This window comes from Kitasatospora sp. NPDC088160, assembly GCF_044741445.1.
In the GTDB taxonomy this organism is placed as follows: domain Bacteria; phylum Actinomycetota; class Actinomycetes; order Streptomycetales; family Streptomycetaceae; genus Kitasatospora.
Map to the genome: position 1 here is coordinate 1 of NZ_JBIUSS010000013.1, position 54,003 is coordinate 54,003.

Consider the following 54,003-nt stretch of genomic DNA (forward strand, 5'->3'; position numbering starts at 1 on the left):
CTGGACGGTCGTAACGCTTCGTTGGGGGACGGGGTGCGGCGGGCGTTGGGGCGTGAGCCGCGGGACTTCGCCGACTTCGCCCGCGAGGCCGCCGCGTCCGGGGTCTGGGACGTGTGAGCCGCCCACCGCTCCGCACAACTCGCAGGCCAGTCAGTTTCGTTGATCGTCGGTGCCGGGCCTCGCCGACTTCCTGACCGTCCATCCGGGTCGAACCCGGGAGCGGTACGGAAGCCGGTGCCCGGGCACCGTGGTGGCCCCCGCGCTGGGCGGGGGCCGGGGAGAAATCGAAGGATTACCGATGCGCTCGAACCAGACCGCGACTCCAGCTTCCTACTCCGCTCCATCCTCCTTCGGCGGCCTCGCGCCGGGCGCCTCGGCGGCCCCCGCCGCACGGAGCAAGGCCGCCGGGCCCGTCCTGGCGGGCGCCACCATCGCGATGGGCCTGATGGCGGGCCTGTTCTTCGCCTTCGACGTGTCCGTGATGCCGGGCCTCGCGGCGGGCGACGACCGGACGTACGTGACGGCGATGCAGCACATCAACAAGTCGATCGAGAACGGCATGTTCGGCCTGGTCTTCGTCGGAGCCTTCGTGGCGACGGGCGTGGCGGCCTGGCTCCAGCACAAGGCCGGGCGGCGGCAGGCGGCGCTGTGGGCCGCCGGGGCGACGGTGCTCTACGTGGTGGCCCTGATGGTCACCATGGGCGTCAACATCCCGCTCAACAACCAGCTGGCGCAGGCCGGCGACCCGTCCCAGATCACCGACTTCGCGGGCGTGCGCGCCAAGTTCGAGGGCACCTGGGTGGCCACCAACATGCTCCGCACGCTGCTCTGCACGGGCGGCCTGGCGGCCCTGACCCGGGCGCTGGTCCTGCACGGCCGCGCCTCGCGCTGAACGGCCGGGCCCCGCAACGGGGTTGACGCCCCTGGTGGATCCCCACCGGGGGCGGTCGCCGTGCCCGGCCCCGGTGCCTGGCCCGGTGCCTGGCCCTGTTCCCGGCCCTGTTTCCGCGGCTGGTCAACCCGCCGGGCAGCTGGCCGAATTCACCCCCGGCCGGTCGCGGCGACGGCGCCGTTCGGCGCAGACTGGTCGGTACAGGGCGGTTCCGGCACCAGGGGCAGGGGGCAGGCATGGCCGTACATTCCGGCAGGCGCAGGGCGGTTGGGCGGATTCGGACCGCGATCGGCGCACTCGCCGTCGCCCTGGTGGCGGGAGCGGCGGTCGCGGTGCCGGCCGCACCCGCCGAGGCGGCGGGCGCCAAGGCCGACAAGGGAGGAAAGGTCGTCTACCTCACCTTCGACGACGGCCCCAGTCCCACGTACACGCCGAGGATCCTCGGGATCCTCGCCCGCTACGGCGTGCGCGCGACGTTCTTCGAGATCGGGCAGAACGTCGCCGCCCATCCGGCGCTCACCGGGCAGGTCGCCCGGGCTGGCCACAGCGTGCAGAACCACTCCTGGTCGCACCCGGACCTGCGCCGGCTCTCGGCCTCCGCCGTCAACGCCCAGGTGGCGAACACGGACAAGGCGATCCGCGCCCAGACCGGCCGCACCCCGAGCTGCCTGCGCCCGCCCTACGGTTCGGTCGACGGCGCGGTGCGCTCGCGGGCGGCGGCGCTCGGCAAGCAGGTCGTGCTGTGGTCGGTGGACCCGACCGACTGGTCCCGGCCGGGAACGGCGGCCATCCAGTCCCGGGTGCTGAAGAACGTCCGCCCGGGCTCGGTGATCCTGCTGCACGACGGCGGCGGAGACCGCAGCCAGACCGCCGCCGCACTTCCGACGATCCTCTCCACCCTCAAGTCACGCGGGTACACCTTCGGGACCCTCTGCGGCTAGGCCCTGTCCGGGGCAAGATCCGCCGGACGGGCCATAGCCCCCGGATACGACTTCGAACTCCCACGAGGCACGCGGGAGTTCGAAGGTGTATCCGGGGGTCCGGCCGGGCGCGGGTCAGGCCTGGCCGTGCAGGATCAGCGCCCAGGCGAGGCAGGCGACGGCGGCGGTGCAGAGCAGGGCGCGCAGCACGTTGAAGCGGACCCAGCGGGCTTCGAAGCGCCCCCGGACGGCGGCCGGGTCGGTGATGCGTCGGGGCTCGCCGCCGGCGGCGAGCTCGTCGTTGAGCGGGATGTTGACGGAGCGGGTGACGCCGATCGCGGCGATGTAGAGCACCAGGGCGGCCACGGTGGCGGGTAGCGCGTGGTGGCCGTCGGAGGGCAGGTGGAGGGCGACGGCGGCGCCGGTGGTGAGGAGGGCACCGACGAAGCCGAGGACGAACCAGCCGTTCAGGATGGCCACGTTGATGCGCTGCATGACCTCGATGAAGGTGCGGTCCTCGACCCGCGCGAGCGCGGGCATGACCGAGCACGCGAAGGCGTAGAACAACCCGGCGGTCAGTCCACAGGTGACGGTGGCCGCCACCAGTGCGAGTGTGCGTGCCAGTTCCATCTTCGTAGCCCCTCACTGTCTCTGCGTATCTGCGTATCTGCGTATCGGTTCGTCCCCCGTGCGCCGATCATCCGGCATCCGGGCCGCTCGGGCCACCTCGATCACTCAAGACCCTCTCAAATGACGAACCGTCAAATGATGTCTTGCCGTCTACACTTGGGGCCATGGACACTCTGACGGGACTCCTCGACGGCCCCAAGGCCCGCGGTGCGTTCCTGCTGCGCTCGATCCTCACCCCGCCGTGGTCGCTGCGGATCGAGGACCGGGCCCCGCTGTCGGTGGTGACGATGGTTCGCGGCGAGGCCTGGATCCTGCCCGAGCGCGGCACGCCGCTGCTGCTGCACCCCGGCGACGTGGCGATCGTCCGCGGCCCGGAGCCGTACACGGTGGCGGACGACCCCGACACCCCCGTGGACGTGATCGTCGGCCCCGGGCAGGTCTGCACGCGCGGCGGTGTGGACGTCTCCGAGGTGATGTCGCTCGGCGTCCGGACCTGGGGGCAGGGCCGGGAGGGCGACCAGGCGTCCTCGGTGGTCCTGTCCGGCACCTACCAGGCCGAGCACGAGATCGGCCAGCGCCTGCTCGCCTGCCTGCCCGCCCTGCTGGTCCGCCCGGCCGGCACCGGCGCCGACGACACCCTGGTGCACCTGCTGGCCGCCGAGATAGGGCGCAACGAGCCCGGTCAGGAGCTGGTCCTGGACCGCATCCTGGACCTGCTGGTCGTCTCCGTGCTGCGCTCCTGGCTCGCCGCCCCCGACTCCGGCGCCCCGGCCTGGTACCGCGCCCAGCACGACGCCGTCGTCGGACCGGTGCTGCGGCTGATGCACGACGACCCGGCCACCGCCTGGACGGTCGCCGACCTCGCCCAGCGGGTCGGGGTGTCGCGGGCGGGCCTGGCCCGCCGCTTCACCGGCCTGGTCGGCGAACCGCCGATGGCCTACCTGGCGGGCTGGCGGCTGGCCGTCGCCGCCGACCTGCTGCGCGAACCCGAGTGCACCGTCGCCTTCGCGGCCCGCAAGGTCGGCTACAGCAACGCCTTCGCCCTCTCGGCGGCCTTCAAACGCGTCCGCGGCGTCAGTCCGCAGGAGCACCGCCGCCTCGCCGCGACCGGCGCCCCGGTCCAGCAGGCCGGCTTCTCCGGCCCGGCGGAGACGGTCATCCTGGCGGGCTGACGCCGTGGCCGTGGTCGCCGCCGACAGTCAAGGCCTGGGGATCCAGGACCGGGAATCCAAGGCTGTAATCTCATTTGCCTAAACTCATTAGGTAATCCCATACTAGCTATAGCCGGATGGCAGAAAGCACATGGCACGGGCAGGGCCCGCACAGAACGCGATGGAACAGCGATGAACACCTCTTTCACCACCCCCGTCACCGAGGCCCTGCTGCACGGCCACCTCGACGTCGAGCACACCGGACGCGGCCTGCTGCCGCACCGCCTGCCCGCCCGGGCCCGCCGGCAGATCCCCGACGAACAGCTCGCGATCGCCGAGTCCCAGCCCACCGGCGTCCGGCTGGCCTTCCGCACCCGCGCCACCGCGATCGACCTGCACACCGTCCCGACCAAGCGGGCCTACGTGGGCGTGCCCACCCCGCCCGACGGGGTGTACGACCTCCTCGTCGACGGGCAGCTGACGGCGCAGACCACGGTGTCCGGCGGCAACCTGCGCACCATCGACCTGGGCGCCGGCCGCGTCGAGCTGACCCAGGGCCCGCCCGGCACCGCCCGGTTCACCGGTCTGCCCGCACGGGACAAGACCGTCGAGATCTGGCTCCCGCACACCGAGACCACCGAACTCCTCGCCCTCGACACCGACGCCCCCGTCACCCCGGTCCCGGACGGCACCCGCCGTCGCTGGCTGCACCACGGCAGCTCGATCAGCCACGGCTCCAACGCCACCCACCCGACCGGCACCTGGCCCGCCCTGGCGGCGGCCGCGGGCGGCGTCGACCTGGTCAACCTCGGCTTCGGCGGCAGCGCGCTGCTCGACCCGTTCACCGCCCGCGCGATCCGCGACACCCCCGCCGACCTGATCAGCCTGAAGATCGGCATCAACCTCGTCAACGCCGACGTGATGCGCCTGCGCGCCTTCGTCCCGGCGGTGCACGGCTTCCTCGACACCGTCCGCGAAGGACACCCGGCCACGCCGCTGCTCGTCGTCTCCCCGATCCTCTGCCCGATCCAGGAGGACACCCCGGGGCCCCTCGCCGTCGACTTCAGCACCGGGGCACTGCGCTTCCGGGCCACCGGCGACCCGGCCGAGACCGCGGCGGGCCGCCTCACCCTCACCGTCATCCGGACCGAACTCGCCCGCATCGTCGCCGCCCGCGCCGCCGACGGCGACCTCAACCTGCACTACCTGGACGGCCGTTCGCTCTACGGCCGGACCGACCACGACGACCACCCGCTCCCCGACGACCTGCACCCGGACCAGGCCGGCCACCACCGCATCGCCGAGCACTTCACCCGCCTCGCCTTCGGAGACACCGGCCCGTTCGCTGACTGACCCGCCCGCCGCCGCCCTCGTGCGCGACAATCATCCGGTGATCGGGGGCCAACGACCGAGGGTCAACGACCGAGGGTCAACGCCCGAGGGGGAGAAGGCAGATGAGGCACACCTGGAGCAGGACAGCCACCGGCCTGGCGGCGGCCGTGACGGTGCTGGCGCTCGCCGGCTGCGGATCGACGAGCGCACCGAGCAATGCATCGCACACCGAATCCCGAGAGCCCGGCCAGGCCGGGGCCGAGGCCCTGGCCCGCCACGACCGGCTCTTCCCCCAGGTCGCGGCGACATGCGCGGGCGTCACCGCCACACCGCGGTCCGCCCCGGCCGCCGCCCCCACGGGCGACGGCGGTACCTGGGCCGACAAGTACGCGGAGAACCACGCCTACAAACAGACCGTCAGGCTCCTCGCCGACGCCCGGTGCCGCGGCGAGGCCCACGCGGCACGGATCGCGGACGCCCTGCGGCCCGCCGGCACGCCGGCCGTCCTCGACGAAGCCGGCCTCCGCGCGGCGCTCCAACGCCTCGGCTACCCCGCCGAGCTGGTCAACGTCCGCACCTCCACCGGCGCCCCCGGATTCGACCTCCAAATCCCCGAAGCCGTCTTGTGCGTCAGCGGCCTGCTGACCTCCCCGCCCGACATCCACCCGCACGGCATGTACCTGGACGGCGGCTGTACCGAACCCAAGGGCGGCCACTGACCCGGCCACTGACCCAGCAGCAGAAGCCGGACGGGGAACAGGCCCGCGGGGGACGTTCCCCGGGCGTTCACCGTGCGGAGGCCGGCCGTCCGATCGGCGGTCCGCGTCGTGCCCCTAACGTCGCGATCACCGTGCACGGCCCGAGGAGCTGCCCCGATGAACCACCATCAGAACGACCTTCCCCACGACGACCACGGCTCGAGCTGCCCGCGGACCGTCGGGTTCGACTCCGACGCGCCGGCGGCGGCCGGACGCCGCGCCTTCCTGCGCGCGACGGGGCTGGTAGGCGCCGGGCTGGCGGTCCTCGGGGCGGGCTCCACGGCGACGGCGTCGGCGGACGAGCCCGCCGACGCGACGGCCGACGCCTTCGGCGCGCCCGCCGCCGCGGACGACGGCCGGGGCGCCTGGGATCCGGACCCGGACGGCCCCCGCTTCTCGCTGGCGGTGATGCCCGACACCCAGTACCTCTTCGACGACGACCGGATCCACCCCGCCCCGCTGGAGGCCTCGCTGCGCCACGTGCTGGACGGCAGCGACGAGAACTTCGTCTTCCTCGCGCACCTGGGCGACGTCACCCAGAACGGCAAGGCCGAGGAGTTCGCCGCCGCGGGCAAGGCCTTCACCCTCCTCGACCGCCACGGCGCGGCCTACAGCGTCCTGGCCGGAAACCACGACGTCGGCTCGGGCAGCGACGACCAGCGGGGCCGGACGGCGTACCTGGACACCTTCAACCCGGCCCGGTTCGCCCGCTCGGCGACCTTCAAGGGCGCGAGCCCGGACGGCTACAACACCTACCATCTGTTCCGGGGAGCGGGCCGGGACTGGATGGTGCTCTCGCTGGACTGGCGGCTGTCCGACCGCGGCTTCGCCTGGGCGAACTCGGTGATCGCCCAGCACCCGACCGTGCCGGTCATCCTCACCACCCACGACCTCGCCTACGCCGACGACGGCGGCGCCGCCCAGCTGTCCGACCACGGGCACGCGCTCTGGGACAGGCTGATCAGCGGCAACGACCAGATCTTCCTCACCCTGAACGGCCACTACTGGCCGCCCGGCAGCACCACGCTGACCAACAAGGCAGGCCACGACGTCCACGTCCACATCACCAACTACCAGAACCGGTACTACGGCGGCGCGGCGATGATCCGCGCCTACCGCTTCGACCTGGACCGCAACACCATCGACGTGCGGACGTACTCGCCCTGGATCCAGCAGCTGGCCGCCGAGAAGGTCAACCGCCTCGCCAGCCAGGAGATCGAGCTGACCGGCCCGGTGGACAGCTTCTCGGTGCAGGTGGACTTCGCGCGGCGGTTCGCCGGCTTCGCCCCGGTCCCGGCCCGCCCGGCCCGCCCCGCGCGTCAGGTGACGATCCCGGGCACGGTCGCCTACTGGCGCTTCGACGGCGGCCGGCCGGCCGGCAGCGCCGTCGCCGACTCCCAGGTCGTCAAGGACCTGAGCGGTCACGGCAACGACCTCGTCAAGCAGACCGCCCCGGGCAGCCCGGCCGGGACGCTCACCTGGTCCACCGAGTCGCACCCCGACCAGCCCGGCCGCGGCAGCCTCTACTTCGAGGGCCGGGGCAAACCGGTCCAGGGCGCGTACCTGCAGACCGTCGCCAAGGCCCCGATGAACGCCGACACCTTCCAGCAGGGCTACACCTTCGAGGCGTTCTTCAAGCTGCCGGCCGACTGGGACGCCGGCCGCAACGCCTGGACGGCGCTGCTCAGCCGCTGGGGCACGAGCGGGGAGGCGGGGAAGACCGGCCCCGACACCGACCCGCAGGAGCCGGTCGCCACGCTCAGCCTGTCCGGCGGGCGGGAACTGCAGTGGTGCGTCTACCCGACCAACCTGAGCGGCCCCGTCACCAACTGGGGCCACGAACTCCCGCTCGGCGCCTGGTGGCACGTCGCGGTCGTCAACAACAAGCGGCTCACCCGGATGTACGTGAACGGTTGCGAGGTCGTCCGCAACCCCTCGACACCGTCCGAGGGCCTCAGCACCCTCGGCCACCCCTGGCTGCTCGGCGGTTACGAGTACGGCGGCGCGCTCAGTCAGGTCTTCCACGGCTGGATCGGCGACGTCCGCGTGGTCAACCGCCCCCTGCCGGTCCGGGACTTCATGATCTCCTGACACCCCCGCGCCCCGGGGCGCCCGCCCCACGGGCGCCCCGCCCGTCAGCCTCCCAGCGCCCGCAGCGACACCCACAGCGCCAGGACGGACAGCACCAGCGCCGACGGGACGGTGAGCAGACCGAGGCGGGTGAACTCGCCCAGCCGGACGGTGCTCCCGTGCTGGTGGACGATCTTGCGCCACAGCAGGGTGGCCAGGGAGCCGGCGTAGGTGAGGTTGGGGCCGATGTTCACGCCGAGCAGCATCGCCAGCACCGCACCCGGGCCGGAGGCCGCCGTCAGCGGCAGGAGGACCAGGACGGCGGGCAGGTTGTTGATCACGTTCGCGAGGACGGCGGCCAGCACGGCGACCGCGAGCAGGGACGGCAGTCCGGTGCCGGCGGGGACCACGTGGCCGAGCGCGGTGGCGAGGCCGTTGTCGACGACGGCGCGGACGACGATCGCGAGGGCGACGACGAAGGCGAGGAACGGAACGTTCGCGGCCCGGACGACCGCCGTCGGCGTGATGCGGCGCCGGGCGAGCGCCCGGCCGGCCAGCACGAGGGCCCCCGCCGCGGCCGCCCACGCCGGATTGACGCCCAGCGCGGAGGTGAGGACGAACCCGCCGAGCGTGCAGGCCACCACGACGAGCGCGAACAGCGGCAGCTCGGGGGCCGCCTCGTCCGGTGGCGGCGGGGCCCCGCTGTCCAGGTCGGCGGCGAAGAACCGGCGGAAGACCGCGTACTCGGCGCCGATCGCCACCAGCCACGGCAGGGCCATCAGCGCGGCGAACCGGGTGAAGCTCAGGCCGCTGGCCGCGAACGCCAGCAGGTTGGTCAGGTTGGACACCGGAAGCAGCAGCGACGCGGTGTTCGACAGGTGTGCGCAGGCGTAGACGTGCGGCTTCGGCCGGGCTCCGAGCCGGGTGGCGGTCGCGAACACCACCGGGGTCAGCAGCACCACCGTCGCGTCCAGGCTCAGCACCGCGGTGATCACCGAGGACAGGGCGAACACCTGCACCAGCAGCCGTCCGGGCCGCGCGGCGGTCCGGGCCATCCACGCCCCGCAGGCGTGGAACAGCCCCTCCTCGTCGCACAGCTGCGCCAGTACCAGCACCGCCGCCAGGAACCCGACCACCGGCCCCAGCCGTTCGGCCTCCTCCAACGCGTGCGCGGGCGATATCGCTCCGGTGGCGACCAGCAGGGCGGCGGCGGGCACCGCGACGGCGGCCTCGGGCCAGCCCCACGGCCGCACGACGGCACAGGCCAGCACGGCCAGCAGCAGTACCAGTGCCAGGCCCTCCGCGAGCGGGGTGTTCAGTGCGGGCTCCCTTCGAGACCAGCCGAGTCCGGCTGACGGCCACCCGGACGGGTGCACCGGCGCGCGTCCCTTCGAGCGACCTGCCCGGCTCTCTGGACCGGCGGCCGGACTGAACTGCTGCTATGAATTTTTTGAGCCTATCTGTTCGGCTCCCGTTTTTTTGAGGAGGCATCCTCATGGGTGCGGTTGCAACAACTTCAGCCGATGCCGCCGTGGTGCACATTCTCTGGATCAATGCGGGTCTGAGCTGCGATGGGGACTCGGTCTCCCTGACCGCGGCGATGCAGCCCAGCATCGAGGAGATCGTCACCGGCGCGCTCCCCGGCCTGCCGGAGGTCGCCGTCCACTGGCCGCTGATCGACTTCGAGTGCGGTCCGGTCCAGGGCGCGGACAACTTCGTGGAGTGGTTCTTCAAGGCGGACCGCGGCGAGCTCGACCCCTTCGTCCTGGTCGTCGAGGGTTCCATCCCGAACGAGACGATCAAGGAGGAGGGCTACTGGTGCGGTTTCGGCGACAACCCGGACACCGGCCAGCCGATCACCACCAGTGAGTGGCTGGACCGCCTCACCCCCAAGGCCACCGCGGTGGTCGCCATCGGGACCTGCGCCACCTACGGCGGCATCCACGCGATGGCCGGCAACCCGACCGGTGCCATGGGCGTGCCCGACTACCTGGGCTGGGACTGGAAGTCCAAGGCGGGCCTGCCGATCGTCTGCGTGCCGGGCTGCCCGATCCAGCCCGACAACTTCGCCGAGACGCTGACCTACCTGCTGTACCAGCTGGCCGGTTCCGCGCCGATGATCCCGTTGGACGACAAGCTGCGTCCGGCCTGGCTGTTCGGCGCGACCGTGCACGAGGGCTGCGACCGCGGCGGGTACTACGAACAGGGCCAGTTCGCCACCGACTACGGCACGCCCGAGTGCCTGGTGCGCCTCGGCTGCTGGGGCCCGGTCGTCAAGTGCAACGTCGCCAAACGCGGCTGGATCAACGGCATCGGCGGCTGCCCCAACGTCGGCGGCATCTGCATCGCCTGCACCATGCCGGGCTTCCCCGACAAGTTCATGCCGTTCATGGACCCGCCTCCCGGCTCCCGGGTCTCGACGGGTGCCAGCTCGGCGTACGGGGCGGTGATCCGCCGCCTGCGCACGATCACGGGCCGGACGGTCGACCGGGAGCCCAAGTGGCGGCACACGGGGCGCCGCCTGACCACCGGTTACCGCCCGCCGTGGTGACCCCTTTCCCCCTTCGGCCCGCCCGCCCCGCCCGGGGCGGGCGGGCCGTTGCAGAGCCTCCTCCCGCTGACAGAAGGGCATGACAGACGATGGCACCGACGACCAGGACGGCCGGCGACGGCAGCGGTCTGGTGGAGATGTCCTGGGACCCGATCACCCGGATCGTGGGCAGCCTGGGCATCCACACGAAGATCGACTTCAAGCAGAAGAAGGTCGCGGAGTGCTACAGCACCTCCTCGGTCTTCCGCGGCTACAGCGTCTTCATGCGCGGCAAGGACCCGCGCGACGCGCACTTCATCACCAGCCGGATCTGCGGCATCTGCGGCGACAACCACGCCACCTGTTCGGTCTACGCGCAGAACATGGCCTACGGGGTCAAGCCCCCGCACCTCGGCGAGTGGATCATCAACCTCGGCGAGGCCGCCGAGTACATGTTCGACCACAACATCTTCCAGGAGAACCTGGTCGGGGTCGACTACTGCGAGAAGATGGTCCGCGAGACCAACCCCGGCGTCCTGGAACTGGCCGAACGCACCGAGGCACCGCACGCCGGCGACCACGGGTACCGCACCATCGCCGACATCATGCGCTCACTGAACCCCATCGAGGGCGAGTTCTACCGCGAGGCGCTCCAGGTCAGCCGCTACACCCGGGAGATGTTCTGCCTGATGGAGGGCCGCCACGTGCACCCCTCCACCCTCTACCCCGGCGGCGTCGGCACGGTGGCCACCGTCCAGCTGTTCACCGACTACCTGACCCGGCTGATGCGCTACGTGGAGTTCATGAAGAAGGTCGTGCCGCTGCACGACGACCTCTTCGACTTCTTCTACGAGGCCCTGCCCGGCTACGAGGAGGTCGGCCGGCGCCGCGTCATGCTCGGCTGCTGGGGCAGCCTCAACGACCCGGACCACTGCGACTTCACCTACCGCAACATGACGGACTGGGGCCGGCGGATGTTCGTCACCCCGGGCATCGTGGTGGACGGCAAGCTCGTCACCAACGACCTCACCGAGATCAACCTCGGCATCCGCATCCTGCTCGGCAGCTCCTACTACCAGGACTGGGAGGGCAAGGAGCTCTTCGTCACCCACGACCCGCTGGGCAACCCCGTCGACCCCCGCCACCCCTGGAACCAGCACACCATCCCGGCCCCGCAGAAACGCGACTTCGACGACAAGTACAGCTGGGTGATGTCCCCCCGCTGGTTCGACGGCAAGGACTACCTCGCCCTCGACACCGGCGGCGGTCCGATCGCCCGCCTGTGGTCCACCGCGCTGTCCGGACTGGTCGACATCGGCTACATCAAGGCCACCGGACACAGCGTGCAGATCAACCTGCCGCGCTCCATGACCAAGCCGGAGACCACCTTCGAGTGGAAGATCCCGCAGTGGAGCAACGCCATCGAACGCAACCGCGCCCGCACCTACTTCCAGGCCTACGCGGCCGCCGCGGCCCTGCACTTCGCCGAGAAGGCGCTCGACGAGGTCCGGGCCGGGCGCAGCCAGACCTGGGAGCGCTTCGAGGTGCCGGACGAGTCGATCGGCTGCGGCTTCACCGAGGCCGTACGCGGCGTGCTGTCCCACCACATGGTGATCCGGGACGGCAAGATCGCCAACTACCACCCCTACCCGCCGACCCCGTGGAACGCCAGCGTCCGCGACAGCTTCGGCACCCCCGGCCCCTACGAGGACGCCGTCCAGAACACCCCGATCTTCGAGGAGAACCCCCCGGAGACCTTCAAGGGCATCGACATCATGCGCGCCGTGCGCAGCTTCGACCCCTGCCTGCCTTGCGGCGTCCACATGTACCTGGGTGACGGGAAGACGGTGCAGACCATGCACGTGCCCACCGGGCTGAGCGGACTCACCGCATGACCCCGGAACAGGCGGGGGCCCGCATCCAGGAGGCCCTGGACCAACTGGCCGGCGCCGACGCGCAGGAGGCCGGCGAGCACCTCGTCCGCGAACTGATGGCCCTCTACGGCGACGCCCTGGCCCGTCTCGTCCAGGCCCTGCCGCCCGCCGCGCTGGCCCGGCTGCTGGACGAACCGTCGCTGGCCGGGCTGCTCGTCCTGCACGACCTGCACCCCGAGGACGTCACCGCCCGCATCACCCGCGCACTCGCCACCCTGCCCGAACCGGTCGACCTGGCCGCCTTCGACCCCGCCACCGGCACCGCCCGGCTGCGCCGCACCCGCAGCGGCTGCGGGTGCGGCGAACAGGACATCGAGAACGCCCTGGCCTGCCACGCCCCCGAGGTCACCGCGGTCGAGCTCGAACGCCCCGCGGAACTGCTGCAGATCGGCGCTCGGCCCCCGGCGGACCCGCGATGACCTTCCGCCAGCTCGACCGGCCCGGCACCGCGCTGCTGCGCCGGCTGCGGGAGCCCGCACCCCCGCAGCCGCAACGCTGCGAGTTCTGCGGCCGGCACCTGCCCGCCGAGCACCGCCACCTGGCGGACACCGACCAGCAGGCGCTCACCTGCGCCTGCACCGCCTGCGCCCTGCTGTTCCAGCAGCCCGGCGCGGCCGACGGCCGCTACCGCGCCGTCCCCGACCGCTACCTGACCGACCCGGCCCACCCCCTCGGCGAGGACGCCTGGGCAGCCCTCGGCATCCCGGTCGCCACCGCGTTCCTGCTGCGCACCACGCGTCTGCAGCGGTCCGTCCTGCTCTACCCCGGCCCGGGCGGCGCGACCGAGGCCGAACCCGACGAGGCCGCCTGGCAGGCCGCGCTCGGCGGCAGCCGCCTCCACGCCGCGCTGCGGCCGGACGTCGAGGCGCTACTGCTGCGGCGCGACACCGATGGCATCCAGTGCTACCTGGTGCCGGTCGACGTCTGCTACGAACTCGTCGGCCGGCTGCGGCGCTGCTGGAAGGGCTTCGACGGCGGGGCCGAGGCGCGCGCCGAACAGGCCGCCTTCTTCGACCGCCTGGCCGCCCGGTCCCGCGTCCTCCCCGAAGGCGGCGCCCGGTGACCTCGATCTCCTTCGCCTGCACCGGAGTGCGGGCCGATCCCTACGCCGCCGGGCCCGCCCTCGTCTTCCGGCTGCGCATCACCGCCCCCGCCGACGTGCGGGTGCACGCGCTGGCGCTGCGCTGCCAACTGCGGATCGAACCGGCCCGCCGCCGCTACGGCGACGCCGAGGGCGGGCGGCTGACCGACCTGTTCGGCGAGCGCTCACGCTGGGCCGGCACCCTCCACCCGGTCCAGTTCGCCCAGGTCCCGCTGCTGGTCGGCGCGTTCACCGGCGAAACCGAGACCGACCTGGTGGTGCCCTGCACCTACGACATGGACGTCTCCGCCGCCCGCTACCTCGCCGCACTGGACGACGGGGACGTGCCGCTGTTGCTGCTCTTCTCGGGTACCGCCTTCGCCGGCCCCGGCGGCTTCCAGGTCACCCCGGTGGCCTGGGACCAGGAAGCCGCCGTGCGGATGCCGGTCAAGGTCTGGCGGGAGGCGATCGACGCGCACTTCCCGGGCTGTGGCTGGCTCCGGCTGCCCGCCGACCTGATGGCCGAACTGCTCGCCTACCGCTCCCGGCACGCCCTGCCGTCCTGGGAGGCCACCGTGCGCGAGCTGCTCGGCACGGCCCCGACCACGAAGCCGACCCAGACCACAGCGACGACCCAGACCACAGCGCCGACCCGGACCACAGCGACGACCCAGGCCGCGAAGCCACCCCAGGCCGTCAAGGCGGCCCAGACCGCGAAGGGGGAGCGGTGACCGCGCCCGCCCACGAGAGCGAGAACAGGTTCGCCCACGCCCGGCAGATCGCCGACGCCGTCCTGTTCGAGGGCTACGTGCTCTACCCCTACCGGGCGTCAGCGGCCAAGAACCGGCTGCGCTGGCAGTTCGGCGTCCTGACCCCGCCGCGCTACGGCGCCGACAGCGGCGAGCACTCCCACCAGCGCACCGAGTGCGTGATGGAAGCGCGCCAGGGCGACCAGCTGGCCGTCGAGCTGCGGTTCCTGCGCCTCCAACGGCGGACGGTCCAAGAGGCCGGCAGACAGGGCGGATTCCGGACCGTCGATGAGCTGGAGCTCGCCGACCGGGTGCTCGTCCCCTGGGACGAAGGGGTCGAGGAGCGGATCGAACTCCTCATCCCGGTCGAGGAATTGGCGGCCGGTGAAGCCGTCCGCGGCTTCGAACTCGACGCGTCCGAGGACGAGGAGCCGCTCGTCGAGGACGGTGCGCTGGCCGGGCGGCTCCTGCGCCGCCGCGAACGGGTCCAGGGCCGACTGCGGATCACCGCCCAGGACGTACCCGGCCCCTACCGGGCGCAGCGGCTGACCGTCCTGGTGGAGAACACCTCCGACTGGGACCCGGTGCCCGGCACCCGACGCGAGGCCGCACTGGCGCACGCCCTCGTCTCGGCCCACCTGCTGCTCGGCCTCGACCGCGGCTCCTTCCTCTCGGCGACCGACCCGCCCGAGTGGGCGGGCGAGGCGGTGCGCGCCTGCCGCAACGAGCACACCTGGCCCGTGCTGGCAGGCCCGCCCGGCAGCGGCAAGGTGCTGCTCTCCTCGCCGATCATCCTGGATGACCACCCGCACATCGCCCCCGAGAGCCCCGGCGCGCTCTACGACGCCACCGAGATCGACGAGATCCTCGCGCTGCGCACCGCGGCCCTGACCGAGCGGGAGAAGCGCGAGGCCCGGGGCACCGACGACCGGGCCGGCGCAGTGATCGACCTCGCCGACTCGATGCCCCCCGAGATCCTGGAGCGGCTGCACGGCGCCGTCCGGGGGCTGCGCGAACTCACCCACCCCGAAGCCGGGGCGGACCGGCCCTGGTGGGACCCGGGCAACGACCCGCAGACCGACCCCGAACGGGACCAGGTGATGATCGACGGCCGCCCGGTCGCCGCCGGCAGCCGGGTGCGGCTCCGGCCCGGGCGCCGCCGCACCGACGCCCAGGACGTGTTCCTGCACGGGCGCACCGCGCTGGTGGAGGCGGTGCTGCACGACGTCGACGGTTCGGTGCACCTGGCCGTCACCGTGGACGACGACCCGGGTGCCGACCTGTGGCGGGCGCAGGGCCGCTTCCGGTACTTCCAGCCGGACGAGGTCACCCCGGTGGAAGGGCCGTGAGCGCCGACCGGACCGGGCGGGTCCTGGTCGCCGGGGTCGGCAACATCTTCCTCGGCGACGACGGCTTCGGGGTCGAGACCGTCCGGCGCCTCGCCGCCCGGGAGCTGCCCGCCGGCGTCGAGCTCCTCGACGTCGGCGTGCGCGGCGTGCACCTGGCCTACCAACTCCTCGACGGCTACCGGACGCTGGTGCTCGTCGACGCCACCGCACGCGGCGGCGAGCCGGGGACGGTGTACCTGATCGAAGCGGACGCCGGACCGGTGGAATCGATGGTCCTGGACGGCCACCGGATGGGCCCGGACGCCGTGCTCGCCCTGCTCGCGACCCTGGCCGCCGGAACGGGCGGCACCGCGCCCGGGCGGGTCCTGGTGGTCGGCTGCGAACCCGCCTCACTGGAGGAGGGAATCGGACTGAGCACCCCGGTGGCCGCCGCCGTCGACGAGGCGGTCGCCGTGATCCTGCGCGTCCTCACCACGGACGCACACACCCACAGAGAGGCGGCACCATGCTGAAGAACCTCGCCGTCGCGGCTGCCGCGGCCGTCCTGGCCGCAGCCGCGGCGCTGATCTGGCAGAGCCTTCCCGACCTGAGGCGCTACCTGCGGATCCGGCGGATGTAGGAGCGGATGCGGTAGCGGAGCAGTACGCGCGGGGACCACCACCGGCGTGCTGCGAACAGGTAGTCACGGATACGGCGGCGGCGCGGCTTCGAGCCGTTCCCGCCGCCGCACCCTGTAATGGGGCCTGTTGCTCACGGGGCCTGTTGCTCACGGGGCCCGGACACCGGGCCCGCGCCCCCACGGAGCCGGGCGCCTCCAACCGCGGGAAACGAGACAGATGCACGAGATGTCGATCGCGACGGCCGTCGTCGACCAGGTGGACCGGGCCGCCCGCGCACACGGGGAGAGCGCCGTGGCCAGAGTCCGGCTGCAGATCGGCGAACTGGCCGGAGTCGTTCCGTCGGCACTCGACTTCTGCTTCGAACTGGCCTGCGCCGGAACGCTGTTGGAAGGTGCGGTGCTGGAGACCGAGGCCGTCGCCGCACGGGCGAAGTGCACGCCCTGCGGGGTCGAGTGGAGCGTCGGCATGCCGCCCGACCTGGGCTGCCCGCGCTGCGCCGGCGCCAGGGTCGAACTGCTGGCCGGGCGTGAGCTGCAGATCCTCGGCGTCGAGTGGTCCGAGCCCCCGACGGGCGCCCGGACCGATCAAGGAGGCTGAAACCGATGTGTCGCACCGTTGATCTCCGGCAGGCGGTTCTCGCCCGCAACGACGACGACGCCCGGCGGCTGCGGGCGGAACTGGCCGCTCGGGGCACCGTCGTGGTGAACCTGCTGTCCAGCCCGGGCAGCGGCAAGACGGCGCTCCTGGAGGCCGAACTCGGCCTGGCCCGGGAGCGCGAGGTGCCCGTCGCGGCCCTCACCGCCGACCTCGCGACCGAGAACGACGCGCGCCGGCTGGCCCGTTCGGGCGCGCCGGTGAAGCAGGTCCTCACCGACGGCCTGTGCCACCTGGAGACGGCGATGCTGCGTGGGCACCTGGCCGGCTGGCTGCCGCCGGACACCCGGCTGCTGTTCGTCGAGAACGTCGGCAACCTGGTCTGCCCCGCCTCCTACGACCTCGGCGAATCGCTGCGGGTCGTCCTCGCCTCGGTCACCGAGGGAGAGGACAAACCGCTCAAGTACCCGACCGCCTTCGGACTGGCCAACCTGGTGCTGGTCACCAAGGCGGACCTCGCGGTCGCGGCACAGTTCGACGAAGCGGCCTTCCTCGCGAGCGTCGCGCGGGTCAACCCGGGGGTGGAGGTGGTCTTCACCTCGGCCCGCACCGGGCAGGGCGCCGGGGCGCTGCTGGACCGGGCGCTCGCGGTGCTGGCCGGAGCGCAGGTCCACCGGCCGGTGATGGCCGGCGCGCACGACCACGACCACGGCAACCACCACGACCTCGGCAACCACCACGACCACGACCACGACCTCGGCAACCACCACGACCACGACCACGACCTCGGCAACCACCACGACCACGACCACGGCAACGACCACGCGGGGGCCCACGACCACCCGCACCCGGCCGTGGACCTGCCGTGACCACGGATCAGCAGCCGTCCCTGCTCCAGCGCCGCCGGGTCGCCGTGCGCGGACTCGTCCAGGGCGTCGGCTTCCGACCGTTCGTCTTCACCCTCGCCACCGAACTCGGGCTGTCCGGCAGCGTCACCAACACTGGCGAGGGCGTGCTCGCCGAGATCGAGGGCACCGGCGAGGCGGTGACCGCGTTCTGCCGGCGCATCGCCAGCGACGCGCCCCCGCTCGCCGACGTCGCCTCGGTGGACCACCAGCCGCTGGCCGTCACCGGCACACCGGGCTTCGTCATCACCCCCTCCCGCGCCGACGGACCGCACCGCACCCAGATCCCCCCGGACACCGCCACCTGCGCCGACTGCCTCGCCGAACTGGCCGACCCCGCCGACCGCCGCTACCGGCACCCGTTCATCAGCTGCACCAACTGCGGGCCCCGCCACACCATCGTCACCGCCCTGCCGTACGACCGGGCCAACACCACGATGGCGGCCTTCGCGATGTGCCCCGACTGCGCCCGCGAGTACGCCGACCCGGCCGACCGGCGCTTCCACGCCCAGCCCGTCGCCTGCCACACCTGCGGCCCGACCCTCACCCTGTCCGTCCCCGGGCTCCCCGTACTCGACGGCGAGCAGGCGCTCACCGAGGCCCGGCGCCTGATCACCTGCGGAGCGGTCCTGGCCGTCAAGGGCATCGGCGGCTACCACCTGGCCTGCGACGCCACCGACGCGGACACCGTCGCCCTGCTGCGCAGGCGCAAGCGGCGCGGTGACAAACCCTTCGCCCTGATGGCCCGCGACCTCGAACAGCTCAGGGCCCTGGCGGCATCCGGGGCGGTGGAACTGGGGCCCGTCGAGGAAGACCTGCTCACTGGCCCGGTGCGGCCGATCGTACTGCTGCGCCGGGGGCAACACCGGCTCGCGGAACTGGAAGCAGCCGCTCCGCGCAGCCCCGACCTCGGCGTGCTGCTGCCGTACACCCCGCTGCACCACCTCCTGCTCGCCCCTCCCGGCCCCGGACTGCTGGTCATGACCAGCGCGAACCTGTCCGGCGAGCCCATCGTGACGGACGACCGGGAGGCCCTCGCCCGCCTCGCCCCGCTGGTCGACGGCTGGCTCACCCACGACCGCCCCATCCACGTGCCCTGCGAGGACTCCGTGGTGCGGGTGGTGGACGGGCAGCCGCTGCCGGTACGGCGCTCGCGCGGCTACGTGCCGCTCCCGGTGCCCCTGCCGGTGCCGGTGCGGCCCGCGCTGGCCGCGGGCGGCGACCTCAAGAACACCTTCGCGCTGGCCCGGGACGGCTACGCCTGGCTGTCCGGCCACCTCGGCGACATGGACGACCTCGCCACCCTCCGGGCCTTCGACCGCGCGGTGGACCACCTCGGCGCCGTCACCGGCGTGCAGCCCGAAGTGCTCGTCGTCGACCGCCACCCCGGCTACCGCTCTGCCCGGCACGTGCGCAGGTCGGCCCGGGGCCGTGAGGTGCGGGACGTCCAGCACCATCACGCGCACATCGCCTCGGTGATGGCCGAGCACGGCCTCGACGGCAGCCGGCCCGTGATCGGGATCGCCTTCGACGGCACCGGCTACGGAGAGGACGGCGCGGTGTGGGGCGGAGAGGCGCTGCTGGCCGACTACCGGGGCTTTCGGCGTCTCGCCCGGCTCGACTACGTTCCGCTGCCGGGGGGCGACGCGGCCGTGGTGCGTCCGTACCGGATGGCGCTGGCCCATCTGCGGGCGGCAGGACTCCCGTGGGCGGCCGGCCTGCCGCCGGTTCGTTCCTGCCCTGCTGAAGAACTCCGACTGCTGTCACAGCAGTTGGACCGATCGGTGAACTGCGTGCCGACCTCCAGCATGGGCCGGCTGTTCGATGCGGTGTCCTCGCTGGCCGGGGTCTGCCAGCAAGCCGGGTACGAGGCGCAGGCGGCGATCGAGCTGGAGGCGGCTGCCCTCGCGCACGGGCCGGTGGCCGGCCCGGGGGAGGCCTACGCATTCCAACTCGTCGACGAGGGCGGGATGGTGACCGCCCGACCGGGGCCGGTGCTGGCTGCGGTGGTGGCGGACCTGGCGGCAGGGGCGCCACCCGGACTGATCGCCGCCCGGTTCCACGCGGCGGTGGCCGCGCTGGTACGGGCGGTGTGCGCCGAGATCGGGCGGCGGCACGGCACCCAGACGGTCGCGCTGAGTGGCGGCGTCTTCGCCAACGCGCTGCTGTCCTCGGCGTGCGCGCGGGGCCTGGCGGAGGACGGGTTCACCGTGCTGCGGCACCGCCGGGTGCCGCCCAACGACGCGGGGCTCGCGCTCGGCCAGTTGATGGTGGCGGCGCGGGCCGACGGCTGAGTGGCCGCCCGCACGAAGTTCGGCAGGTTCGGAGGAACCGGAGAGAGGAGGGAGACCGCGATGTGCCTGGCGGTACCCGGAAGAGTGTTGGAGATCGCGGAACGCGACGGGACCAGGATGGCGGTCGTCGACTTCGGCGGGGTCGTCAAGGATGTGTGCCTGGAGTACCTGCCGGACCTGAAGGTGGGCGAGTACGCCATCGTCCACGTCGGGTTCGCCCTGCAGCGGCTGGATGAGGAATCGGCTCGCCGGACCTTGCAGCTGTTCGAGGAACTCGGCCTGCTCCAGGAGGAGTTCGGCGACCCCTGGGAGGCCGCGGAGACTGCGGAGGCTGCCGCGGCCTCGGCAGCCTCGGCGAAGCGGGAGGAGGAACGGTGAGATACCTGGAGGAGTTCCAGAACCCCGAGCTGGCCGGCGGCCTGCTCGCCGACATCAGGGCGACGGTCACCCGGCCGTGGGCGCTGATGGAGGTGTGCGGCGGTCAGACACACAGCATCATCCGACACGGGATCGACCAACTACTTCCTCCCGAAGTCGAGTTGATCCACGGCCCGGGCTGCCCGGTGTGCGTCACCCCGCTGGAGGTGATCGACAAGGCGCTGGAGATCGCGGCCCGGCCCGAGGTGATCTTCTGCTCCTTCGGCGACATGCTGCGCGTGCCCGGCACCGGCCGTGACCTCTTCCGGGTACGCGGCGAGGGCGGCGATGTCCGGGTGGTGTACTCCCCGCTGGACGCGCTGCGGATCGCCGAGGAGAACCCGCACCGGGAGGTCGTCTTCTTCGGCATCGGCTTCGAGACCACCGCACCACCCAACGCCATGGCGGTGCACCAGGCCAGGAAGCGGGGCATCGGCAACTTCAGCATGCTGGTCTCGCACGTACGGGTGCCACCCGCCATCGAGGCCATCATGAACTCGCCGCAGTGCCGGGTCCAGGGCTTCCTCGCCGCCGGACACGTGTGCAGCGTGATGGGGACCGACGAATACCCCGCGCTCGCCGATCGCCACCGGGTGCCGATCGTCGTCACCGGCTTCGAACCGCTGGACATCCTGGAGGGAATCCGGCGCACCGTACGGCAGTTGGAGAACGGCGAGCACACCGTCGACAACGCCTACGCGCGGGCCGTACGCCCGGAGGGCAACCCGGCGGCCCGGGCCATGCTGGAGGACGTCTTCGAAGTGACGGACCGGGCCTGGCGCGGCATCGGCGTCATCCCGGACAGCGGGTGGCGGCTCTCCCCGCGCTACCGCGACCACGACGCCGAGCACCGCTTCGACGTCGCGCGGATCACCACCGTCGAACCCGCGCAGTGCCGCAGCGGGGAAGTCCTCCAGGGGCTGCTCAAGCCGCACCAGTGCGAGGCCTTCGGCACCGCCTGCACCCCGCGCACCCCGCTCGGCGCCACCATGGTCTCCAGCGAGGGCGCCTGCGCCGCCTACTACCTCTACCGGCGGCTCGACGCGCCGGGCATCGCCCGGGAGGCGAGCCCCGTTGGCTGAGACCCAGACCCAGACCCAGACCCAGACGCAGACGCAGACCCTGACCGGCGCCGGCGGCGCCCCGGACATCCTCGGGTGGAGCTGCCCGCTGCCGCTGCGCGACCACCCCCGGGTGGTGATGGGGCACGGCGGAGGCGGGGTGCTGTCGGCCGAACTGGTGGCGAACCTTTTCGCCCCGGCCTTCGGCGGGCCGGTGCTCGCCGGGCTCGCGGACTCGGCGGTCGTCGAGCTCGGCGGTGCCCGGCTCGCCTTCTCCACCGATTCCTACGTCGTGCGGCCGCTCTTCTTCCCCGGCGGCAGCATCGGCGACCTCGCGGTCAACGGAACCGTCAACGACCTGGCCATGAGCGGGGCCCAGGCGGCCTATCTGTCCTGCGGCTTCATCCTGGAGGAGGGCGTGGAGACGGCCGTGGTCGCGCACGTCGCCCAGGCGCTGGGCGCCGCCGCCCGGGCCGCCGGGGTGGAGGTGGTCACCGGCGACACCAAGGTCGTCGAGGCCGGGCACGGCGACGGCGTGTACCTGAACACCGCCGGCATCGGGCTCGTCCCGGCCGGAGTCGACATCCGGCCGCAGCGCGCCGCCCCCGGTGACGTGGTGATCGTCAGCGGTGAGATCGGCCTGCACGGCGTGGCCATCATGAGCGTGCGCGAGGGCCTGGAATTCGGCGTCGAGATCGAGAGCGACTGCGCAGCCCTCGGCGGACTGGTGGCCGCGATGCTGGCCGTCACACCCGACCTGCACGTGCTGCGCGACCCCACCCGGGGCGGCCTCGCGGCGGCGCTCGGTGAGATCGCCGAGGCCGCCCGGGTGGGCGTCGTGGTGAACGAGCGGGCCGTCCCCGTGCCCGCGCAGGTCGCCAACGCCTGTGCGATCCTCGGTCTCGACCCGTTCTACGTCGCCAACGAGGGCAAGCTGGTCGCCTTCGTCCCGCGCGAGCACGCCGACGCCGTCCTCGCCGCGATGCGGGCGCACCCGCTGGGCGCGGGCTCGGCAGTGATCGGCGAGTGCGTGGTGGACCACCCCGGCATGGTCGTCTGCCGCACCCCCTTCGGCGGCACCCGCGTCATCGACCTGCCGATGGGGGAGCAACTCCCGCGGATCTGCTGAGGGTTCCGCCCGCCTCGCGCGGGTGGGGGAACAGGATCGGGGCTCGTACCGGCTTCACCGGTACGAGCCCCGATCCTCGTCCAGGGCGTGCGATCAGCCCGGGGGCACCAGTGCCGCACGGCCCGACGGAGCCGGAATCCTGCCGGTCCCGGGTGTGCCCGGAACCGGCAGGGCGGCGGTCAGCGGCGGGTCCGGCGGAGCGTCAGCAGCAGGCCGCCCGCAGCGCAGTTCGGGCCGAACGCCTGCTCCGGCGGGGGAGGCGCGGAGACCGCCGGCGCGGCAGCGTCGCTGCCCACACCGGTGCAGCCCGCGAGCGGCACGAAGGCCGGCGCGACGGCTGCGGTCAAGACGGGGCAGGTCGTGCGACGACGCATGCGAAGTCCTCCTCAAGGGGGCGAACCGGCCATCCGGGCTTAATGCGCTCAGATAGCGACACGGGAACGGGATGATCCCCGGGACTGACCTCACCTGACCACCCGGCACCGAATCGGCGCCGGGATCCGGCGGACCGGCCCGCCCGGGCGACGGGCGAGCCGAACGGGCTGTCCTCGCCCGGATCCCCGTCAGGGGGCGAGTCGGAACTCCTCCAACTCCATGCCGTACCAGCGGGTGGTGCGGCCCAGCGCGGTCATGCCGAGCCGGTGGCAGACGGCCAGCGACGGCCGGTTGTCCGGCCGGACCACCGAGTGGATCTCGGCCAGGCCGTCCGCGAATCCCTTGGCCACGGCGCCCTGCGCGGCCTCGGTGGCGTAGCCCTGCCCCCAGCTGTCCGGATGGAGGTGCCAGCCGACCTCGACCTCTCCGTCGCCGTCCGGGATCGGGGCGAGCAGGACGGAGCCGGCGACCACGCCGGTGTCCTTCCGTTCCGCCGCCCAGATGCCGAAGCGCGGGTCGGCCGAGCGGGAGCGGAAGCGTTCGATCGTCGCCTCGGCGTCAGTGAGGTTCTCCAGGGTGCGGGGATCGCGGCCCAGCCACTGCGTCACCTCCCAGCGGGAGTAGATGTCGAGTGCCCGTTCGCGGTCCTCGGGCTGCCACTGGCGTATCGTCAGGCGATTGGTCGTGAACATGGACGTGATTCTGCTCCGACTGACCTGCGGGTGCCAGGCGCAGGCGCTTTCGTCATCGACCGCGCGGCCTCCCCCGCAGGGCTTCCACCTCGCAGCTTCCATCGCTCCGACCTGACGGGCTCCCGTGCGCAGGGCGACTTTGGGCCAAGATTGCCTGTTCATGCGATCGGCACATGTTGTGCACACCTCCTCCCCGCAGGGTGTGGCCGTTCCAGGAACCGGTCAAGGACGGGATCTGGACCTGTTCGGGCTCGCCGATCGTCCCCGGGTACGTCATCACCGACCACATCCGCAACGGCTGCAACGGCGTCGGGCCCTGGCGGCACAACCTCGCGCGCGTCGGCCTGTGGACCTGCCCGAGCTCGCCCATCCCGGCCGGCTTCCGCGCCGCCACGTACAGCGCCGGCGGGTGCAGCGGCCTCGGCGCCTGGGCCCTGGTCCGCGCCTGACCCCACCCGCCCGGCCTGGAGGCACCGCGCACTCGTCGTGCCGGTGCCTCCGGCACGCTCCCACCAGGGCAACTGGTCGAAGCCGTCGCCGTCGACCCGCACAGCGTCGAGATCCACGCCGCCCATCGTGGCCACACAACGGATGGTTGTGCCTTCCCGGCGGATCGGTTGTTTGATCCCGCCATTCGCCATCCGCTTTGATGCCGGTGGTCATCGGGTGGTTGTTCGGATCGGCGAAAGGCGTACGGGCATGAACGGGCGGCGGGCACTGGGGCGACGGTTCGGATGGCTGTGGGCGGCGTTCGCGGTCAGCTCCTACGGCTCGTGGCTCGGATTCGGCGCGTTCCCCCTCCTCGCTATCCTCGTGCTGCACTCCGGACCGACCCAGGTGGCGCTGCTGTCCGCCGCGGGGCGGGCAGTGGGGGCCCTGGTCGCCGTGCCGCTCGGTCCGTGGATGGAGTTCCGGCGCAAACGGCCGGTCATGATGGCGATGGACCTGACCCGGTTCGCGGTGCTGTTGAGCGTCCCCGCCGCGTTCGCGCTCGGCCGGCTCAGCTTCGCCCAACTCCTCGTCGTCTCCGTCGTCACCGCCGCGGCCGACATCGCCTTCAAGGCCGCCGGCGGCGCGTACCTCAAGACGCTCGTGCCAGCCCAGGACCTGCTCGTCGCGAACAGTCGGTTCGAATCGACGACGTGGACCGCCACCACCGTCGGGCCACCGCTCGGCGGGGCCGCCATCGGACTGTTCGGCCCGGTGGTGACCGTGGTCGCCGACGCCCTCAGCTACCTGCTCTCGGCCCTCGGCATCCGCGCCATCGGCGGCACCGAACCGCACCCCGCGCCGACCGGCGCACCACGGCTGCGCGCCGGAGACCTGCTCGAAGGGTGGCGCCACATCCTCGCCCACTCCACACTGCGCCCGCTGTTCCTCAACACGATCGTGGTCAACGGCCTGATCATGGCCGCCGAACCGCTGATGGCCGTACTCCTCCTCGGCCGCCTCGGCTACGCACCCTGGCAGTACGGCCTCGTGTTCGCCTCCCCCTGCGTCGGCGGCCTGCTCGGCTCACGCCTCGCCCGCCCGCTCGCGACGCGCTTCGGACAGCACCGGACGCTGCTCACCGCCGGAGTGCTGCGCGCGTGCTGGCCCATCGGGCTGGCGTTCGTCCAGCCCGGCGCCCCCGGGATCGTCCTCATCGTCACCGTCCAGCTCGGGCTGGTCACCTGCTGCGGCCTGTTCAATCCGCTGCTGGCCACCCACCGGTTCGAACAGATCGACCCCGACAAGCTCGCCCGCGCCCTCGCCGCATGGTCGATCAGCAGCAGTGCCGCCATCGCGGCCCTCACCGCCCTCTGGGGCCTGCTGGCCGCCATCACCAGCCCGCGCACCGCGATCGCCGCCGCCGGACTCCTCCTCCTCGCCACCCCGCTGCTGCTCCCGCGTCGCGAGAGGACGCCCCGGAAGGCAGGGGAACAGGCCGCGAGCCTGAGCTGAGACGCGGGAGGACCTGGCACGCGGGAACTCGGACAGCTGCCGGTCAGATATCTCGGATGTCCTGGATATCTCGAATGTCAGTACGGCCCACGCCGGTCGTCGAACTGGACCTCCAACTGCGGCCAGGTCGCGGCCAGGTGTGTCAGGTCGTCCGGCGTCGGGCCGGTGAGTGTCGGGCCGGTGAGCGTTGGGGTGGTGAGCGGGCCCACTGGTGCGCTCGGCTTGAAGTGGACCAGTGTCCCGGTCGTGCCGTCCACCTCGATGGGCTCCAGGCCGGTGACGGGGACGCCGAGTTCGTAGCGCTGGGTCCAGGCTCCGTTGAGGCGGCGGTTGGTGTGGACGAGCCAGTCGCTGAGCGCTGCGACGACGGACATGCCGCGCCGGGGATGACCGTCGGGCAGCACTTCGGCCTGTGGGGAGTCGAAGAACCGAAGGTCCTTCGTCGCCATGACCGGCTTCTTCACGCTCCGGCCCCGCTCGTCCACCCGGGTGTCGGTGCCCCGCCCGTCGTCCCTGACGGACAGCGAGCCGTCGGCGTGGAGAACGAGGACACAGCGCCCGCCGCCACTGCCTGACGCTTCGTCGGCCGCATAGCCGAGGACTTCCAGGACGAGGTGCCAGGGTCCGTCCGGAGCGAACTTCGCCGGGTTCTGCCTGATGTGCGCGAGATGGTCCGTATCGACGGCGCTCGACCAGTCATGTGTCGTGTTGACCCACTGGGCCCTCGGTGCATTCATCGGGCCAGGATGCCGCAGGCCGACGACGGCTCCGGGACCGGCCCCGTGACTGAGGACGGTTCGCTGGCCGATGGTGCTACGGCCGTTGGGTGTCAGAGCAGGACCGCTCCCGCGACTGCCGCCGACGCCGTGACGAGAAGGCCCACGATGCCGCTGGTGACTCCGCTCCTCCAGGACCGCTGTGCGGACGCGAGGTCCGGGGTGAAGTCGGCCGGGTCGGCGGGGGAGTAGTGGATCGTGACGTTCCGGCCGTACGAGTTGGTCGGGTCCGGCAGGCCCGAAAAGCAGTAGGCGGTGACGGCCACGCCCTCGTGGGTGGTGAAGGCGACCACCGGCGTCTGGCTGGTGGACGTGTAGCCGTCCTCGTCGGTGCGGACGTTCCTGACGACGGCGACCACACGGCCCGGAACGGGAACCATCGCGGCCAGGGTGTCGAACCGGCTCCGCGCCTGGCGGACCTCCTGGGGCAGGGAGCACGCGAGGAACACGCTCCACGGCGCGCCGACACCGATCAGGGCCCACGGCCAGCCCCAGTCGATCGCGGCGACGACCACCAGCCCGACGTAGATCAGGAACACCGCGAAGTTCGGCCAGCCGAGCCCGTAGCGGCCGGCCCAGAGGTCGTTGGTGAACCGGAAGGCGTGCGGTCTCCCGGGCGGATAGCGGATCCCGATCTCCCGGCCCGTCCAGGCCGTGTTGATCCTGTCGCCGCAGTCACCGTCGTTCGTCACGGTGAACTCCTGCCCGGTGGAGGAGTCTTGGAAGGTGACGACGACCGCTATGCCGTCCCCCTCGGAACCTCCGTGCCGCGGCTCCTGCACCCGCTCGATCCGTCCCATCACCCGGACCGTCCGCTGGGCTCGGGTCACCCCCGCCAGTGACCGCCCGTACCCGAGCAGTGCCAATGTGCCGAACACCCCGCACCAGAGCGCCAGACAGTCGTGCCAGCCCATGTGTCCTCCTCCTGTCCCTCCGGTACGGTCCGCCGGGGTTTCCTCGCTGCCGTGGCAACCCGTCGCGTGCAAGATCTACCACGTCCGGGCCGGTGGGGAGCCGCGGTGGCCGGCCCAAGTCGGCTGGTGGAAAGCAGTCTTGATGTCGAAGCGCGTCGAGCGCGGGTGAAGCGCGGTGATCAGCGTGCCGGGGTGCGTCGCACCACCTGGCCCTCACCGTTCGCCTCCAGCGAGGCACTGCCCTCGGGCCCGGTCACGCCGACCCTGATCGTGAGGGAGCCGGCGAGATGGTCGGCGGTGATCTGCCAGGACGTCGGGGAGCGGACGCCGAGCGTCGTCTCGGCCTCCTTGACCAGGGCCGGGAACCGCTCGTAGGGCAGGGACAGTGGATCGAACTGGGGGGCCTTCGTGCCGCTCGGGGAGAACACGACCGACAGCACGCGTTCCTGCGCGAAGACGGTGATCGCCTGGCGCGGATCCTTCCCCTCGGTAAGGGAGTTGATGGCCTTGCGCAGTTCGCCGTCGTCGAGGAACGACTGGTCCGGCCCGAGGGAGACAGTCCCGGTCCCGGACGACACCACCGTGGTCGACCACGTCGAAGTGACCGTCGGTGCCGGAGAAGCGGAGTCCTGCTGTTCGAACAGGTCCACGCGGAACAGGAAGACCACGGCAGCCGCGGCGAGCAGCAGGCCGAAGAGCCCGACGAAGCCGGTCGAACGGCCCTCGGGAGGCTCGGTCACCATGGTCGACTCGGGAGCCGAATCCAGCTGAGCGCCGGCCGCCCGCTCCTCCCACTCCGGGGTCGGCCGCTTCACGATCCTCACCCGCCACGGCCTGTCCTGCGGATACTTCACCACCAGGACGCCGCGCGGCCGGTAGTCGGGGAGGTCGACCAGGTTGATGTCCTGAGTGATCCCGACGCGGTAGGCCGGCTCGTCGTCCGGTGCGACGGTGAGATCGAACCGCACCGGCACGTCGCTCGTCTCACCCCCAATGGCGCGCAGGCTCTCGATCATCGCGAGCGCCGTCCGGGGCACGACCGCCGCCTCCCGGGCCCGCCGCGGCGCCCCGGCGAGCAGGAGTAACAGACCGTAGGCGATGGGCAGTCCCAAACCCCCGATGAACAAGGGCACCTTCTCGACGACCACGCCGACGACGAGCGCGGCCAGCGAGCTCCCGATCACGGCCCCCGTCAGGAAACTGCGGGCGAGGGCGACCGGAGTGCTGCGCGGAGGCGGCGCGCTCGGGGTGATCGTCATACGGGTGATTGTGCCGGGCCGGGGTGACAGCCGGTAGGGCTGGGGCGGGCGTTGTTCGCGCGGGGCCGGCGGGGTGCGGAGTGGGCGACAGCTGTCAGTAGTAGTCGGAGCGACGGGCGGAAAGCAGGTCCCGGGTCGCGCCCGTCGCGGGGGCGGTTTCGACGGGTGGCCCGGTTCGCCAGCTCCCGCGGTCGACTTCACGGGAGTTGGCGGTGAGCAGGTGGTCTGTGCGCGAGTCGCGGGTCGGGCACGAGGGGCCGCGGGTGGCTATCGGGTGTCTGTGTTTGTGTTGTGTGTGAGTTGGTGGTTGAGGTTGGTGAGGGCGTTGTGGGTGGCTTTGGTGTGTTGGTTGGGGATGGTGTGTTTGGGGAGGAGGGTGGGCCATCCGTGGGGGGTGGTGGTGAAGGTGATGGTGAGTTTGGTGTGTTGGTTGTTGTGGGTGGGGGTGAGGGTGTAGGTGGTGGTGCCGGTGAAGTGGCCGGTGTGGGTGGTGGTGAGGGTGTGTGGGGGTGTGATGTGGGTGGTGGTGGCGGTGAAGTGGATTTTGGGTCCGGGTTTGGTGTGGCCGTTGGGGTGGACGGTGATGTGGGTGGTGCCGCCGGGGTGTTCGGGGGTGGGGTTGCCGGGTTGGTGGGTGTTGTGGGGGGTCCACCAGGTGGTGGTGCCGTTGAGTTCGGCGATGAGGTGGTTCCAGACCTGGTGGGTGGGGGCGTGGATGACGGCTTCGTTGACGAGGTCGTAGGTGTGGATGGTGTGGCCTCCTGTTCTTTTCCGGGTTCCCGATGTTCCGAGTTCTTGCTTTCTGGTTTTCGGTAGATGTTTCTTTTTTGTCGCTTGCGGCCCGTGCCTGTGGTTTGCCTGTCGGTTTATCTGTGCGCCTTTGCCCGTGTTCCTGTGCGTGTGTCTGTGTCTGTGTGTCTGTGTGTTTGTGTTGTTAGGGGAAGATGTTTTGGCCGGGGGTGAGGGTGTGGGTGGGGTCGTATTTGTGTTTGGTGTTGGTGAGGTTGTTCCATTGGGGGCCGTAGTGGTTTTTCCAGTCGGTGGGGGTCATGTGGGGGATGGCGCCGACGAGGTAGCGTTTGGCGCCGAGGGTGGTGGCGTGGTCGTAGAGGGTGCGGTTGTGGGTGAGTTGGGTGGTGGGGTTGGTGTTGGGGTGGGGGAAGGTGAGGAGGTCGAAGAGGTAGGTGGTGGGTTCGTTGGGGGTGATGGCGTAGGGGTGGGTGATTTTGTTGGTGGGGAAGGGGTAGAAGAGGAGGAGGCCTTGGCCGAGGGTTTCGGGGGTGAGGAGGGGGGTGGCGTAGGTGATGAAGTTGGCGGCTTGGGTGGCGGGGAGGAAGAGGCTGAGCCAGGGTTTGGGTTGGTTCCAGTAGCCGAGGTTTTTGAGGTTTTGGGTCCAGGTGTCGGCGCGGTAGGTGTATTCGCGGTAGGTCTGGTCGGTGATGGTGGTTTGGCCGGGGTCGGGGTTGAGTCCGGTGAGGAGGGGGGTGGGGTTGGGGGGTGTGGTGCCGTTGTAGTAGGTGGCGGTTTCGATTTTGTATTGGGGGGTGGTGTCGGGTTGGGGGATGATTTCGCCGATTTGGGTGTGGAAGCGGCCGTCGTTGAGGATGGTTTGCTGGTCGGTGAGGTAGGTGGTGAGGTTGTTGTAGTAGAGGTTGAAGACGAGGGCGCGTTGGGGGGCGGGGATGAGTTTGACGGTGGCGCGGATGATGATGCCGAATTGTCCGGCGCCGGCGAGGGCGGCGTGGAAGAGGTCGCGGTTTTTGGTGGGGGTGGCGGTGAGGAGGCGGCCGGTGCCGGTGATGATGTCGATGGATTCGACGGTGTCGGCTTGGAGGCCGTGTTTTTGGACGGTGTTGCCGATGCCGCCGATGCTGATGGTGCCGCCGATGGAGAGGTGGAGGTAGTCGGTGAGGCAGGGTGGGGTGAGGCCTTGGTCGAGGGCGGCGTCGGTGAGTTGGGCCCAGGTGACGCCGGCGTCGACGGTGGCGTTGGTGGGGGTGATGGTGTGGATGCGGTTGAGGGTGCGGGCGTCGATGCTGATGCCGCCGGCGGGGGAGGCCTGGCCGTAGTTGGAGTGTGATTCGAGGTCGTTGTCGGTGCCGCTGCGGCCGTTCATGGCGACTTTGAGGCCGTTGCAGCGGGCGTAGTTGATGATTTTGATGATGTCTTGGTCGGAGCCGGGTTTGAGGACGGCGTGGGGGGTGTTGGTGGTGAGGCGGCCGAAGTCGTGGCTGAATTCGGTGAGGGTGGCGGTGTCGGTGGTGAGGGTGCCGTCGAGGGTGGGGACGGGGGAGAGGCGGCCGTGGGTGGTGGGGGTGTTGGTGGTGGCCCAGGTGCGGGTGGTGGTGTTGTAGGCGGTGATGAGGGCGGTGGTGGCGGTGGTGGTGAGGAGGGTGCGCCTGGTGAGGTTGGGGTTGGGCATGCGGGGGTTTCCTGTTCCGGGGTAGGGGTGGGTGTTGGGGTGGTGTGTGTCTGTTCGTGGTGTGGGTGTCTGATGGTGTGATGTTCTGGGGTTGGCGGCCGGGTGGGCGGCCTGGTGGTGGTTAGTGTGTGAGGGCGGGTGCGTGGGTCCCTGAGGTGGTGGGGGCTGTGTGGGTGTTCGGTTGTCGGTTGTGTGTCCGGTTCTGGTTTCCGGTGGGGTGTTCCGGGGGTGTGGGCCGGCCGGGCGGCGGGGTCCGTGGGTGGGCGGGTGCCGCCCGGCCGTGTTGGGTGTGCCTGTGTGGTTGTGCCCGTGTGCCCGTGTGCCCGTGTGCCCGTGTGCCCGTGTGCCTGTGTGCCGGGCAGGGGGGTGGGGGTTAGGGGGTGGTGTGGGTGACGGTGGCGCGTTGGTAGTTGAGGAGGTCGAAGCGGCGGGTCTGGCGGCGGAAGCGGTAGGTGTAGGTGGGCCAGATGGAGGGGTTGTTGCCGTGTTGGTCGGTGTACCAGCTCTGGCAGCCGCCGGTGTTCCAGACGGTGTTCTTCAGGCGGCCGGTGAGGGTCTGGTTGTAGGTGTTCTGGGCTTCGGGGCGGACCTCGACGGAGGTGATGCCGTGGGTGTCGATGGTTTTGAGGGCGTCGATGATGTAGGCGATCTGGGCTTCGATCATGACGGTCTGGGAGGAGTGGCCCAGGGTGGTGTTGGGGCCCAGGAGCATGAAGAGGTTGGGGAAGCCGTGGATGGTGGTGCCGCGGTGGGCTTTCATGCCGTGGGTGTGCCAGGTGTCGCGCAGGGTGGCTCCGTCGCGGCCGTGGATGCGGCGGGCGACGGGGCGGTCGGTGGCGGTGAAGCCGGTGGCGAGGATGATGGTGTCGATGGTGCGGGTGGTGCCGTCGGCGGTGGTGATGTGGGTGGGGCCGATGTCGGTGATGGTGTCGGAGACGATGTCGACGTTGGGTTGCTGGATGGCGGGGTACCAGGTGTTGGAGAAGAGGAGGCGTTTGCAGCCGACGGTGTAGTCGGGGGTGAGGCGCTGGCGCAGGCCGGGGTCGGGGACGGATTTCTTGAGGTGGCCGGCGGCCATGTTCTTCATGCCGGTGGTGCGGCCTGGGCGGGACATGAAGAACGCGACGATCTCGCGGCCGTTCTTGTTGAAGGCGCGGCGGAAGCGCTGGTAGCCGGGTAGGTGGCGCAGCATCCAGGTGTGGCGCGGGGTGTTGGGCTTGTCGGGTTTGTGGGCGACCCAGGGCGGGGTGCGCTGGTAGAGGTCGAGGCGAGCGACCTGGTTCTGGATGGCGGGGACGAACTGGATGGCGGAGGCGCCGGTGCCGATGACGGCGACGTTGCGGCCGGTGAGGTCGTGGTCGTGGCGCCAGCGGGCGGAGTGGAAGAGGGTGCCGGTGAAGGTGGCCAGGCCCGGCAGGTCGGGGACGGCGGGTTCGGAGAGGTAGCCGGTGCCGGTGATGAGGATCTGCGCGGTGTAGCGGCCGTGGGTGGTGTGGATGCGCCAGTGGCGGTGGTCGGTGTCCCAGTGGGCGTCGAGGAGTTCGTGGCCGTAGCGCAGGTGGGGTTCGACGCCGAAGCGGTGGGCGGTGTCCTTGAGGTAGGCGTGGACTTCGGCCTGGGTGGCGAAGGTGGACTTCCACTCCGGGTTGCGGGCGAAGGAGAAGGAGTAGAGGTGGGCCTGGACGTCGCAGGCGCAGCCGGGGTAGGTGTTGTCGCGCCAGGTGCCGCCGAGGTCGGTGGCGCGTTCGAAGACGAGGAAGTCGTCGGTGCCGGTCTGCAGGAGGCGGATCGCGGTGCCCAGGCCGGAGATGCCGGCGCCGATGATGGCGACTTTGAGGTGGCGTACGGCGGTGGTGTCGGGGTGGGTGGTGGCGCCGGCGGGTTCGGGCTGGTCGGCGCCGGAGGGGGCGGGGTGTTCGGCGGTGGTGGTCATGGCCGGGGTGTCCCCTTTCAGGCGCGGCGGGTGAGGGTGACGCGGAAGTTGTTGAAGATGTGGTCTTCGAGGGTGTAGGCGAAGATGTCGAGGTAGCGCTCGAAGCGCTGGACGGTGGTCTCGTCGGCCATGGCGACGGCTTCGTCGCGGCGGGCGGCCAGGAGCTGGAGCCAGGCGCGGCAGGCGCGGGCGAAGGACTCGGGTTCGTTGCGGATCTCGGTGACCTCGAAGAGGCCGTCGAGGCCGGCGGCGAGTTCGGGCAGGCGCGGGATGTGGCAGCCCTCGAACTCCTCGCGCTGGAGGAACTTGAGGTCGTCCAGGAGCTGGCGGCGCAGCGGGGGGTTCTCGACGGTCATGGTGTGCAGGACGAAGCGGGCGCCGGGCTTGAGGAGGGAGTGGACCTGCTTGAAGAAGACGCGGTAGCGCTGGGTGCGCTCCTTGGGGGTGAGGGAGGAGAGTACGAAGTGTTCGAGGGCGTTGATGCAGAACGCGGCGTCGTAGGGCTCGCCTTCGGCCTTGTGGTCCTCCCAGCTCTCGACGCGGGCGTGGATGGCGGGGTTGTCGAGGGCGGCGACGAAGTCGGCCTGGGTGCGGGAGAGGGTGACGCCGACGGCCTGCTGGACGCCGTGGACGGTGGTGAGGCGGTTGAGCATGGTGCCCCAGCCGCAGCCGATGTCCAGGACCTTGGCCTTGCCGGCGGCCTGGGCGAGGTCGGTGAAGACGTCGAGCTTGCGTTCCTGGGCCTCGTCGAGGGTGGCGACGAGGTCCTCGCCGTCCTCCCAGTAGCCGCCGGAGTACATCATGGTGGGGCCGAGGATGAGCCGGTAGAGGTCGTTGCCGACCTCGTAGTGGTGGCGGATCGCGTCGACGTCGGGGTTGATGGAGCGGGTCTCGGCGGTGGTCATGCGGGTGTGCCCCTGTTCTGATGGCGGATCGGGTGGACTGGACTGGGCTCGGCCGTGTTCGGCCGGGCCGGGTGGTGCCGGGTGGTGCCCGGCCGGGCTCGGCCGGGCGGTGGGGCCGGGGGCGCCGTTGCCCGGGTGGACGGCCGTGTCGGTGGCGGTGGTCGGTCCCGTGCGGTGCGGGCGTTCGTGCCGGTGAGGGCGGTTGGCGGGCGTCCGTGTGGTGGCCGGGCCGCCCTGACGCGGTGCTTGCCCGGTGTGGTGCGTCCCCGGTGCGTGCGTCCCCGGCGCGGTAGGGCCCTGGTGCGGTGGGTCCCGGCATGGTCGCCGGCGGTGCGGTGTCCACGCCGCGGTGCGTCGCGGTGCGGTGTGGTGCGTCCCCGGTGCGTGCGTTCCTGGTGCGGTGGGTCCCGGCATGGTCGCCGGCGGTGCGGCGTTGTGCGGTGCGGCGTTGTGCGGTGCGGTGTCCGCGTCGCGGTGCGTCGCGGTGCGGGGTGGTGCGGTGGGTCGCGTCGCGGTGTGGTGTCCGGGCCGTGGTGCGTCGCGGTGGGGGGTGGTGCGGGTCGTTCCCTCCCGGTGCGGCGCGGTGGTGGGTGTCGTGCGTGTGGGTGCGGTGTCTCGGGTCAGGTAAGCGCGTGTCTCGCAAGCGGTGCGCAAGCGTGGGTGGGGGGCCGGGGTTGCGGGGCGTTTGCGTGGGGGTGGGTTTCATGCGGTTTCGACAAGACACGCGGCCCCCACGGCCTTCCCGGGTTTCCCCGGGGGGTTTTCGGGTTCCGTCGCGGTGCGTCCCGTGGCCTGTGGGCGGCGGGGTGCGCGGTGGCGGTGTCCGTCACCCCCGGGGGTGTGTTCTCCGGGTCTGTTCTGCCTCATCACGTGTTGGCGCCCGTTCCGGGGCGTCCAGGAAGGAACGATCACTCATGTCCGACATCCCCACCATCGAGGACCTGGCCGCGCAGTTGCAGGCGGTCTCCGGAGCGCAGGAGATCGACGCGGACGCGGCGCTGCAGCACATCGCGGACGTGGACTCGCTGGATCTGATGGAGTGGCTGTACGGGTTCCAGAACCAGTACCCGCACATTCCGGCGGACGAGTCGCTGTTCGCGGACATCGACGACACGACGACGCTGCGGGTGGTGCACGAGCGGATCCTGGCGCTCGTGGGCCAGGCCGGCGTCTGAGCGCGGGGCACTGCTCGATGAGCGGCTTCGACATCACCGGGTGGGGGATCTCGGTCCCCGAGCGCGTGGTGACCAGCGTGGAGCTGGCGGAGCGTTTCGGTGTGGACGAGCACTGGATCGTCTCCAGGTGCGGGATCCGGGAGCGGCGGGCGGTCGGGGCGGGGCAGAGCACCGCGTCGATGGCGGTTCAGGCCGGGCGCCGGGCGCTGGAGCGGGCGGGGCTGTCGGGTGCGGACATCGCGCACCTGATCGTGGCGACGGCGACGCCGGAGCAGCCCTCGCCGGCGACGTCGGCGTTCGTCCACGACGAGCTGGGCATCGCGGGCAGCGCGCACGACGTGAACTCCGAGTGCGCGGGGTTCGTGTACGCGCTGGTGACGGCGGTGGGTCTGCTGCGCATGGATCCGCGGCCGATCCTGGTGATCGGTTCGGACACCCACACGCTGACCGCGAACCCGGCGGACCGGGACCTGTCGATCCTGGTGGGTGACGGGGCCGGTGCGGTGGTCCTGCAGCCCGGCCCGGTGGAGCGGGTCCTGGCGTGGAACCTGGGTGCGGACGGCTCGTGCAAGGACAGTCTGAAGGTCCTGGCGGGGGGTTCGCGGATGCCCACGACCGAGGAGACGGTGCGCCGCGGTCTGCACTACGCGCAGATCAACGGCAACGAGATCTACCTGAACGCGGTGCGCTACACGGTGCGTACGATCCGCGAGACGCTGGAGCAGGCGAAGCTGACGCCGGCGGACGTGGACCATGTGGTGCCGCACCAGGCGAACATCCGGATCATCAACTCGGTGCTCGCCCATACCGGGATTCCCGCGGACCGTCTGGTGGCGAATCTGGACCGGTACGGCAACACCGCTTCGGCGTCGATCCCGATCGCGCTGGCGGAGGCGTTGGACGCCGGGCGTATCCAGGACGGGGACACGGTGCTGCTGGCCGGGTTCGGTGCCGGGATGACGTGGGGTTCGGTCCTGTTGACGTGGGGAGGGGCGCGGTGAGCGGCAAGGGTGCTTTCGGGCAGCGGCCCGCGTCCCCGGTGGCGCTGGTGACCGGCGCTTCGGGGGGGCTGGGCCGGGAGCTGGCGCTGGCGCTGGACGCGGCCGGGTGCCGGGTCGCGGTGCACTACAACAGTGCCCGCCAGGCCGCCGAGGAGGTGGCGGGCAAGCTGGCCGGCGACCATGTCCTGGTCAGTGGGGACGTCGCGGACTACGCGCAGGTCACCGCGATGTACGAGCGGATCACCGAGGCGCTTGGCCCGGTGGACGTGCTCGTCAACAACGGGGCGGTGCGCAGGGACGCGCTGATGGCCATGCAGGATCCGGCGCAGTGGCGGCAGGTGATCGACACGAACCTGGTCGGTTCCTTCCACACCGCGCGGGTGTGCGTGCCGGCGATGCTGCGGGCCCGCTGGGGCAGGGTGGTCAACATCGTCTCCCCGTCCGCGCTGATCGCCACCGCCGGGCAGACCGCCTACGCGGCGTCCAAGGCGGGGCTGATCGGGCTGACCCGCACGCTGGCGGCGGAGTGCGGGCGCCGGGGGGTGACGGTGAACGCGCTGTCGCCCGGGTTCATGATCACGGGGATGACGGACACCCTGCCCGAGCACGTGGTCGCCGGGATGCGGGAGAAGGTGCCGGTGCCGCGGTTCGTGACCCCGCAGGAGGTCGCCCGTTCCATCGGGCTCTTCCTCGACCAGGACTGCATGACCGGACAGGTCATCAGCATCGACTCGGGAGCCTCCATCACCTGACCCGCCCCCGGTTCCCGGCCCGCCCGGCCCCCTTCCCGGCCCGCCCCCCTTGGTGAAGACCTGGGGGGCGGGCCGGGCGGCGTGCGCGGGCGGTGTGCGCGGCCCGGCCCGGGGCCGGGGCGGGTGTGCCGCGGGGGGTTCTAGGCGCGATGCCGGTGACTTAACAACGATCGCGAGCCGCTGACCTGCGGCAGTGCTTCGGCCAGAGGGCCGTGGAAGACCGCAAAGTCACCGGCATCGGTTCTAGGCGAGGACGGCGAGCGCGGCCTCGTAGTTCGGCTCGTCGGCGATCTCCGCGACCAGTTCGGTGTGCAGGACGGTGTCGTTCTCGTCCAGGACGACGACGGCGCGGGCGGTCAGCCCCGCCAGCGGGCCGTCGGCCAGGGCCACGCCGTAGTTCTCGTGGAAGTCGCGTCCGCGCAGGGTGGACAGGGTCCGGACGCTGTCCAGGCCCTCGGCGCCGCAGAAGCGGGCCTGCGCGAACGGCAGGTCGGCGGAGATGCACAGCACCACGGTGTTGGCCAGCGAGCCGGCCTTGGCGTTGAAGGTGCGCACCGAGGTGGCGCAGGTGGGGGTGTCGATGCTGGGGAAGATGTTGAGGACCTTGCGCTTGCCGGCGAAGTCCTGCAGCGAGGTGTCGGCGAGTCCCTCGCCGACCAGCGTGAACGCCGGGGCCTGGCTGCTGGCCTGGGGCAGCGCGCCGCCGACCTGGACCGGGTTCCCCTTCAGCGTGACCTGAGCCATGAAAAGCCTCCTACCAGCGGTGGAATGTGGTGACAACGCCGCCGATCCTACTGCGCGCGCCCGGTCCCGGACGCCGGGCGGCCATCCCTCGGACGCGGGAGGGCGTGGGGTGCCGCCACCGTGCCTGCCGGTGGGTCTGCCGGTGCGCTCACCGGTGCGTCTGCCGGCGGGGCTGGCGGTGAGCCTGCCGGTGCCGCTCGCCGGCGGGTCTGCGGGTGTGCCCGCCAACGGGTCTGGCGTTCAGGCGGACCAGAACGGGTCGTCGTGGCGGGGCAGGACGTCCAGGGTGCCGTCGGGCAGGGTCGGTTCGGGCACGTAGGTGCCGAAGGGGTCGCGGTCGCGGATGACGGGGATGGGGCCGACGGTGGCCTGGAAGGTGATGTTCCCGGCGGCGCCGAACAGCACGGCGACGCCGTATCCGGCGGGTGTGGTGGCGAACATGGCGGGCTGGCGGGGGTTGACGGCGGTGATCCGGTAGCCGCGGTCCTGCCAGCCGCGTTCGGTGACGCCCAGCAGCGCCCCGTACTTGGCGGGGGCGACCCGGGTGGTGACGTGCCGTTCGCGGGTGGCGGTGGCGTAGCCCAGGGAGCGGTCCTGGAGGCCGCCGGTGGTCTGCTCGGTGGAGCGCGGCCAGCCGTCCCGGTGGCGCAGCGGGGGGCGGATGGCGGACATCGCCTCGTCGAGGAGCGCGTCGAGGGTGTGGACGGCCTGTTCGGGGGTCATGGCGGGGGCCTTCGGCTGGTGCGGGGTCACGCGGCGGGGGCGGGGCGGGTCCTGGCGAGGGGGCGGGGCGGGCCCTGGGGAGGGGCGGGTCCTGGCGAGGGGACGGCGGGTCCGGGGAGGGTGTGGCGGGCGGGGGCGGGTCAGGTGGACCAGTAGGGGTCGTCGTAGGCGGGGAGGATGTCGGGGCTGCCGCCGGGCAGGGTCGGTTCGGGGGTGGGGGTGCCGAAGGGGTCGGCGCCGTGGGGGAGCGGGATGGGTCCCACCGCCGCGCTGATGTCGATGTTGCCGGCGTAGGGGTGGATGGTGATGCCGAGGCTTGCGCCGTCGGGGGTGGTGGCGGCCACGCTGTCGGGTCCGGTGGTGAGGCGGTAGCCCTTGGTCTGCCAGGTGCCGCGTACCGCGTCGAGCAGGGCGCCGTACTTGGCGGGGGCGACCTTGGTCGTGATGTTGCGCCGGCGTGAGGCCCGGGCGTAGCCCAGGGAGTGCTCGTCCAGGCCCTTGGCGTACTGCTCGCGCCAGTCGGGCCAGGCGTCCCGGTAGCGCAGTGCGGGCTGGATGCCGGAGGTCGCCTCCTGGAGCAGGTCGTCGAGCCGGTGCAGGGCCTGTGCGGGCTGCATGAGCGGGCCGGGTGTCGCGCTGGTGTCCCCGCCCCCGCCGCCGGTGGCGGCGCAGCCGCCGGCGGTCAGGGCGAGGGCGAGGGCGGCGCAGGCCGCGGCCAGGGGCGCCGGCCGGGGGGCGGGCCGGGGGACGGGCCGGGGGGTCTGGTGGGGGGTCTGGTTCATCGCTGGCCCTGGGTTTTCACGTTGTCGTACCGGCCGGCCACGATCTGGCCGATGTTGTTGACCGATTCCAGGGTCTTGGAGTCCTTCTCGCCGGGGTCGGTCATGTAGTCGGAGTGGGACTGGAAGGAGTTCTCCGCTCCGTCGGCGACTTTGAACCGGTTGGCGCCGAACTCCTCGCCGGCGGGGTCCTGGCCGAACCAGAGCTGGTTGTCGGGGCCGAACCAGTCGTACACCTTGTCGGCGATGTAGCCGCCGCCGAGCATGCCGAGCGGGCCGGCGGAGGCGCCGCCCAGGACGCCGCCGAGGTCGTTGGAGACGCGGCCCTTGGAGGGCAGGTGGCTGACCGGGTCGTTCTCGGCGTCGCCGACCCACACGTGGTGGGGGTCGATGTGCAGCTGGGAGGCGTTGGCGGCGCCGGTGCCGGGGGAGCCGACCAGGATGATGTCGTCGGCGCCGGTGCCGCCGGGGCGCTGTGCGCCCAGGCCCACGGTGGTGGAGCCGTAGCTGTGGGCGAGGGCGACCAGGTGCGCGGGGGTGCCCTCGTGGGTGGCGCGCAGTCCGGCCATGAACGTGTCGTAGGCGGCGCCGCCCTTGGCGGCGCGGTCGGTGTCCATCACGTCCAGGGGCCGGGTGTCGCCGTCGGCGAGTTTCTCCAGTCCGGGCGGCGGGTCGTAGCCGAGCCAGACCATGGAGGCGGTCGCGCTGGTGGGGTCGGCGTTGTGCGCGGCGGTCCACACGTTCAGGGCCCGGTCGGCGTCCTTGCCGCCGACGGCGGACAGTGTGGTGCCCAGTCCCGGCACGTAGGCGCTGACGTTCTTCGCGGTGTCGGGGTCGCCGAAGGACAGGATGCCGCGGCCCTGGCCCTGTTCGCCGACGCCCAGCAGGAACGCGGGCGGCTGCTTGCCGTTCTGCACGTTCAGCTTGTCCCGGATCGCGCGGAAGCCGTCCAGTTTCTGCTTGTCGTCGTCCGACGGGTTCGGCTTGTGCTCGTAGGTGTCGATCAGGTGTGCCAGGTTGAGGCGGTTGGCCTGGTCGCGGGCGGTGGCGGGGATGCCGTCGCGCAGGCCCAGCAGGTCGGGGTGGGCCTGGAGCAGGCGCTGCTGCTCGTCCGGGGTCAGGCCCTTCCACCAGGAGTTGACCTCGGTGGGGGCGGCGCCGGCGGGCGGCCAGCCGGCGGCCATCAGGCCGGTGCCGAGCTCGTCGACGGCCTTGCGGTCGGCGCCGGCCTGCGTCAGGTCCAGTCCGGTGCCGGTGCGGGCCCGCACGGTCAGGTCGTCCAGCAGCTTGGCGATCTTCTGGTCGGCGCCGTCGGCCTCGGTGACGGCGTGGGAGATGCGATCCGCCAGGGCCCTGGCCCGCTGCGGCGTGTCGTAGCCGGGGTCGTGGCGTTCGGCCTGCGAGGGCGCCGGCCAGCTGACCGTGCCGTCCTCGGCGACCGTCAGCCCCGCGCCCTGCGCCTCCTGGAGGGCCTCCTTCAGCTTGGACTGCGCCAGCTGGAAGCTCTCCGAGGCCTCGCGCAGCAGTCCCGAGACCGCGGACATCTCGGTGTGCGCGGCGTCCAGGCGCCCGCTGGTGCGCTGCAGGGAGGCGTTGGCGGCGCCGGCCGCGGTGCCGACCCACTGGCTGTTGAAGACGTGCTTGGTGACCTCGGTGTTCATCGCCTGGACGTGCTTGCCGAACGCGCCGGCCAGGGTGTCGTAGGCGCCGGCGGCGCCGGCCAGGGAGGACAGGTCCGCGTCGCGCAGCTGGGCGAGGGTGACCATCAGTTCACCGCCGGCGCGTAGGGTCCGGCGCCGGGCGGCTTGAGGGCGCCGGCGTTGCCCGTGTCGGTGCCGCGGTAGTTGCCGGCGGTCTGGCCCAGTTTCAGGCTCACCCCGTCCACCTCCGAGGCCAGCTTGTTCAGGCACTCCTCCCACGCCGCCGTGCAGGCGTGCAGCGACGCCCCGGTGCGCCAGCCCGACAGCGCCGCGACCGCCGTGTCGGAGGGCTCGTGGATGTGCTTGAGCTCGCCCGGCATCGCCTCACCGGTGTCCTTGGCGACCTTCGCCGCCGCGTCCAGGTCCGCCGGGTTCACCCCGAACAGGGGCCCGCCCGCCGGCGGCCCGTAGGGCCCGTACAGGCCAGGCCCGTCGGAGCCCGCGTACGCGTTCATGGATCCCGTCCCCCCGCTGGTCGACCTACTGCCGTGCCCGCCTCGGGGCCGGGCTCGCGGCCGGGGTCCCGTGCGGGCATGCGAAACCGCACGCTTGTACGGTTCGCGTCGAAGCATGGCGAAAATAGCAGATCAGCCCACCGGCGCCGACCCGGCCGCGACCCGGCCGCGGCCCGGCGCCTGCCCGGTGACGGTCCGGAGCCTGCCCGGTGACGGCCCGGGGGAGGCTTTCGGTGCCCGTGTCCCGGGGGTGGCGCCCCGTCACCCGGGCGCGCACGGCGGATCCGGGGCAGGGACGGGCGGACGGTGGGGCGACCGGGCGGCCGGGTGGTGGCGCGGGTCTACGGCTGCGGTGGCCGGGCGGCGATGAAGACGAGTTCGCGGCCCGGCCGGTCGGGGGCGTCGCGGACCTCGCGCAGGATGAAGCCGTGGGCGGCCAAGTCCGCTTCCACCTCGCCGCGTTGGCGAAAGCGCAGGGTGGAGGTGGAGGTGAGCCGCTGCCCGTCGGCGGTGAACCCGTAGGTCCAGCGGAAGGTCACCAGTGGGCCGTCGACGGCGACCAGGTCGATCCAGGTCTCGACCGGGCCGGTGCCGGGGACGTCGGTGACGGTGCGGGTGGCGTCGCGGTGCCAGTCCTCCCAGGCCCGCCGGGCCGGGTCGCGGGTCTCGAACACCAGGTGCCCGCCCGGGCGCAGCGCCGCGAAGGCCCGGGCGAGGGTGGCGTGCCACAGGCGCGGGTCGGTGATCTCCTGGGCGGTGTTCGCGGTCATGGTCACCAGGTCGGCCCGCAGCGGGGGCAGGGTCCTGGCGTCGCCGTGGATCCAGCGCACGCGCCCGGCGCCGGGTTTGGCCCGGGCCACCTCCAGGCACGCCCGGGCCGGGTCCACGGCGACGACCTCGGCCCCGCGTGCGGCCGGCAGCAGCGCGAACACCCCGGTCCCGCACCCGAGGTCCAGCACCGTGCGCGCGCCGAGGCCCGCGGCGAGGGCGAGGTAGACGTCCAGGTCGTCGCGGCCGGCCTGCAGCGCGTCGTAGAGCGCGGCGAGCCGGGGGTGGGTGAAGTTCTCGTCGGCCATGCGGGCGACGGTAGCGGCGAAGGGCGCCGCGAGGCCGCTGTCATCCGCCGTCCCGCCCGGATCCGCCGCCCGGATCCGCCGCCCGGACCCGCCGCCCGGTGGTGTCGGCCGGCCCCGCCGCCCGGACCCGCCGCCCGGTGGTGTCGGCCGGCCGGGCTGGACCGGCTGGGCCGAACCGGACCGGGCGCAGGGCCGGTTGGGCCCGGGTGCCTCAGGGGGCGGGGTCCGGCGGCCGGGCCGGGGAGTGCCAGGGGTAGGTGGGGTCCTCGGTGATCCGTACCTGCTGGGGGGCGTCGCGGGGGAAGGTCCAGATCCGTCCCAGGGTGCTGGTGGCGGTCACCGTGGTGTCGTCGAGGGTGACGTCGGCGAACGGGTTGGACGAGCAGGAGATCGCGAGCCACTCCAGGGTGTTCTCCTCGTCGTCGCGGGTCAGCGCGACCCAGCCGATGCTGCCGTGTTCGGACGCCTCGCCCGCGAGGGCGCGGTGGCCGGCGTGGGTGCTGGTGGCGAACACTGTGTCGACGTCCGTCCAGTCGGTGGGGGTCCACGTGCCGGCCCGCAGCAGTTCCCCCCAACTCCACTGCTGGGCCCGCGGGTCGTGGAGCCGGTCGGCGGGGGAGAGCCGCATGAGCCGCATCACCGACAGCGACCCGTCGCCGAACACGATGAAGTCCCCGTGGGGCGCCTCGCGGGCACGCCAGCGCTCATGGACCAGGCCGGCCCGGGGCCGTGCGTCGTCGAAAGCCATGCCCGCCATGATCGCACCCGGCGGCGCCCCGGCCGCGGCCGGGCCCGAACTCCCCCGCGCCGCGCGGCCGGTGCGGCACGGCCCGGCGGCGGGCGACCCGGGCCACCCCCTCCACATACTCGGATCCGAGTAGTACGATCCGAGTATCACGCCCGGGGCCCCGGCCCCGGGGCCCCGCGTGCGACCACGGAGTGCCATGACCGCCAAACGACCCGCCAACCCCCTGGCCCTGGCCCTGCTCGGCCTGCTCCTCGAACAGCCCCTGCACCCTCACGCCATGGCCACCACCCTGCGCGAGCGCCACCTCGACCAGGCCTTCAAACTGACCACCGGTTCGCTCTACGACACGGTGCGCGCCCTGGCCCGCGACGGCTGGATCGAGGCCACCGACACCGAACAGGTCGGCGCGCGCCCCACCCGCACCGTCTACCGCCACACCCCCCAGGGCCGCCAGTACTTCACCCAGTGGCTGGACGAACTCATCCGCGAACCCTCCCGCGAATACCCGAAATTCCTGTCCGCCGTCAGCTACCTCGGCGCCCTGGGACCACACCGCGCCGCCCAGGCACTGCGCGAACGGGCCGCCGCCCTGCACACCCGCATCACCGAGAGCGAACACGCCCACCACAGCGCCACCCACGAACACCACGCCCCCCGACTGTTCGTCATCGAGGCCGAGTACGCCCACGCCATGCTGCACGCCGAACGCCAATGGGTCCTGCGCACCGCCGAGGAGATCGAACAGGGCACCCTGGCCTGGCCGGAGGCCGCCCCCGATGCCTGACACCCCCGCACCCGCACCCGCCGCCACGCCCGTCCCCGTCCCCGCACAGGTCCCCGCCGCACGGCGCTTACCCGCCGCCGCGCCCGGGGCCGGCGCACCCGGGGCCGGCGGGGCCGGCGACGCGGACGTCCTGGTCGTCGGCGCCGGCCCCGCCGGCCTGATGCTGGCCTGCGAACTGGCCCTGGCCCGCGTGCGCACCGTGCTCCTGGAACGCGACCCCGCCCCGCCCGGCTTCTGCCGCGGCTTCAACCTCAACGCCCGCAGCCTGGAACTACTGGAACGCCGCGGCCTGGCCGAACGCCTCCTCGCCGAAGGCCCCACCGCGGCGACCACCGCGTTCACCGCACAGGCCCGCCTCGACCTCGCCGCCATGCGCACCCGCCACCCCTACGTCCTGGGCATCGCCCAGACCAGGGTGGAGGAGATCCTCACCGAACACGCCCACCACCTGGGCGTACGCATCCTGCGCGGCCACCGCCTGAACGCCCTCGACCTCGACGACGACGGCGTCCACGCCCACACCGACACCCCCGACGGCCCCGCACTGCTGCACGCCGGCTGGCTGGCCGGCTGCGACGGCGGCCGCAGCACCGTACGCAAACTCGCCGCCATCGCCTTCCCCGGCACCCCCGCCCGCCGCTTCACCCTGCTCGCGGACGTGGTCCTGACCGACCCGCAGGCGATCCCCTTCGGCGTGAACACCGGCCCGGGCGGCACCGTGTTCGCCATCCCCAGGCCCGGCTACGTCCGCCTGATCACCGCAGACCCCCACCCGCCCCAGGACCGGCACGAACCCCTCACCCTGCCCCGCTTCCAGCAGGCACTGGACCACGCCCTGGGACACCGCGTCCCGATCACCCGCGCCCACTGGCTGACCCGCTTCGGCGACGCCGCCCGCCTGGCCGAACGGCTGCGCCAGGGCCGGGTCCTGCTGGCGGGAGACGCCGCCCACATCCACCCGCCCGCCGGCGCCATCGGCGTCAACGCCGCCATCGACGACGCGATGAACCTCGGCTGGAAACTCGCCCTCGTCGCCCGCGGACAAGCCCCCGAAACCCTCCTGGACACCTACCACACCGAACGGCACGCGGCCGGCGCCAGACTGCTGCGCAACACCCGCGCCCAGGCACTGCTCGCCGGCGACGACGAGGAACTCGCGCCGGTGCGCGACCTGCTCGCCGAACTCGCACAGGCCAAGGACACGGCCGGCCCCCTCGCCGAGGAGATCACCGGCATCGCCACCCGCTACCCGGCCCCCCACGGCAGCGGCCACCCCTGGGAAGGCGCGATGGTCCCGGACATCCCCCTCCAACACGACACCCTCCACGACGACACCCTCCAACACGGCGCCCTGATACCACTGCTGGCCCACACCGGCGCCGGCGCCCTGCTCCTGGAGGACACCACCGCGGCCGAGGCACTGCGCACGGCGGCCGGCCCCTGGACAGACCGGGTGAGCGCGGCGACGGTGCGGCCCGGCGCCCTGCCCGGCACGCCCGCGGTCCTGGTGCGCCCGGACGGCCACGCCGCCTGGACCGCACCGCCCACCGCACCGCCCCAGGCCGCCGCCGAACAGCTGCGCGCGGCCCTGCACCTGTGGTTCGGGCCAGCGGCGGCACCGGGGCCGGGGGCGCCCGACCTCCCGTAACGCGGCGCCGGGTTCCGCGCGGGGTCCGGGTGCTCCGGCGCTCCGGCCGTGTGCCGCCGGTGTGCCGCCGGGCGAACCGGCGGTGGTGCGCGAGGCGTTGGCGGCGCCCGCGGCACAGGGGTCCGCTGTACCGCGAGGCCCGTCCCGCCCGCCCGCCGTCCTGCCCGCCGTCCCGCCCGCCGGGCGGGGCAGCTCCCGCGGCCGCCCGGGGCGGCGGGTTGCCCGGGCCCGGGTACGGCCTGCGCGCGGTACAGCCTGCGCGCGGTGCGGCCCCCGCTGCGGCCGCTACAGGTTGACGCCGCCGGTGACGTCGATCTTGGTGCCGGTGATCCAGCGGGCGTCGTCGGAGGCGAGGAAGGCGACCGCGTCGGCGATGTCCGGGATCTCGCCGATCCGGCCGAGGGCGGTCAGGGCGAGGTTGCGTTCCAGGTTCGCCGGGTCGGCCAGCACGTCGGCGGTCATGTCGGTGCGGGTGAACCCGACGACGACGGAGTTGACGGTGATGTTGCGGGGTCCGAGGTACTTGGCCAGGGTGTGGCCGAACACCTCCAGGGCGCCCTTGGTGAGCGGGTAGCCGATGCCGTGGGCGGAGGCGATACGGGTGGAGACGGAGGAGATGTTGATGATCCGGCCGCCGTCGTGCAGCCGTGGCAGCAGCCGCTGGGTGAGGAAGAACGGCGCCTTGACGTTGACCGCGACCATCTCGTCGAACTCCTCGGGAGTGAGGACCTCGATCGGGCGCCCCATGAGATTGAGCCCGGCGTTGTGGACCAGGATGTCGAGCGCCGCTTCCCCGTGCGCGCGCAGCCCGGCCTCCAGCCCGCCCACGAGGGTGTCCACGTCGCCGGGAACGCCCAGTTCGGCGCCCACGGTGAACGCCCGGCCACCGGCCCCGGCGATCGCCGCGACGCACTCCTTCGCCGCCGCCTCGTTGCTGCCGTAGTGCACGGCGACCAGGGCGCCGTCCCGGGCCAGGCGTTCGGCGATGCCCCGCCCGATGCCCCGGCTGGCACCGGTGACCAGCGCGACCTTCCCGCTGAGGTTTCCCATGTCCACCCCTTTCGACCGTGTTCCGCCGAGATCCCGCCGTCCGACCCCCCAAGGTCAGCCTCAGCCGAGTTTGACGTCCACTCAGGTACTGCGGGGTATGGTGCCCGGCCACGGCCACGGCCACGGCCGCGCACGCCCGGGCCCGAGCCCGGGCCGGTCCCGCCGCCGCCGGCCCCGCCGGGCTCAGGCGGCCAGGCCCGGGAGGACCTCGGCGCCGGGCAGCCGGGCCGCCGCCCAGCCGGGCAGGATCAGCTTGCCCCGCCGCCGCCCGCTGCCGATGAGCACGTGATCGGCGGCGGCCACCGCCTCGTCGACCAGCAGCGGCCAGCCGTCCGGCAGGCCGACGGCGGTGATGCCGCCGTACTCCATGCCGGTGGCGGCGACGGCGACGTCCACCGGCGCGAAGGAGGCCTTGCGCGCGCCCAGGTGCCTGCGCACGGCGGTGTTGACGTCCAGGCGGGTGTCGGCGCGCACCAGGCAGGCGGCCAGGGTGACGTCGCCGCCGCGTTTGGCGGCGACCACCACGCAGTTCGCGGAGAGCTCCAGCGGCACGTCGTAGGCCTGGCAGAACACCGCGGTGTCCGCCTTGTCGGGGTCGGTGTCCACGTACAGCACGGATCCGGCCCACTGGTGTGCGTCCGCGTTCTTCAACGCGTCGGCGACGGGGGCGGCGAGGTCGCCGCAGACCTCGATCGCCGCGCGGACGAGGGGGAAGTTCCCGAACGGGGCGCGCACGTTCTCGTTCATGCAGCGGACTGTACCGCGCACCCCGGCAGGCCTGGCGCGGGTCCTGCCGCTGCCCCTGGGGCGGCGAAATCCGGTGCCGGCCGGAGTCGGTGGCGCCGGGCGCGGGAAAGGGGCCCGCCATGGAAGATCTTGCGCAGAACACCGATGAGGCGGCCGCCGGACACGACGGTCCGCCGCCGCACCTGCTCCCCGGCCCGCCGGCGCACGCGGTGCGCCTGGCCGGCGGCGCCGCGAACACCGTCTGGCTGGTCACCCTGGCCGGCGGCGGACGCGTGGTGGTGAAGTCCACCCCGGCACTGGCCCCCGACGCGTACGCGAAGGAGGCCCAGGGCCTGCAAGCCCTGCGCACCCACGGCGCGCTGGCGACCCCGCGGGTGCTGGCCCTTCACCCGGACGGCCTGGTCCTGGAAGCCCTCGAACAGCCGCCCGCGCACGACACCGGCTTCTGGGAACGCGCCGCACACGCGCTGGCCGGCCTGCACGCCACCACCGGACAGCGCTTCGGCTGGGCCGAGGACGGCTGGCTCGGCCGCCTGGCACAGCGCAACCCCTGGACCGAGGACGGACACGAGTTCTTCGCCCGCCACCGCCTGCTGCGCTACCTCGACGAACCCCTGGCCCGCCAGGTGCTCGGACCCCGGGGCCGCGCCGACCTGGAACGGATCTGCGACCGGCTGCCCCAACTCCTCCCCGCCGCACCACCCGTCCTCACCCACGGCGACCTGTGGCACGGCAACATCCTCGCCCGCCCGGACGCGACACCGGCGTTCATCGACCCGGCGGTGTGCTGGACGTGGGCGGAGACGGACCTGAGCATGATGTTCTGCACCGGCGGCGTCCCCGCCCGCTTCTTCGACGCCTACCGCGAACACCACCCCCTCACCGACGGCTGGCAGGACCGCATGCGGCTGCTCCACCTGCGCGAACAGCTCAGCTGCGCCGCCCACTTCGGCGCGCGCGACGGCCACACCGGCGACCTGCTCGACGTGCTGCGCACCTACCGCTGACGCGGGCCGCTCGGACGGTGGCCTCAGCGGCCGTCCGGCCGGTGCTGGTCCTGCGGCGCGTCGGGGACCAGTTCCTGGTCGTAGCGGGCCAGGAGGGTCTGCATCATCCGGCGGTTCGGGCGGCCGTCGGCGGCGAGGGCGGCGGCCTCGATGAAGAACTCCTCGAAGCCGGCCGGGGTCAGCGTCACCAGGATCGTGGCGGGGGTGTCGCCGATCGCGGTGAAGGAGTGCGGGTGGGTGCGCGGGACGTGCAGGAAGGCGCCGGGGCCCGCCTCGGTGGTGTGTTCGTCGCACCGCAGGCGGAACGCGCCGCTGACGACGTAGAACGTCTCGTCGTGGCCGCGGTGCAGGTGCAGGGGTGCGCCCTGGCCGGGTTCGAAGGTGGACTCCAGGACGGCGATCGATCCGCCGCTCTGGGCGCCCGCGAGTTTGACGACGTACGGGCTGCCCGGCACGTGGCGGCGCCCGCCGTGTCCGGGGGCCAGGGCGACGGGTTCGCGGTGGACGCCGCCACGGCCGGGCTCCGCGCGGGGCTCGCCGCCGGGTTCCGTGCCGGGCTGCTTGCGGTGGGTGTCAGCCACGGCCGGGCTCCGCGCCGGGTTCCCCGCCGGGCTCCGCGCCGGGTTCCCCGCCGGGCTCCTCGGTGAACTGTTCGCGGTGGCGTTCGGCCCAGGCCCGGAAGGGCGTCGCCGCGCGGCCGGTGAGCTGCTGGACCGCGGGCGTGACGGTCGCGGCGAACGGTTCCAGGGAGGCGGCGCGCAGCGCCATGACCGCGTCCGCGGTCTCCGGGCGCAGGCCGTGGTCCAGGAGTGCCCGGCGGGCGGCGTGGGGCGGGATCTCGGTGAAGGCCAGCGGGGTGCCCAGGACGTCGGCCAGGATCGTGGTCATCTCGCCGGGGGTGAGGGCCTGGGGGCCGGTCAGCAGGTGGGCCCGGCCGTCGTGTCCGGGCTCGGTCAGGGCGCGGGCCGCGACGGCGGCGATGTCGGCGGGGTCGATGACGGAGACCCGGCCGGCGGCGAACGGGGCCCGCACGGTGCGGGCCGCGCGGATCGTCCCGGCCCAGGCGAGGGTGTTGGACATGAAGCCCATCGGGCGCAGGAACGTCCATGCCAGGCCGCTGTCCTGGACGGCCTGTTCGCCCGCGCGGTGCCAGCGGGCGACGGGGTCGTCCGCGTCCGGGTCGGCGGCCCGGCCGGAGGACAGCTTGACGACGGCCTCGGCGCCGGCGCGGGCGGCCGCGGCGGCGAGGTTGGCGTCGTGGCGCGGGATGTCGGGGCCGTCGGAGAGCAGGAACACCTTGCGCACGCCCCGCAGGGCGGCGGCCAGGCTGTCCGGCTCGCCGAGGTCCGCGCCGACGACGTCCACGCCGCCCGGCAGGCGGGCCCGGTCGGGGCGGCGGGTGGCGGCGCGCACGGGGGCGCCCAGGGCGGTCAGGTGGCCGACGAGGGCGCGGCCGACGGTGCCGGTCGCGCCGGTCACGAGTATCACGGGGTCCTCCGGGTGTTCCTCGTCGGGGTGTTTTTTGCCGGGGTGTTTTTTGCCGGGGTGTTCTTCGACGGGGTGTTCTTCGACGGGGTGTTCTTCGTCAGGGTGCCGAGCAGGTCGTCGTGCCAGGCCAGGTCGGCCTTCAGACGGGCGAGGCAGTGCTCGAAGATCCACGGTTCGAGGCCGGTCAGGTCCGGCCTGGCGGCCTCGAACTGCTCCTCGAACAGGGCCACCTGGTCGGCCACGGCCCGCCGGCGCGCGGCCACGGACCCGGCCAGGTCCTCGTCCGTGAGGTCCGCGGTGTACTGCAGGGCCAGGTCGACCGGGTCGGGCAGCAGGCGCACCCTGCCCAGCGCCGCGTCGCGCAGGGCGGCGAGCTCCCGGCGGCCCCGGTCGGTGATCGCGTAGACGGTCCGCTCGGGCGGGTTGCCGACCTTCTCGCTGCGCACCACCTCGACCAGGCCGTCGTCGGCCATCCGGTGCAGGACGCTGTAGAGCGATCCGGGCTTGACGTCGGTCCACAGCTCGGTGCGGTCGAGCTGGGCCGCCTGGCGGATCTGGTAGCCGTGCATCGGCCCGCCCCGGGCCAGCGCGCTGAGTGCGAAGAGTCGCGAAGTGCTCACATCACTAGTCGAACACGACTACGACCCATAGTCAAACGCGACTACGGGTGCGGGGCCGTGATGGTTCTGCGGGCCCGGACGTGGGGGGCGGCGCGGGAAATCGGCCGGTCCGACTTCCCACGCCGCCGCGTCCACCGCCAGGGGCGGGTGCGCCCCGGGGCGAAGCGTTCCCGCGGCCCCGCTGCTCCCCGCAAGGGGGCGCCGTTACAACAGAGTTGGGCGTCCCTGGCGTCTCCGACACCTGCGCGGGGGAGGTCGTGGCCGCCGTGGTCTCGGCCGACGGGCCGCGTTCCCCGACAGGTGCGTGGTGTCAGCCGACCCGACTCGAATCGGGCTGCTGGTCGCCCAGTGCCGCGGTGGCTGGACGGGAGCGGGCAATCGCCGGACGGGCACTGGGTTTCCGGGCTGGCGGATATGACTGCTGCCGGTGGCCGAAGGCCCCATCTCGGCCTCCTCGCCGGGCAGGTGGATCCGCGGGACCATCCCGTCGACGTGCCGGTGGCCCTCGCGCTCCTCGTCCGCGGTCTCCGGGCGGCGCTTGTCGATGTAGTCGCGCACCGTGTTGTCGGACGCGTCGCGGAAGTCGTACGGGCTCGCCAGCCGCCGGAAGACCCGTTCGATGGTGTGCTTCTGCTTGCGCGGCGCGGTCAGGTCCAACCCGCGACGATCCCGACGCCGGCCTCCCGACATGACCGCGACCACGGAGCGGTCTCCGACAGGACCGTGATCGCCGGACTCACCCCGACGTGCCGGGCGGACGGCGTCCCGCATTCACTCGGGCGCGGGCATGTCGACCGGACACGCGGCCTGGTCCGGGCCCGATCTCGGTTCGCGCCCGTCGGGCGGTCGCGGCCCCGGACCGGCGTCCCGGTCCGCTCAGCGGGCGGTCAGCGAGTAGGCCGGCAGCGGCGTGTTGCCGTGGTCCTTCGCCAGGGACCGGAGCACATCCGCCTGGCTCAGCACCAGGTCCAGGACCGTCTGCGGCAGCTCGGCCATCCGGTCGACGGTGTCGAGCAGTGCCGTGCAGGCGTCCACCTCCCAGTCGCCGTCCTGTAGGGCGGTTGTGTCCACGGGCTGCCCCGGGACGGGATCCCAGCCTGTCGCCGCGAGGACCCGGAGCAGGCCTGCGTGGGAGAACGGAGTGCGCACATTGCCTTCGCCCCGCGACCCGCTCGCCATGATCTGCCCCTGGATCAGGACGGCCAACAGGTGGGGCAGTTGGTCAGCCGAGCAGGGTGCGAGGTCCCACTCGGCGAAGCAAAGGTTCCGTGCCCAGCGGCGGACCCGGGCGAGGGTCTCCCGCAGCTGGTCCAGGGAGGCGAAGTACCAGGAGCAGTGTGCCAGGACGGCGTAGTCGAATCCGCTGTCGGGGAAGGTGACCGCCTCGTCGAGGACGTCCAGGCCGAAGCGGAAGTCGATGCGAGAGCCCAGAGGCGTCGCCTTGAGGCGCTCCGCCGACTGCCCCAGGGTGACCGGGGCGCCGTACGACGGATCCGCGATGTCGACCGCGACCACCCGGCCCTGCGGGCCGACGGCCTCGGCGAGGACGGCCGTCATGTCACCCTGTCCGCAGCCGACCTCCAGGACCGACGCTCCGGCCGGGATGCCCCAGCTGGAGACGAGTGCGGCCCGGTAGCGGGTCTGGGTCAGCTGGATGTCGGGGCTCACGTCGGCGGCGGCCATGGCGGCCGCGATCGAGGGTGCCGTCGCGATCAGGTCGGTCTTGTTCACAGAATCCTTCGTCGTGCTCTTCGGGAGCGGTACGTGCCGAGACCGCTGTTGCGCAGATCCGGATCGGCGCCGCTCGTTGATCCCCAAGAACTACCAGACATGGCCGACCATCCAGCCGTGATGACGACCAGATCATCCGGGACGGGACAACTGGAGCCAGGTCAACTTGCTCCTCAGCGGAGCCACTTCGAGCTGCCGCGGTGGTACCAGCGGAACCTGCTGCAGACACTGCGGCTGTACGGACCTGTTCACGGCCTTCCGCCGGACGGCGGCGCGGCCTGTTCCGACGGCTTTCCGGGCCTTCTCGTGCTCGCCGTTCTGTTCGGCCTGGTGATCCTGCTGGTCGAGGCGGTGTGGCGGGTGCGGGGGGCGCCCCGCTGGCAGCTGAGTGTCGAGGCCGGCGGGCCGCAGCCGTGCAGTCTCCTGCCCGGTGTCAAGCCCGGGGCGCAGACGGAGGACTGTCGCCGGAGCCTGACCGCCGCCATCGGCGAGCACGGCGGGGCAGCGGTGCCCCGCGCCCCGCACCCGCAGGAGGCGGGAGGGCTGCCGGCTGCGGCCGGCCGCCGCCCCGAGTCCCCAAGGACCGCAGGGCGGCGAAGGCGGCGAGGGCGGACCGACGCGCGGGAAGTCGGCCGGTCCGACTCCCCGCGCGGAACCACTGGTTTGTCGGGCCCCCCGTCCTACCGGGTTCTGTTCGGCACCCGCTCCGAGGCCTGGTGGATCCTCTGCTGCCGGACGGGTCCTTTGCTCTCACTGTTCGTCGCGGCCCCGGCTGCGCGGCCGGGGCCGCGACGGGGGTGGCTGGCGGGTCAGGCGGTGGGGAAGTCGCCGGCCTTGACTCCGGTGACGAAGGCGGCCCAGGCGTCGGCGGGGAAGACCAGCGCGGGGCCGTCGGGGTCCTTGGAGTCGCGGACGGCCATGCCGCCGACGACGACGCGCCCCGCCTCCACGCACTCGCTCGCCTGTGCGCTGTAGCTGCTCTTGCGCCACTTTGTCTGGTCGTTCGCGTGCACGGCTGTCTCCCTTGGCCGCAGGGTGTTGTGAACGAGACGCTACGCCAAGGGGGTTGGCTTTCGGTACAGCATCGCGATCAGTGGCGGCGCGTCCGGGTGGGGGCGGACCTCGTTGAGTCCTCGTAGCTCCACGCCGTGTCCAGCGCGTGCACTTTGCCGTCCCCGGCGGCGGGGTTGACCATGAGCGTGGCCCGCTCCTCGGGTCGGGCGGAGAGGAGCGCGTCGTGGATGCGGCGGGCGGCGCCGGTGCCGCGCCATCGGGTGCGTACGCCCAGCTCCTTGAGGGCGAACACCGGTGCGGCGGTGAGGTGGTGGGGCATCGGGCGGGCCATGCGGGTCCACCAGCGGTCGGCCGCCTCGACGGTGTTGCCGTAGGCGTAGCCGATGACGGCCTCGAAGCCGGGCTCACCGCCGTGGCGTTGCAGGCGTTCGCCGAAGGCGGGCAGAGCGTAGTTGGGCAGGTGCAGCAGCGGGGCGCGCACCTCGGCGTACAGGGCGGCCAGCTCATGGCGGACCGCGTCGGTGAGTTCGCGGTGGTGGCGCAGTTCGATGCCGGTCATGCCGCCGTCCTCGGGGAGTCCGTGAAAGGCCCGGGCCCTGCCGCAGCGGCAGGGCCCGGGCCTGCCAAACCGTCAGATCTGGCCGAACTCGCCGCCGCGTACGGCCGTCACGAAGGACTGCCAGGCATCAGCGGAGAAGGCCAGCCGGGGGCCGTCGGGGTCCTTGGAGTCCCGGACGCGGCCCGGGTGTGCGTCGTCGACCTCGACGCAGACACCGCCGTCATTGTTGCTGTGGCTACTCTTTCGCCATTCTTCCTGCGTCTCTGCTCGCACGGCCGTACTCCTTCAGAATGCGTCTGATCATCGCCCGGGAGTCCCGGGGCGACAGGGCCTGGGCCCTCAGTAGATCGTAGGACTCACGCCGCTCGGCGACCTTGGGCATTTCGTCGATGACCTCACCGTTCTTTGCACCTTCCGCCCAAGCGATCACACCGCCCGCCGGGAGGGTGTACAGCATGAGGGAACCGCCCATCTCAGGGTGTTCGCCGGCGGCGAAGGGCAGGACCTGGATCGTGATGAAGGAGCGCTTTTCGTCTGCTAGGGCGGTGAGTTGCTCGCACATCACA

Annotated in this window: 56 protein-coding genes and 1 pseudogene (1 of these 57 only partly in view); 29 read left to right on the forward strand and 28 right to left on the reverse strand. The window is 72.5% G+C overall.

Annotated features, from left to right (window positions below; translation table 11 throughout):
* The 3 genes and pseudogenes from ACIOGZ_RS20985 to ACIOGZ_RS20995 all read left to right on the forward strand — a co-directional run.
* Positions 1-117: pseudogene (locus ACIOGZ_RS20985) on the forward strand (NmrA family transcriptional regulator); the annotation flags it as partial.
* A gap of 181 nt (positions 118-298) precedes the next feature.
* Entirely contained in the window at positions 299-892 is a 594-nt protein-coding gene (locus ACIOGZ_RS20990; protein ID WP_063350756.1) for a DUF1772 domain-containing protein, read from the forward strand.
* Between the two features lie 236 nt (positions 893-1,128).
* Positions 1,129-1,833: a polysaccharide deacetylase family protein gene (locus tag ACIOGZ_RS20995; RefSeq protein WP_400986715.1), complete on the forward strand. Its 705-nt coding sequence runs from the start codon at positions 1,129-1,131 to the stop codon at positions 1,831-1,833.
* Between the two features lie 114 nt (positions 1,834-1,947).
* Here ACIOGZ_RS20995 and ACIOGZ_RS21000 read toward each other — a convergent pair whose 3' ends face one another.
* Positions 1,948-2,442 (reverse strand): DUF1772 domain-containing protein, encoded by a 495-nt coding sequence (locus ACIOGZ_RS21000; RefSeq protein ID WP_063350758.1) that lies wholly within the window; start codon positions 2,440-2,442, stop codon positions 1,948-1,950.
* Between the two features lie 164 nt (positions 2,443-2,606).
* On the opposite strand from ACIOGZ_RS21000, the gene ACIOGZ_RS21005 reads away from it, so the two are divergent.
* The 4 genes from ACIOGZ_RS21005 (at position 2,607) to ACIOGZ_RS21020 (ending at position 7,774) form a co-directional block, all read left to right on the forward strand.
* Entirely contained in the window at positions 2,607-3,614 is a 1,008-nt protein-coding gene (locus ACIOGZ_RS21005) for an AraC family transcriptional regulator (RefSeq protein WP_363625437.1), read from the forward strand.
* Between the two features lie 171 nt (positions 3,615-3,785).
* A complete protein-coding gene (locus ACIOGZ_RS21010; protein ID WP_400986718.1) occupies positions 3,786-4,946 on the forward strand; it encodes a GDSL-type esterase/lipase family protein in 1,161 nt (386 codons plus the stop codon).
* 101 nt (positions 4,947-5,047) lie between these two features.
* Complete coding sequence (locus tag ACIOGZ_RS21015) at positions 5,048-5,644, forward strand: hypothetical protein (protein ID WP_400986720.1); 597 nt, start codon at positions 5,048-5,050, stop codon at positions 5,642-5,644.
* A 156-nt stretch (positions 5,645-5,800) separates the two neighbouring features.
* A complete protein-coding gene (locus tag ACIOGZ_RS21020; protein WP_400986721.1) occupies positions 5,801-7,774 on the forward strand; it encodes a LamG-like jellyroll fold domain-containing protein in 1,974 nt (657 codons plus the stop codon).
* Between the two features lie 44 nt (positions 7,775-7,818).
* Here the strand turns inward: ACIOGZ_RS21020 and ACIOGZ_RS21025 are convergent, their stop codons facing one another.
* Positions 7,819-9,072 carry an SLC13 family permease gene (locus ACIOGZ_RS21025; protein ID WP_363633412.1) on the reverse strand — a complete coding sequence of 418 codons (1,254 nt, stop codon included), beginning with the start codon at positions 9,070-9,072 and terminating at the stop codon, positions 7,819-7,821.
* A 176-nt stretch (positions 9,073-9,248) separates the two neighbouring features.
* On the opposite strand from ACIOGZ_RS21025, the gene ACIOGZ_RS21030 reads away from it, so the two are divergent.
* From ACIOGZ_RS21030 to hypE, 14 genes are all read left to right on the forward strand, one after another.
* A complete protein-coding gene (locus ACIOGZ_RS21030; RefSeq protein ID WP_363588702.1) occupies positions 9,249-10,304 on the forward strand; it encodes a hydrogenase expression protein HypE in 1,056 nt (351 codons plus the stop codon).
* An 89-nt stretch (positions 10,305-10,393) separates the two neighbouring features.
* Positions 10,394-12,178: a nickel-dependent hydrogenase large subunit gene (locus tag ACIOGZ_RS21035; RefSeq protein ID WP_363588701.1), complete on the forward strand. Its 1,785-nt coding sequence runs from the start codon at positions 10,394-10,396 to the stop codon at positions 12,176-12,178.
* Positions 12,175-12,636: a thioredoxin gene (locus tag ACIOGZ_RS21040; RefSeq protein WP_363588699.1), complete on the forward strand. Its 462-nt coding sequence runs from the start codon at positions 12,175-12,177 to the stop codon at positions 12,634-12,636. The genes ACIOGZ_RS21035 and ACIOGZ_RS21040 overlap by 4 nt, the downstream gene beginning before the upstream one ends.
* Complete coding sequence (locus ACIOGZ_RS21045) at positions 12,633-13,280, forward strand: DUF5947 family protein (RefSeq protein WP_363588697.1); 648 nt, start codon at positions 12,633-12,635, stop codon at positions 13,278-13,280. The genes ACIOGZ_RS21040 and ACIOGZ_RS21045 overlap by 4 nt, the downstream gene beginning before the upstream one ends.
* Complete coding sequence (locus tag ACIOGZ_RS21050; RefSeq protein WP_400986723.1) at positions 13,277-14,029, forward strand: DUF6084 family protein; 753 nt, start codon at positions 13,277-13,279, stop codon at positions 14,027-14,029. The genes ACIOGZ_RS21045 and ACIOGZ_RS21050 overlap by 4 nt, the downstream gene beginning before the upstream one ends.
* Positions 14,026-15,396, forward strand: a complete 1,371-nt coding sequence (locus tag ACIOGZ_RS21055) for a hypothetical protein (RefSeq protein WP_400986725.1) — start codon at positions 14,026-14,028, stop codon at positions 15,394-15,396. Before ACIOGZ_RS21050 ends, ACIOGZ_RS21055 begins: the two co-directional genes overlap by 4 nt.
* Positions 15,393-15,908, forward strand: a complete 516-nt coding sequence (locus ACIOGZ_RS21060) for a hydrogenase maturation protease (protein WP_363588691.1) — start codon at positions 15,393-15,395, stop codon at positions 15,906-15,908. Before ACIOGZ_RS21055 ends, ACIOGZ_RS21060 begins: the two co-directional genes overlap by 4 nt.
* Positions 15,902-16,015: a DUF6893 family small protein gene (locus ACIOGZ_RS21065; protein ID WP_380345916.1), complete on the forward strand. Its 114-nt coding sequence runs from the start codon at positions 15,902-15,904 to the stop codon at positions 16,013-16,015. Before ACIOGZ_RS21060 ends, ACIOGZ_RS21065 begins: the two co-directional genes overlap by 7 nt.
* A gap of 217 nt (positions 16,016-16,232) precedes the next feature.
* Positions 16,233-16,613 (forward strand): hydrogenase maturation nickel metallochaperone HypA, encoded by a 381-nt coding sequence (gene hypA / locus ACIOGZ_RS21070; RefSeq protein WP_363588689.1) that lies wholly within the window; start codon positions 16,233-16,235, stop codon positions 16,611-16,613.
* 5 nt (positions 16,614-16,618) lie between these two features.
* A complete protein-coding gene (hypB, locus tag ACIOGZ_RS21075; protein ID WP_400986727.1) occupies positions 16,619-17,479 on the forward strand; it encodes a hydrogenase nickel incorporation protein HypB in 861 nt (286 codons plus the stop codon).
* The gene (hypF, locus tag ACIOGZ_RS21080; RefSeq protein ID WP_400986729.1) at positions 17,476-19,809 is read left to right on the forward strand and encodes a carbamoyltransferase HypF; all 2,334 of its coding nucleotides are present in this window, start codon (positions 17,476-17,478) and stop codon (positions 19,807-19,809) included. The genes hypB and hypF overlap by 4 nt, the downstream gene beginning before the upstream one ends.
* Before the next feature lie 60 nt (positions 19,810-19,869).
* Positions 19,870-20,187: a HypC/HybG/HupF family hydrogenase formation chaperone gene (locus tag ACIOGZ_RS21085; protein ID WP_400986917.1), complete on the forward strand. Its 318-nt coding sequence runs from the start codon at positions 19,870-19,872 to the stop codon at positions 20,185-20,187.
* A complete protein-coding gene (gene hypD, locus ACIOGZ_RS21090; RefSeq protein WP_371522471.1) occupies positions 20,184-21,308 on the forward strand; it encodes a hydrogenase formation protein HypD in 1,125 nt (374 codons plus the stop codon). The genes ACIOGZ_RS21085 and hypD overlap by 4 nt, the downstream gene beginning before the upstream one ends.
* A gap of 40 nt (positions 21,309-21,348) precedes the next feature.
* On the forward strand, positions 21,349-22,416 hold the full coding sequence (gene hypE / locus ACIOGZ_RS21095) for a hydrogenase expression/formation protein HypE (RefSeq protein WP_363588712.1): 1,068 nt from the start codon (positions 21,349-21,351) through the stop codon (positions 22,414-22,416).
* Between the two features lie 179 nt (positions 22,417-22,595).
* Here hypE and ACIOGZ_RS21100 read toward each other — a convergent pair whose 3' ends face one another.
* Positions 22,596-22,790, reverse strand: coding sequence for a hypothetical protein (locus tag ACIOGZ_RS21100; protein WP_363588681.1), 195 nt, complete (start codon positions 22,788-22,790; stop codon positions 22,596-22,598).
* A 189-nt stretch (positions 22,791-22,979) separates the two neighbouring features.
* Positions 22,980-23,483, reverse strand: a complete 504-nt coding sequence (locus tag ACIOGZ_RS21105) for a GNAT family N-acetyltransferase (RefSeq protein ID WP_363625409.1) — start codon at positions 23,481-23,483, stop codon at positions 22,980-22,982.
* 200 nt (positions 23,484-23,683) lie between these two features.
* Between ACIOGZ_RS21105 and ACIOGZ_RS21110 the strand changes: the two genes are divergently transcribed.
* Both ACIOGZ_RS21110 and ACIOGZ_RS21115 read left to right on the forward strand, forming a co-directional pair.
* On the forward strand, positions 23,684-23,932 hold the full coding sequence (locus ACIOGZ_RS21110; protein ID WP_400986731.1) for a hypothetical protein: 249 nt from the start codon (positions 23,684-23,686) through the stop codon (positions 23,930-23,932).
* Positions 23,933-24,182: 250 nt separating this feature from the next.
* Complete coding sequence (locus ACIOGZ_RS21115; protein ID WP_400986733.1) at positions 24,183-25,427, forward strand: MFS transporter; 1,245 nt, start codon at positions 24,183-24,185, stop codon at positions 25,425-25,427.
* A 77-nt stretch (positions 25,428-25,504) separates the two neighbouring features.
* On the opposite strand, the gene ACIOGZ_RS21120 is transcribed toward ACIOGZ_RS21115, so the two are convergent.
* From ACIOGZ_RS21120 to ACIOGZ_RS21150, 7 genes are all read right to left on the reverse strand, one after another.
* Positions 25,505-26,164, reverse strand: a complete 660-nt coding sequence (locus ACIOGZ_RS21120) for an ATP-binding protein (RefSeq protein WP_400986735.1) — start codon at positions 26,162-26,164, stop codon at positions 25,505-25,507.
* A gap of 92 nt (positions 26,165-26,256) precedes the next feature.
* A complete protein-coding gene (locus ACIOGZ_RS21125; protein WP_400986737.1) occupies positions 26,257-27,117 on the reverse strand; it encodes a DUF3592 domain-containing protein in 861 nt (286 codons plus the stop codon).
* A 179-nt stretch (positions 27,118-27,296) separates the two neighbouring features.
* Positions 27,297-28,376 carry a hypothetical protein gene (locus ACIOGZ_RS21130; protein WP_400986739.1) on the reverse strand — a complete coding sequence of 360 codons (1,080 nt, stop codon included), beginning with the start codon at positions 28,374-28,376 and terminating at the stop codon, positions 27,297-27,299.
* A 267-nt stretch (positions 28,377-28,643) separates the two neighbouring features.
* Positions 28,644-29,246: an SRPBCC family protein gene (locus ACIOGZ_RS21135; RefSeq protein WP_400986919.1), complete on the reverse strand. Its 603-nt coding sequence runs from the start codon at positions 29,244-29,246 to the stop codon at positions 28,644-28,646.
* Positions 29,247-29,310: 64 nt separating this feature from the next.
* Complete coding sequence (locus tag ACIOGZ_RS21140; protein ID WP_400986742.1) at positions 29,311-30,798, reverse strand: FAD-binding protein; 1,488 nt, start codon at positions 30,796-30,798, stop codon at positions 29,311-29,313.
* 373 nt (positions 30,799-31,171) lie between these two features.
* Entirely contained in the window at positions 31,172-32,731 is a 1,560-nt protein-coding gene (locus tag ACIOGZ_RS21145) for a flavin-containing monooxygenase (protein ID WP_400986744.1), read from the reverse strand.
* A 17-nt stretch (positions 32,732-32,748) separates the two neighbouring features.
* Positions 32,749-33,636 carry a class I SAM-dependent methyltransferase gene (locus ACIOGZ_RS21150; RefSeq protein ID WP_363589033.1) on the reverse strand — a complete coding sequence of 296 codons (888 nt, stop codon included), beginning with the start codon at positions 33,634-33,636 and terminating at the stop codon, positions 32,749-32,751.
* 914 nt (positions 33,637-34,550) lie between these two features.
* Here ACIOGZ_RS21150 and ACIOGZ_RS21155 point away from each other — a divergent pair.
* From ACIOGZ_RS21155 to ACIOGZ_RS21165, 3 genes are read left to right on the forward strand one after another with little or no spacing between them, the layout of a single operon-like run.
* Positions 34,551-34,811 (forward strand): hypothetical protein, encoded by a 261-nt coding sequence (locus tag ACIOGZ_RS21155; protein ID WP_063350787.1) that lies wholly within the window; start codon positions 34,551-34,553, stop codon positions 34,809-34,811.
* 17 nt (positions 34,812-34,828) lie between these two features.
* Entirely contained in the window at positions 34,829-35,812 is a 984-nt protein-coding gene (locus tag ACIOGZ_RS21160; protein WP_363589035.1) for a beta-ketoacyl-ACP synthase 3, read from the forward strand.
* Positions 35,809-36,564 carry an SDR family NAD(P)-dependent oxidoreductase gene (locus ACIOGZ_RS21165; protein ID WP_363632280.1) on the forward strand — a complete coding sequence of 252 codons (756 nt, stop codon included), beginning with the start codon at positions 35,809-35,811 and terminating at the stop codon, positions 36,562-36,564. Before ACIOGZ_RS21160 ends, ACIOGZ_RS21165 begins: the two co-directional genes overlap by 4 nt.
* Positions 36,565-36,807: 243 nt before the next feature.
* On the opposite strand, the gene tpx is transcribed toward ACIOGZ_RS21165, so the two are convergent.
* From tpx to ACIOGZ_RS21200, 7 genes are all read right to left on the reverse strand, one after another.
* Positions 36,808-37,308: a thiol peroxidase gene (gene tpx, locus ACIOGZ_RS21170; protein ID WP_400986746.1), complete on the reverse strand. Its 501-nt coding sequence runs from the start codon at positions 37,306-37,308 to the stop codon at positions 36,808-36,810.
* Positions 37,309-37,548: 240 nt separating this feature from the next.
* Positions 37,549-38,031: a hypothetical protein gene (locus tag ACIOGZ_RS21175; protein ID WP_363589039.1), complete on the reverse strand. Its 483-nt coding sequence runs from the start codon at positions 38,029-38,031 to the stop codon at positions 37,549-37,551.
* Positions 38,032-38,171: 140 nt separating this feature from the next.
* Positions 38,172-38,813, reverse strand: coding sequence for a hypothetical protein (locus tag ACIOGZ_RS21180; RefSeq protein ID WP_400986748.1), 642 nt, complete (start codon positions 38,811-38,813; stop codon positions 38,172-38,174).
* The gene (locus ACIOGZ_RS21185) at positions 38,810-40,576 is read right to left on the reverse strand and encodes an alpha/beta hydrolase (protein ID WP_363589043.1); all 1,767 of its coding nucleotides are present in this window, start codon (positions 40,574-40,576) and stop codon (positions 38,810-38,812) included. The genes ACIOGZ_RS21180 and ACIOGZ_RS21185 overlap by 4 nt, the downstream gene beginning before the upstream one ends.
* A complete protein-coding gene (locus ACIOGZ_RS21190; protein WP_363589045.1) occupies positions 40,576-40,965 on the reverse strand; it encodes a type VII secretion target in 390 nt (129 codons plus the stop codon). The genes ACIOGZ_RS21185 and ACIOGZ_RS21190 overlap by 1 nt, the downstream gene beginning before the upstream one ends.
* A gap of 341 nt (positions 40,966-41,306) precedes the next feature.
* Positions 41,307-42,041 (reverse strand): class I SAM-dependent methyltransferase, encoded by a 735-nt coding sequence (locus tag ACIOGZ_RS21195; RefSeq protein WP_400986751.1) that lies wholly within the window; start codon positions 42,039-42,041, stop codon positions 41,307-41,309.
* A gap of 211 nt (positions 42,042-42,252) precedes the next feature.
* Positions 42,253-42,789 (reverse strand): hypothetical protein, encoded by a 537-nt coding sequence (locus ACIOGZ_RS21200; protein WP_400986753.1) that lies wholly within the window; start codon positions 42,787-42,789, stop codon positions 42,253-42,255.
* Between the two features lie 196 nt (positions 42,790-42,985).
* On the opposite strand from ACIOGZ_RS21200, the gene ACIOGZ_RS21205 reads away from it, so the two are divergent.
* Positions 42,986-43,573, forward strand: coding sequence for a PadR family transcriptional regulator (locus ACIOGZ_RS21205; RefSeq protein WP_363589049.1), 588 nt, complete (start codon positions 42,986-42,988; stop codon positions 43,571-43,573).
* Positions 43,566-45,221, forward strand: coding sequence for an FAD-dependent monooxygenase (locus tag ACIOGZ_RS21210; RefSeq protein WP_400986755.1), 1,656 nt, complete (start codon positions 43,566-43,568; stop codon positions 45,219-45,221). Before ACIOGZ_RS21205 ends, ACIOGZ_RS21210 begins: the two co-directional genes overlap by 8 nt.
* Positions 45,222-45,506: 285 nt before the next feature.
* Here ACIOGZ_RS21210 and ACIOGZ_RS21215 read toward each other — a convergent pair whose 3' ends face one another.
* Both ACIOGZ_RS21215 and ACIOGZ_RS21220 read right to left on the reverse strand, forming a co-directional pair.
* Positions 45,507-46,271, reverse strand: coding sequence for an SDR family oxidoreductase (locus tag ACIOGZ_RS21215; RefSeq protein WP_363589053.1), 765 nt, complete (start codon positions 46,269-46,271; stop codon positions 45,507-45,509).
* Between the two features lie 183 nt (positions 46,272-46,454).
* Positions 46,455-47,018, reverse strand: a complete 564-nt coding sequence (locus ACIOGZ_RS21220; protein ID WP_400986757.1) for a YbaK/EbsC family protein — start codon at positions 47,016-47,018, stop codon at positions 46,455-46,457.
* A 119-nt stretch (positions 47,019-47,137) separates the two neighbouring features.
* Between ACIOGZ_RS21220 and ACIOGZ_RS21225 the strand changes: the two genes are divergently transcribed.
* Positions 47,138-48,025, forward strand: a complete 888-nt coding sequence (locus ACIOGZ_RS21225; protein ID WP_400810510.1) for a fructosamine kinase family protein — start codon at positions 47,138-47,140, stop codon at positions 48,023-48,025.
* A gap of 23 nt (positions 48,026-48,048) precedes the next feature.
* Here the strand turns inward: ACIOGZ_RS21225 and ACIOGZ_RS21230 are convergent, their stop codons facing one another.
* From ACIOGZ_RS21230 to ACIOGZ_RS21265, 8 genes are all read right to left on the reverse strand, one after another.
* Entirely contained in the window at positions 48,049-48,606 is a 558-nt protein-coding gene (locus tag ACIOGZ_RS21230; protein ID WP_400986759.1) for a cupin domain-containing protein, read from the reverse strand.
* The gene (locus ACIOGZ_RS21235) at positions 48,599-49,513 is read right to left on the reverse strand and encodes an NAD(P)H-binding protein (protein ID WP_400986760.1); all 915 of its coding nucleotides are present in this window, start codon (positions 49,511-49,513) and stop codon (positions 48,599-48,601) included. The genes ACIOGZ_RS21230 and ACIOGZ_RS21235 overlap by 8 nt, the downstream gene beginning before the upstream one ends.
* Positions 49,510-50,133, reverse strand: coding sequence for a PadR family transcriptional regulator (locus ACIOGZ_RS21240; RefSeq protein ID WP_400986761.1), 624 nt, complete (start codon positions 50,131-50,133; stop codon positions 49,510-49,512). Before ACIOGZ_RS21240 ends, ACIOGZ_RS21235 begins: the two co-directional genes overlap by 4 nt.
* Positions 50,134-51,009: 876 nt before the next feature.
* Positions 51,010-51,864, reverse strand: a complete 855-nt coding sequence (locus ACIOGZ_RS21245; RefSeq protein WP_400986762.1) for a class I SAM-dependent methyltransferase — start codon at positions 51,862-51,864, stop codon at positions 51,010-51,012.
* Positions 51,865-52,673: 809 nt separating this feature from the next.
* Complete coding sequence (locus ACIOGZ_RS21250; RefSeq protein ID WP_400986764.1) at positions 52,674-52,877, reverse strand: DUF397 domain-containing protein; 204 nt, start codon at positions 52,875-52,877, stop codon at positions 52,674-52,676.
* Positions 52,878-52,954: 77 nt separating this feature from the next.
* Complete coding sequence (locus tag ACIOGZ_RS21255; protein WP_400986766.1) at positions 52,955-53,437, reverse strand: GNAT family N-acetyltransferase; 483 nt, start codon at positions 53,435-53,437, stop codon at positions 52,955-52,957.
* A gap of 72 nt (positions 53,438-53,509) precedes the next feature.
* A complete protein-coding gene (locus ACIOGZ_RS21260) occupies positions 53,510-53,710 on the reverse strand; it encodes a DUF397 domain-containing protein (RefSeq protein WP_363588088.1) in 201 nt (66 codons plus the stop codon).
* Positions 53,673-54,003 carry the 3' end of a DUF5753 domain-containing protein gene (locus ACIOGZ_RS21265; RefSeq protein WP_400477183.1) on the reverse strand. Its footprint extends 440 nt past the window's final position, so 331 of the gene's 771 nt are visible here — the last part of the coding sequence; the start codon falls outside the window, past its right edge; the stop codon is at positions 53,673-53,675. The genes ACIOGZ_RS21260 and ACIOGZ_RS21265 overlap by 38 nt, the downstream gene beginning before the upstream one ends.

Excerpts from the sequence above, each read along its gene's own strand:
- ACIOGZ_RS20990 (WP_063350756.1), top strand. The coding sequence starts at position 299 with ATGCGCTCGAACCAGACCGCGACTCCAGCTTCCTACTCCGCTCCATCC.
- ACIOGZ_RS20995 (WP_400986715.1), top strand. The coding sequence starts at position 1,129 with ATGGCCGTACATTCCGGCAGGCGCAGGGCGGTTGGGCGGATTCGGACC.
- ACIOGZ_RS21000 (WP_063350758.1), bottom strand. The coding sequence starts at position 2,442 with ATGGAACTGGCACGCACACTCGCACTGGTGGCGGCCACCGTCACCTGT.
- ACIOGZ_RS21005 (WP_363625437.1), top strand. The coding sequence starts at position 2,607 with ATGGACACTCTGACGGGACTCCTCGACGGCCCCAAGGCCCGCGGTGCG.
- ACIOGZ_RS21010 (WP_400986718.1), top strand. The coding sequence starts at position 3,786 with ATGAACACCTCTTTCACCACCCCCGTCACCGAGGCCCTGCTGCACGGC.
- ACIOGZ_RS21015 (WP_400986720.1), top strand. The coding sequence starts at position 5,048 with ATGAGGCACACCTGGAGCAGGACAGCCACCGGCCTGGCGGCGGCCGTG.
- ACIOGZ_RS21020 (WP_400986721.1), top strand. The coding sequence starts at position 5,801 with ATGAACCACCATCAGAACGACCTTCCCCACGACGACCACGGCTCGAGC.
- ACIOGZ_RS21030 (WP_363588702.1), top strand. The coding sequence starts at position 9,249 with ATGGGTGCGGTTGCAACAACTTCAGCCGATGCCGCCGTGGTGCACATT.
- ACIOGZ_RS21035 (WP_363588701.1), top strand. The coding sequence starts at position 10,394 with ATGGCACCGACGACCAGGACGGCCGGCGACGGCAGCGGTCTGGTGGAG.
- ACIOGZ_RS21040 (WP_363588699.1), top strand. The coding sequence starts at position 12,175 with ATGACCCCGGAACAGGCGGGGGCCCGCATCCAGGAGGCCCTGGACCAA.
- ACIOGZ_RS21045 (WP_363588697.1), top strand. The coding sequence starts at position 12,633 with ATGACCTTCCGCCAGCTCGACCGGCCCGGCACCGCGCTGCTGCGCCGG.
- ACIOGZ_RS21065 (WP_380345916.1), top strand. The coding sequence starts at position 15,902 with ATGCTGAAGAACCTCGCCGTCGCGGCTGCCGCGGCCGTCCTGGCCGCA.
- hypA (WP_363588689.1), top strand. The coding sequence starts at position 16,233 with ATGCACGAGATGTCGATCGCGACGGCCGTCGTCGACCAGGTGGACCGG.
- hypB (WP_400986727.1), top strand. The coding sequence starts at position 16,619 with ATGTGTCGCACCGTTGATCTCCGGCAGGCGGTTCTCGCCCGCAACGAC.
- ACIOGZ_RS21085 (WP_400986917.1), top strand. The coding sequence starts at position 19,870 with ATGTGCCTGGCGGTACCCGGAAGAGTGTTGGAGATCGCGGAACGCGAC.
- ACIOGZ_RS21100 (WP_363588681.1), bottom strand. The coding sequence starts at position 22,790 with ATGCGTCGTCGCACGACCTGCCCCGTCTTGACCGCAGCCGTCGCGCCG.
- ACIOGZ_RS21105 (WP_363625409.1), bottom strand. The coding sequence starts at position 23,483 with ATGTTCACGACCAATCGCCTGACGATACGCCAGTGGCAGCCCGAGGAC.
- ACIOGZ_RS21115 (WP_400986733.1), top strand. The coding sequence starts at position 24,183 with ATGAACGGGCGGCGGGCACTGGGGCGACGGTTCGGATGGCTGTGGGCG.
- ACIOGZ_RS21120 (WP_400986735.1), bottom strand. The coding sequence starts at position 26,164 with ATGAATGCACCGAGGGCCCAGTGGGTCAACACGACACATGACTGGTCG.
- ACIOGZ_RS21125 (WP_400986737.1), bottom strand. The coding sequence starts at position 27,117 with ATGGGCTGGCACGACTGTCTGGCGCTCTGGTGCGGGGTGTTCGGCACA.
- ACIOGZ_RS21130 (WP_400986739.1), bottom strand. The coding sequence starts at position 28,376 with ATGACGATCACCCCGAGCGCGCCGCCTCCGCGCAGCACTCCGGTCGCC.
- ACIOGZ_RS21140 (WP_400986742.1), bottom strand. The coding sequence starts at position 30,798 with ATGCCCAACCCCAACCTCACCAGGCGCACCCTCCTCACCACCACCGCC.
- ACIOGZ_RS21145 (WP_400986744.1), bottom strand. The coding sequence starts at position 32,731 with ATGACCACCACCGCCGAACACCCCGCCCCCTCCGGCGCCGACCAGCCC.
- ACIOGZ_RS21150 (WP_363589033.1), bottom strand. The coding sequence starts at position 33,636 with ATGACCACCGCCGAGACCCGCTCCATCAACCCCGACGTCGACGCGATC.
- ACIOGZ_RS21155 (WP_063350787.1), top strand. The coding sequence starts at position 34,551 with ATGTCCGACATCCCCACCATCGAGGACCTGGCCGCGCAGTTGCAGGCG.
- ACIOGZ_RS21160 (WP_363589035.1), top strand. The coding sequence starts at position 34,829 with ATGAGCGGCTTCGACATCACCGGGTGGGGGATCTCGGTCCCCGAGCGC.
- tpx (WP_400986746.1), bottom strand. The coding sequence starts at position 37,308 with ATGGCTCAGGTCACGCTGAAGGGGAACCCGGTCCAGGTCGGCGGCGCG.
- ACIOGZ_RS21175 (WP_363589039.1), bottom strand. The coding sequence starts at position 38,031 with ATGACCCCCGAACAGGCCGTCCACACCCTCGACGCGCTCCTCGACGAG.
- ACIOGZ_RS21180 (WP_400986748.1), bottom strand. The coding sequence starts at position 38,813 with ATGAACCAGACCCCCCACCAGACCCCCCGGCCCGTCCCCCGGCCCGCC.
- ACIOGZ_RS21185 (WP_363589043.1), bottom strand. The coding sequence starts at position 40,576 with ATGGTCACCCTCGCCCAGCTGCGCGACGCGGACCTGTCCTCCCTGGCC.
- ACIOGZ_RS21190 (WP_363589045.1), bottom strand. The coding sequence starts at position 40,965 with ATGAACGCGTACGCGGGCTCCGACGGGCCTGGCCTGTACGGGCCCTAC.
- ACIOGZ_RS21195 (WP_400986751.1), bottom strand. The coding sequence starts at position 42,041 with ATGGCCGACGAGAACTTCACCCACCCCCGGCTCGCCGCGCTCTACGAC.
- ACIOGZ_RS21200 (WP_400986753.1), bottom strand. The coding sequence starts at position 42,789 with ATGGCTTTCGACGACGCACGGCCCCGGGCCGGCCTGGTCCATGAGCGC.
- ACIOGZ_RS21205 (WP_363589049.1), top strand. The coding sequence starts at position 42,986 with ATGACCGCCAAACGACCCGCCAACCCCCTGGCCCTGGCCCTGCTCGGC.
- ACIOGZ_RS21210 (WP_400986755.1), top strand. The coding sequence starts at position 43,566 with ATGCCTGACACCCCCGCACCCGCACCCGCCGCCACGCCCGTCCCCGTC.
- ACIOGZ_RS21215 (WP_363589053.1), bottom strand. The coding sequence starts at position 46,271 with ATGGGAAACCTCAGCGGGAAGGTCGCGCTGGTCACCGGTGCCAGCCGG.
- ACIOGZ_RS21220 (WP_400986757.1), bottom strand. The coding sequence starts at position 47,018 with ATGAACGAGAACGTGCGCGCCCCGTTCGGGAACTTCCCCCTCGTCCGC.
- ACIOGZ_RS21225 (WP_400810510.1), top strand. The coding sequence starts at position 47,138 with ATGGAAGATCTTGCGCAGAACACCGATGAGGCGGCCGCCGGACACGAC.
- ACIOGZ_RS21255 (WP_400986766.1), bottom strand. The coding sequence starts at position 53,437 with ATGACCGGCATCGAACTGCGCCACCACCGCGAACTCACCGACGCGGTC.